Raw genomic sequence first — 55,008 nt, forward strand, 5'->3', positions numbered from 1 at the left:
GACAACTGCTCTTTCTAGCAGGCTGTCGGACTTAGTGATGCAACCGATTGAATGCAAAGAGTTTCCTCTTTTGCGCCAAAAAGTCGTTTTCCTGTTTAATCAATCGGTTACGCCATCAAGTCCGACAGGCTGCTAGGATCATCGCACCAGGTGCAGGGTAACAGGAGCCCCCTCATGTCCGCGACCGTCCTGATCGAAGTCGCCGGCTTTCGCTTCCTGGACGGCACCGTGCCGGTCGGCCCCGCCCGCGCGCTCGACGCCGCGGCCCTGGGGGAGCTGCGCTCGCTCGCCGCCCGCTACTGGTCGCTGGAGCAGCGCCCGGACGCGGCGGCGGCCCTGGCCATCGGCCGGGATTTCTACCGCAGCGAACTGGACTACGAGAACGAGGAGGCGGCCATCCTCACGGCCGTCGGCGACACCGGCCTGGACCTGCTGGTGGATGAGAGCGGCGAGGCGTCCGCGCTCGCCCGGCACCTGGCCGAGGTCGGGGGGCTCCCGGTGCTGCACCTCTCCTGCCACGGACACCACGCCTGGCGCGACGGCCCGGGGTCCGACCCCAGGCCCGTCCTCCTGCTGGAGGACGGCGGCTACGGCCAGGCGCCGACCGACGCCGCGGCCCTGGTGCGCGCGCTGCAATCGGCGCGGCCCCGGCTCCTGTTCCTCTCGGCGTGTCTGAGTGCCGCCGCGCCCGAGCGCCCGGGCACGGCCCTGCCGCCCGGCCCCGGGGCCAAGGCGGGTCCGGGGCCGGCCGCGGCCGGGGGCCTGGCCTGCCCGCTCGCCGCCGCCCTGGTCCAGGCCGGCCTGCCCGCCGTCATCGGCTGGGATGGCGCGGTCGCGGACATCGCGGCCACCCGCTTTGCCGCCCGGCTTTACCGCCGACTCGCCGACGGCGTCCCGTTGGCGCTCGCCGTCGCCGAGGCCCGCCTGGCCCTGCTCGCGGACCCGGACCCCGGGGTCAGCCGCCACTGGCACCACGCGCGGCTCTGGCTCGGCGACCAGGGGTCGGGACTCGCCGCGCTGGTGGGCGGCGGGCGCAAGCGCTCGCTGCGGCCCGCCACCCACGACCAGAAGGAATTCCTCGGCAAGGAGGTCCCGGTGGCCGCCCATGCCCTCTTCGTCGGGCGCCGTCGCGAGATCCAGCAGGCCCTGCGGGTGCTGGAGGGTGGCGACCATGCCGGGGTTCTGATCACCGGCATGGGCCGGCTCGGCAAGTCCAGCCTGGCGGCGCGCATCGTCAACCGCCTGAGCGCCGGCCGGGCGCTCGCCGTCCTGCACGGGCGCTTCGGCGTCCGCGACCTGCTGGAGCGCCTGGCCGAGGCCCTGCACCCCCACGCGGCGGCCCGCGACTGCCTGCGCGCCGGCGAGGCGCTGGTGCGCGCCGCCGCAGAGACCGGTCCGGAGGCCGCCGTGCAGGCGCTCGGCGACCTGCTGACCGACCTGCTGAGCGGCCCCTGCCGGGAGCGCGGCCCCTGCCGGGAGCGCGGCCCCGCGGCCCCGGCCCTGCTCCTGGTCCTCGACGACTTCGAGCAGTTGCTGGAGGAGGCCCCCGGGGTGCGTCCGGTGCGCACCGCGCAGGCGGGGCTCATCGCCGCCATCCTGGGCGCCTTCGACCCGGCCACGACCGACAGCCGGCTCATCGTCACCAGCCGTTTCCCCTTTCGGCTGACCACGGGGCGCGCGGACCTCGCCGGGCGGCTCGCGCGCATCGAACTGCCGAGCTTCCAGCCGACCACCGAGCGCAAGCTCCTGCTGCGCCAGGAACAGTCGGCCACGCCCGCCCGGCTCGCCGCCGTCACGGCCCCGGCGGACGACCTGCTGTCCCGCGCCCTGGCCGCCGCCCGCGGCAACCCCGGGCTGCAAGACCTCCTGATCACCCGGCTGCTGCTCAACGCGGCCGTCCCGCTCCCAGCCGCCGCGGAGGCGCTCGCCCAGATGGAGGCGTATCTCGCGGGCGGTGACCTCCCCGGGGACGAGACCGTGCGCGCCCTGCTGGAGGGGATCGCGGTCGATGCACTGATCGCCCTGGCCGGCGACGGCGGCCGGGTCCTGCTCCAGGCCATGGGCCTGTGCGACCTGCCGGTGCCGCGCACCCTGGCGGCTGAACTCGGCGGGGACCTGCAACGCCTCACCGACCTGGCCCTGGCCGAGCCCGGCGAGGACCCGGTCACCGGCGCCCGCGACGCGGTGCGCCTGAGCCCGCTGGCGCGCGCCCGGCTGCCGGCCCTGGGCGAGGCGGACCGGGCCGCGGTGGCGCGCCTGGCCGTCGGACCACTGTATGCCGCCTGGGGCGGTGCCGGGGGCGAGCGGCCCTGGGTGGCCGACTGGCAGCTCGGCGCGCTGGCACTCGCCGCCCGGGATGCCCTGATCGCCGCCGACTGCGGGGCCGCGACCATCTGCTGGCTGGAGGATGCCAGCTATGCGGCGGCGGCCGGGTTCGCCGGTGAACTGGTCGGGCTGATCGAGGGCGCCGGGGAGCCGCTGCCGCCCCTGCTGGTGGCCCAGGCGGCACGGGTGATCGGCGCCGCGGGGAACGGATCCGGCGCGGATGCGCTGCTGGCGCAAAGGGTAGCGGCGCTGGGGCGGGGCGGGGGGGAGATCGAGGCCGGCGCGCTCCTGCTGATCGACGCGCATGCCAGCCGGCTGTTTCAGCGCGGGGACCTCGACGCGGCACTGCGCATCCGGAGAGAGGTGGAACTTCCGGTGTACCAGCGCTTGGGCGACGTGCGCTCCAAGGCCGTCACCGAGGGCCAGATTGCCGATATACTTACTGTCAGAGGTGACATCGGCGAGGCCCTGCGCATCCGCACCGAGGAGCAACTGCCGGTCTACGAGCGCTTGGGCGACCTGCGCGCGAAGGCTATCACCCAGGGCAAGATCGCCGACATCTTCAAGGCTCGCGGGGACCTCGACGCGGCGCTGCCTATCTATACCGATGAGGAACTGCCGGTCTACCAGCGCTTAGGCGACCTGCGCTTAGAGGCCGTATGTCAAGGCAAGATCGCCGATATCCTTCAGACCCGCGGGGACCTCGACGAGGCCCTGCGCATCCGTACCGCGGAGCAACTGCCGGTCTACGAGCGTCTGGGCGACGTGTGCGAGAAGGCCATATGCCAGGGCAGGATCGCCGAAATACTGGCGGCCCGCGGGGACCTCGACGCGGCACTGAGCATCCGCACCCTGGATGAACTGCCCGTCTACGAGCGCCTGGGCGACGTGCGGGAACTCCTCGCTTGCCGTACCAACATCGCGATCATATTGCTGAAGCGCTTGGCCCAGACCGGCCGCCGCGAGGATGCCCCGGAGGCCAACCGGCTGCTCTGTCTGGCACTCGCCGAGGCCCGCCGTCTGCGCCTCCCGATGGAGGCCGGAGAGATCGAGTCGATCCTGCAACAGGTCGGGATGCAGTGCCCGGACCCGTCCTGACCCCGGGCGCGCCGCCCGCCCCAACCCGTCCCAACCACCCCGGCAGCCCCGGGGCCACCCACGGAGACCCCAAGCGATGCGAGACCTGGAACTGATCCTGACCGGCGCCGCGCCCGAGGCGGCGGCGCGTACACTGGCCGCGGCACTGGACGACGCGGGCCTGACGCTCACCCCGCGCCCGCTCCCCGCCGCCGCCCCCGGCCACAAGGCGGTGGACCCGGTGGCGGTCGCCGGCCTGATCCTGGCGATCCCGGGTGCGGTGCTCACCGTGCTGGACATCGCCGACCGCATCGCCAAGCGCCGCCGCGCCAAGGCCCTGGTGGAGGCCGCTGCGCGCATCCGCATCGAGCACCGGGTGGAGGTCCTGACCGTCACCCTGGACGGCAACCGCCCGCTCGCCGACCTGGACCCGGACGCCCTGTTGGAACTGGTCGGGCGGGACTGATCCGCACCCGACCCCGCCGGGGGGTATAGTGTGTCGGCCTTTTCGCCCTCGTCCCCACGCGCCGCGTCAATGCCATTAAGTTAAGCGCCGACGGCTCGGCTTCTCGTTCCCACGCTCCCGCGTGGGAATGCCGCGCAGGCGCTCTGCGTCCGGGCTAGCTATTGGACGCGGAGCGCCCGCACTTGCTCCCACGCAGGAGCGTGGGAGCCAGGTCGCCTTAACTTAATCGCAGTGACGCGGCGCGTGGGGACCAGATCGGCTACGACTTTGTGATTGCCGGATTTTGGATCATGCACCTGATTGCCCCCTTCGCCGGTCTGCGCCCGGCCCCCGGACGCGCGGCCGAGCTGCTCGCCCCTCCTTATGACGTGATGGACGCCGATGAGGCGCGCGCCCTGGTCGCCGGGCGCCCCTGGAGTTTTCTGCACCTGTCGCGCCCGGAGGTGGACCTGTCGCCGGACCTGGACCCCTATGACCCGGCCTGCTATGCCCAGGCCGTGGCAACCCTGGAGCGCATGCGCTCGGCGGGCCTGCTGGAGCGCGATGGGCGCCCCTGCTATTACGTCTATCGGCTGACGCGCGGGCCGCAGGTCCAGACCGGGCTGGTGCTGGCGGCCTCGCTCGCGGCCTATCGCGCCGGGCGGATCCGACGGCACGAGGTCACCCTGGCCGCCAAGGAGGACGACCGGGTGCAACAGATCGCGGCCCTGAACGCCCAGACCGGCCCGGCCTTCCTGATCCATCGCCGCGACCCGGCGATTGACGACACTCTGGCGGCCGTCGCCCAGGGCACACCGGCGATCGACACCCTGGCCGCGGACGGGGTGCGGCATACACTCTGGGCGGTAGCGGACCAGCCGACCATCGACCGACTCACGGCCGGCTTCGATGCGCAAGAGCGGCTCTATATCGCCGACGGTCACCACCGCACCTCTGCCGCCGAGCGCATCGGCGCCGCGCGCCAGGCGGCCAACCCGCAGCATACCGGCGCCGAGTCCTACAACCGCTTCCTGGCCGTCAGCTTCCCGGGCGATGAACTCCAGGTGCTGGCCGTCAACCGGCTGGTGCGCGATCTCAATGGGCTGGACGCGGCGGCCTTCCTGCGGCAGGTCGCGGAACGCTTTAGGGTGGTCGGCAGTGCCGTGCCGGTTGCGCCCACGCAGCCCGGCGAGTTCGGCCTATACCTGGACGGCGCCTGGTCGCGTCTCACGCTGGACCCGGAGCGCGTCCCGCGGCACGACCCGGTGGCCCGCCTGGACGTGCGCCTGCTCCAGGACCAGTTGCTGACCCCGATCCTGGGCCTGGGTGACCCCCGACACGATCCGCGCATCGACTTCGTCGGCGGTATCCGCGGTCTGGGCGGGCTGGTCCAGCCGGTGGACAGCGGTATCATGCGCGTGGCCTTCTCGCTGTATCCCACCCCGCTGGCGGACCTGATCGCGGTGGCGGACCTGGGCGAGACCATGCCGCCCAAATGTACCTGGTTCGAGACCAAGCTGGCGGATGGGATGGTCAGCCTGGTCCTGGACTGACGGCGCCGATCTGGAGAATCCACGATGACCGATGACCATTCACTTCCACGCGGGGCGGGGAACTCCGGCTGGCGGCGCCTGCTGCTGGCCGTGGGTATCGTCATCGTGCTGTGGCTCTTGGCGGCCTGGCAGATTGCCGGTGTCCTCACTGAGCGGCGGGCGCACGACTCGCTGGCCGCGGGGCAGCGGCGTCTGGAGCAAAACCTGTCCGGGTTGTCGGTGGGTGTGGCCAACCAACTCAAGCTGATTCACGGGATTCCGGCCGCCTTGGGGCGCAGTCGTGAGATCGCGGAGATGCTCGAGCGTGCTCCCGATACCGCCGGGGCCGCACCGCTGCCGGTTGCACAACGACGCGCGCAATGGACCCTCGACCCGGTTCTGCACCCGGTCGACCAGTTGTTGGAGCGGTCGGCGGCCGATATGGCGATATTGAGCGTCATCTGGGTGATGAACCTCGATGGCTATTGCATCGCCGCCAGCAATTGGCCGCTGGTCGAAAGCTTTATCGGCACGGACTACCATGACCGGGACTATTTCAGTCAGGCGATGGCCGGCGGCCTCGGTCAACAATTTGCCGTCGGGCGCAAGACCGGCATCCCCGGACTGTTCTTTTCCGCCCCGGTCGAGGACGATGGTCGGGTGCTGGGCGTCATTGCCGGTAAGATCGATCTGTCGGTGCTGAGCCATTGGCTCGGACAAGCGGACTCATTCATCGCCGATCGCTTCGGGGTGGTGATTCTCGCCAGAGATAAGACGCTGGAATTCAGTGCATTACCTGGTAATACCCTGGGCACGCTGAGTGCTAAAGCGACCGAGTCACGCTATGCCAGGAAGGACTTGAAGGCGCTGCCTATCGAGCCCTGGGGCGATCCCCGTTATCCCCAGTTGATACGTTTCAATGGCGGTGAGGCGCCGGTGTTGCTCGCCCAGTCGTCATTGCCGCAGGAGGGGGTCAGCGTGTATGTCACTGAGGCCCAGCCCGATATCCTCGTCCTCGATCGGGATCGTCAGTGGCTGGCGCTCTTGCTGGCGCTGCTGGGGAGCGCTGTGATCGGCTGCGTGGTGGCGGTCTGGATCTATGTCCGGCAGATTACCCAGGCCCGCCACGCCTTGAGCGTGCAGCTGGTCGAGCTCAATCAGGCCAAGGAGGCGGCCGAGGCGGCCAATATCGCCAAGAGTCAGTTTCTGGCCAGCATGAGTCATGAGATTCGCACCCCGATGAATGGCGTGCTGGGGATGTTGGAGCTGCTCAAGGGGACTGAATTGAGTGCCGAGCAGGGGCATTATGTAGACGGCGGAATCGCCTCCGCCGAGGGGCTATTGGATGTCATCGGGGGCGTGCTGGACTTCTCCAAGATCGACGCCGGTCGGATGGAGCTTGAACATGCCGTGTTCAACCTCCCGGAGTTGGCGGAGGAGACCATGCAGATGCTCGCGGGTAAGGCCCTGGCCAAGGGCCTGGAGGCGATCTGCGATGTCGCGGCACAGGTGCCCACCGCCGTCATCGGCGACCCCACCCGGTTGCGCCAGGTGCTGGTCAACCTGATCGGTAACGCCATCAAATTTACCGAGCAGGGCGAGGTGGGGTTGCGGGTCTGGCTGGAGCCGTCAGCGGCCGCGCCCCAGCGCATCGGGTTCGCGGTCTCCGACACCGGTATCGGGGTGGACCCGGCGGCGCGCGCGCACATCTTCGAGGCCTTCCGTCAGGCCGACAACACGACCACCCGCCGTTTTGGCGGTACCGGTCTGGGGCTCGCCATCAGCAACCAACTGGTGCAGATGATGGGCGGCAGCCTGGAGCTGGAGAGCCCCCCGGGGCAGGGTAGCCGCTTTTGCTTCGTGATCCCCTTGGAGGCTGCCCCGGCGGCGGCGGCCCCGCCCTGGCGCCCGGGGGACGTGGAGGTCTTGGCCGGGCGGCGCGTCCTGATCGTCGACGACAACGCCACCAATCGGCTCTATTTGAGTGGTCTATGCCGCGCCTGGGCGATGGTGTCCGAGGAAGCGGCGAGCGGCCCGGCGGCCCTGGAGCGACTGGCCGCGGCGCAGGCCGCCGGGGTGCCCTTCGAGCTGGTCCTGCTGGACCGGATGATGCCGGACGTGGATGGGTTCGAGGTCCTCACCCGGCTGCGCGCGGACCCGGCCGGGCGCAAGATTCGGGTGGTCATGCAGACCTCGATGGACGAGGTGGGGGAGGGGCGCCGCGCGCGCGCGCTCGGCGCCGACGACGCCTTGGTCAAGCCCGTGCGGCGCCGTCCGCTCTTGGAGTCGCTGTCGCGCCTCTTCGGTGGTGCCGCCGCGGAGCCCGCCGTGGGGGTGCGCAGCCCCGAGCGCATCCGACTCGACGGTTGCCTGATCCTGGCCGTGGAGGACAACAACATCAATCAGCAAGTCCTGCGCGGCATCCTCAATCGGGCGGGCTGCCGCGTCCAGGTGGCCAGCGACGGGGCCGAGGCCCTGGAGATCCTGACCCAGCGGGCCTTCGACGTGGTGCTGATGGACTGCGAGATGCCGGTGCTGGACGGGTTGTCCGCCACCCGGGCCTTGCGTGAGCATGAGCGCCGGCGCGCCAACGGCAGACACCAGGTGGTGGTGGCCCTGACCGCCCACACCTTCGCGGCGGAGCGGGACCGTTGTCTGGCGGCCGGGATGGACGATTATCTATCCAAGCCGATCCGTGCCCCCGACCTGCTCGCCACCCTGGACCGCTGGTGGACCCGCGTCGCGCCGGCCACGCCAGCGGCGGCGGAGCCGGCCCCGCCGGTGGGCGCCATGCCCGCGGCTGGGTCGCCGTCCGTACCGCCGGGCGAGGCCCAGTCCGCCCCCCCGCTCGACGCGCGGGTCATTGCCGACCTGGAGACCGAGACCGGCCGCGTCCTGCCGGCGCTCGCGCAGTTGCGGGAGACCGGGGGCGGCGACGCGCCATGCTGATGGCCCCCCGCGACCAGCCCTACCGCGCCCGGGTGGTGGACGACGACCCGGTGCTGCGCGGATCGCCATCCATCAATTGGCCGTCCTCTTCATCGACCTGGACGGTTTCAAGGGGATCAACGACTTCTCGGTGAGGAACGAGCTGGTCGGTTCCTCGCAAGCGGCCGTGGCCTCGTCGCGGCTGAAGCCGCACCCACGGGAGATAGGGTAGGAGCGGGGGCGGGATGCCCCCGATCCTTTTCGTCGGGCTAGTTGGCGGCGGGTGCGGGCGGCGTCTGGTCCTTCGCGGCGGGTGCCGCCATGTCACCGTCCTGCGTATCCGCCGGTGCATCCTGGTCTTCGGCGGGCGCCACATCGCCCTCTGACTCGGCCTCCGGCGGGGCCTCGTCGCCCTCGGTCGCGGCGTCCGGTGTCGGCTCGTCGCCGGCCGGCGCATCCGCATCCTCTATCCCGGCCTCCAGCGGGACCGGCTCAGCGGCTGGCGCATTCGCGTCCGGCGTTCCGAGCGCTGGCGGGGCCTGATCGCCGGCCGGCGCACCCGGCGCCGGGCCGCCCGTTGCCGCTCCCTGTGGCGCGGCGGCCGGCGGTGCGACCTTGGGTGCGATGCCTAGCAGCTTGTCGCGGTTCAGCCCGAGCAGCCCCTCCAGGTCAAACTCCGAGAGCTTGAAATACCAGGGCCGGTCGCCGGCCTTGAGCACATAGTCCTTGCTATCCTTGGCCTGGGCGATGCGATAGACGTGGCGGCTGCCGTCGGCCAGTTGCACCGTCAGGTCCAGCGCCGGGGTGGCCAGGTTGTATTCTGGCTTGTCCTCGATGCCCAGCACGCCGCGATAGCCCAGGTTGCCGACGCGCGCCAGCAGGCCGGTGACGGCCGCGGCAGTCGGCTTGTCGGTGGTGCCGGCCAGGTGCCAGCCGTCCTTGTCCTTGGTCAGAGTCCAGTCGGCGGTGGCGATCGAGTCGATCTTCTCCTCATCCAGTTTCAGGGTGTCACGCTGCAACCAGTCATCGCGGCGGTTGGAAACCTCGAACAGCGGCAGGTCGAGATCGTAGACCGCGGCATCGCCGGCCGGGCGGGCGAACTCGCGCTTGAACCCGGGCGAGTCGCCCAGGAGCAGGGTGGCGACCGGCTTGCCGCCCGCCTCCAGGGTCAGCTTGCGCTCGAATCCATCGTCCGCCACCTTGTGCCGCCGCTGGGCGGCCGCGCTGGTGGCGACCGGCAGCGGGCGCTTGAGCCCGGCCAGCTTGTCCAGCAGCGCCTCGACCTTGGTGCCCTCGACCGGGAAGTCCTTGAGGTCCGCGATCGCCCAGCCCTGTTTGCCGCGGCTCAGGGTGAGGGTCTCGCCGGCCCCCTCAATGCGCACGCTGGCGATGGCCTTGGGGTCAAAGGTGAGCAGTCGGCCCTCCCCGACGCTCGGGTCCAGGGTGCCGCGGGCGGCCCAGGTCAGGCCGATGGCCAGGACGATCTGGGCGCCGAGCAGGATGGCCGGGTAGAAGGCCACCGGGGTGCGCAGGCTGACGAGCCAGTCGCGGACGGTGTTAGACAGGCGTGGTTCCATGATCAAGCCCTCCCTGCGGACTTGGCGGGGGTGAGATAGCGTGCCTGGGCCAGGTCACGACGGGTGCGCGCGCGGCGGGCGAGCCCATAGAGGAGCCCGAGACCGGCCAGGGCGAGCGCATAGTTCAGGTACTCGACGACCATGCGTCCCTCGCGGCTCAACGGGGTCAGGAGTCGGCTGAACTGGCCGCGCCCGCGCAGCGCCAGCAGGCCGCGGTCCTCCAGTGACCACTCGACCGCGTTCTGGATCAGCTCAATGGGTTTCAGATAGCGGCTCTGGGTCGCCTCGCTGGCCAGGCTGATGGCGGTGTCGGTGAGGAAGCTCTGCGAGCCGATCAGGATCAGGCGCGCCGTGTCCGGGGAGGACTCGATCACGCCAGCGGCCACCGCCTGTTTGCCATCGTCCTTGGCGTCCGGTTGTTCGGGCGCTGCCTTGGGGTCCGCCTTGGGGTCCGCCGGCTTGAGTGCCGCGGGGGCGGCCGCCGCCAGGGGCGAGGGCTTGCCGGCGAAGGCCGATTCAAAGCGCCCCTCCAGCGCGACGCCCAGCACCTGGGTGCCGCGATCCTTGCCGCGCGCAAAGCCGAGTTTCCCATGGGCCTTGAAGTCCGGTTGCAGCGCAGTGGAGTCGCTGGTCCAGGCCGCGGGCGAACTGTGGATCAGGGTGGTGACGGTGCGCCCCTTGGTCTTGGCGGGGTCGATCTGGATCGGCGATGACCAGTTCATGGTGAGCTGCCCCAGGTTGGCCGTGATCCCTGAGTCGGCGGCGAGGCCATCGGCACGCACGTCGGGGAAGTAGGGGTAGTCGACCATCTGCAACTCCTCCACCATGAAGCCGGCCAGGTTGCGCTGCACCGGGATCGGGAAGGGGGTGTTCTGCGGGTCGAGCACCAGCGACTTGCCCAGGGTGATGCCCTGGACCGCGAACCAGTCCTCCAACCCGGTGGTCTGGGGTCGGGCGTTGATGCCCCCGCGGCCCAGGTCTACGTTGAAGCTGGCGGCGGCCACCAGGGTGGTGCCCCCCTGCATCAGGAACTGGTCGATGGCGAACTGCTGTTTCTGATCGAGGTTTTCCGGCCCCAGGACCAGCAGCAGGTCGGTGTCCGCCGGGACTTGGCCGGACTTGAGATCGGTCTCCTTGAGGTTGAAGCCGTCACGCAGGCGCTGTTCCAACTGACCGAAGGCGGCGGATTGCCGGGGCGGCCTCCCGTATTGAGGGGCGGCCTGGGGCGGGGTATAGACCGCCAGGGTGCGCAGTACGCCCGGGGCGAAGCGTTTGATCCCGGCCTCGATGGCGCGCTGCAACCCCGCCTTGTCCAACGACTCAGGCAAGGCCACCGGCTCCGCCCGCCCGCCGGACTCCAGGACCAGATAGAAATAGAAGGGGTTCGGATTGAGCAGGCCGGCCACCATCGGCTTGAAACCGAAGCGCTCCTTCACCTCGCGGGCCAGGGCCTGGTCGGTGCCCGGGTCCTGGACCTGGAAGCTGAAACGGCCATTGGACTTGGCCTGCATCTCGGTGAGCAACGCGGTGAGATCGGTGCTAAGGCCGGGCAGGGGCTTGGGCAACTTGGCGGAGATGAAGGCACGCAGCTTCACCGGGGCCTTGAGCCCGCCGAACAGGTCGCCGCCGCCTTGATAGCCATAGAGGACCTTCTTGATGGCCCGGGTGATGTCGTACTCGGGGTTGCGCAGGCGCACGTCCAGTTCGGTCTCACCGCGCGACTTGACGTCGATCAGGTCCTGGAAGCCCAGGTGCTCGAATTGGTCGCCATATTTCACCACCACGTCGAAATAGGAATTGACCACGCCTGCCTGGTACTTGCTGGCGGTCTGGAAGGCGACTGGGTGGATGCCGTATTGCTCGCCGGCCTCCCGCTCCAGGTCCGGGTGGTCCGCCGGGTCGATGAACTCCACCCGCACCCGGCCGCCCCCGGCCACCTGATATTCCTTGAGCAGGTCGCGGATCTGGGGCACCAATGGGGCGAGCAGCGGATGGGTCTGGGCGCTGAAATAGCCGCGGATCAAGAGCGGTTCCTGGAGCTGGCCGAGATAGCCGCGGGTCGCCTCCGAGATGGTGTAGAGCTTGCCCTGGGTGAGGTCCGCCCGGGCGCTGTCGATCGAGTTGAGCCACAGATTGGCGGCCAGCAGGTTGGCGGCGGCCAGCACAGTGAACAGTGTGAGTCGGCGATGCCCCTCGGGCTTGTCGCTGTCGGCCGCCCAGCGCAGGCGCTCCAGGCTGTAGGTGGTGAGCGCCAGGAAGGTGCCGACGATGCTGATGTAATAATAGAGGTCGCGCAGGTCGATCACCCCGCGGGTGATCGAGTCGAACCGCGAGCCGCTGCCCAGCAGGCGCAGGACCTCGGCCCCGCGGTTGCCGAACAGGTTGGTCAGTGCGTCCGCGCCCAGCAGATAGAAGATGGCGCACAGCAGCACGCTGCCGATCAGTGCCACGATGGGGTTATCGGTCCGGGAGGAGACGAAGAGCCCGATGGACAGATAGGCCGCCGCGAGCAACAGGGTGGCCACATAGGCGCCGATGACCGGACCCCAGTCGAGCGGCCCCAAGAGCGCGATGGTCGCCGGTAGCGGCAGGGTGAGTACCAGCGCGATGGCCACCAGGGCGAGCGCCGCCAGGAACTTGGCCGTCACCAGTCGCCAGGTCGGCACCGGCAGGGTGAGCAGGGTCTCCAGCGTCCCGGCGCGGCGCTCCTCGCTCCAGAGGCGCATGGTGAGCGCGGCGCAGAGGAAGATCAGCAGGACCGGCATCCACTCGAAGAGCGGGCGGGCATCGGCGATGTTGCGTGCGAAGAAGGCGGCGACCCAGAAGAACACGAAGAGACACACGGCCAGGAAGGCGCCGATAAAGATATAGGCGACCGGGGAGCCGAAGAAGACGGACAGCTCCTTGCGGGCGATGCGCAGGATGTCAGACATGGGCGGCCTCCTTGGGCGCGGCGATGGGATTGAGCGGCGCCGACTCGGAGATGGCCCGGAACAGGGCCTCCAGGTCGCGGCGCTCCGGCTCCAGTGCAAAGAGGTCCCAGCCGCGCTCAGCAACGGCACGCGCCACACCCGGGGCCGCGGTCTGGGCATCGGGTAGGGTGAGGGCGAAGCGGTGATAGGCCGAGTCGCTGTCGAGCAGGGTCGCGGCACTCACCCCCGGGATGGCGGCCAACAGTGGTTGGGCCTCTGCCGCCGGGCGATCCAGGGTCACCAAGAGGCGAGGGCTGCGCCCGACGGCGTTCAGATCGCTATCCAGCGCCAGGCGCCCGCCGCTCATGATCAGCACCCGTTGGCACACCGCCTCGACCTCTTGGAGGATGTGGGTGGAGACGATGACGGTGGCATCCCGCGCCAGCTCCTGGATCAGTTCGCGCATGTGCTGGATCTGGGTCGGGTCCAGGCCATTGGTGGGCTCGTCCAGGATCAGGATCTTCGGGCTGTGCAGGATGGCCAGTGCCACCCCCAGGCGCTGCCGGTAGCCGCGCGAGAGGGTCGCGACCTGCGCACTCGCCTTGGCCTCAAGGGCCGTGCGCTCCACCGCGCGGCGGATGGCGGCCGGGCGCTCGCCGGTCGGCAACCCGTGCAGCACCGCCTGGTACTGGAGCGAGTCCAGCACCGTCATCTCCGGGTACAGCGGGCAATTCTCCGGCAGATAGCCGACCCGGCGCTGGACCTCGCGGCGGTGCTCGGCGAGTGCGAGCCCGTCGATGCGGATGGTCCCGCCGCTCGGCTCCAGGTAGCCCGTCAGCATCTTCATGATGGTGGTCTTGCCGGCCCCGTTGTGGCCGAGCAGCCCGACGATCTCGCCGTGGCCGATGTCGAAGGAGACCTCCGACACGGCCTTGAGCGTGCCGTAGCTCCGGCTTAAGTTTCGAACCTCGATCATGCATTGACTCCCGTGTCCGGTTCTGTGGATGGGTGGCCAGGTCCGCGCGGCAGACCGGCCGAAACGTCAGGGTGCCATAGAGTCGACAGCGGCGCGGGCGGGGTCAAGTGACTAAATGTTTAGGTTCTGCCCGCGGGAGTGGCATCTGGTCGCGATCCGGCCTCGGGGGGTGCGCAGGCGCCGCGGCGCGGCCAGGTAATACCCGACTGCTTTTCTCTGTTGTCTTCTGGCTCCCACGCTCCCGCGTGGGAGCAAGTGCGGGCGCTCTGCGTCCAGTGCCAAGACCGGACGCGGAGCGCCCGCACGGCATTCCCACGCTGGAGCGTGGGAACGAGAACGTTCGTAGGGTGGATAAGGCGCGCCACAGGTGGTTTGGGATTGGGCAGGGCGGTTGGGCGCGCCGCATCCACCAGGCGCGGTGGCAGCGGGCGGGGTGGTGGATGCGCTTCGCTTATCCACCCTACGGCGGTCGGCGAATGGTGGGAGCGGACGGTTATACCTGACCGTTCGATAGCCACAACCCCGGCCTTCGCGCTACAATCCGCGACGCCTACCACAACACGAAAGGAGCTTTGCCCATGCGTCGCACCGCCCCCGTCACCCTGGCCGTCGCCTCGCTGACCCTGTTGGCGGCGGTCAGTGTCCACGCCGAGTCCCCGCCCCAGACCTATCGCAACAGCATCGGCATGACCTTCGCCTTGATTCCCGCCGGGTCCTTCACCATGGGCTGCAACCCCATTTTTGAGCGCGGCGGTAACGAACTCCCGGACCACCCGGTGCGCATCGGTGAGCCCTTTTACATGCAGACTACGGAGGTGACCCAGGAGCAGTGGATGGGGCTCATGTCCTCCAACCCCTCCAAGTTCAAGGGGAGCAGCAACCCGGTGGAGCAGGTCAGTTGGGACGACATCCAGGTGTTCCTCAAGGCGCTGAAGGACCGCGAGGGGTGCGGTGCCTGCTACCGGCTGCCCAGCGAGGCGGAGTGGGAGTACGCCTACCGCGCCGGTTCCACCAGCACCTACTACTGGGGCGACGACGCGGATTCACTGGGCCAGTATGCCTGGTATAGCCAGAACTCGGGCGAGAAGACCCACCCGGTGGGCCAGCTCAAGCCCAACGCCTGGGGGTTGTACGACATGGCCGGTAACGTCTTCGAGTGGGTGGCGGACTGTTACCATGAGAGCTACGCGGGCGCGCCGGGTAACGGATCCGCCTGGACGGGAAGTTGTTACCGGCGGAGCGATGGGGTCATGCCCCGGGTGCTGCGCGGCGGGGCTTGGGGCGACCTCCCGTACGGCTGCCGCGCCGCCTACCGCATCTACGTCACCCCCGCCGACCGCGACTACCTCGTCGGGTTCCGGGTGGTGGGAGTTGTTTCGGCGAGGACTCCGTAGCCCTTTACCCTTTTCCCCTCTTGCCTTGTGCGAGAACCTTGAGTAACGGGTAAAGCACCTGGGCACAAACAACACCAATTTAACCACACCCTGGATGGACTTCCATGAAAAAGACGCTCTTTCTGATTGGCGGACTGGCCGCCCTGATCGCGACCGGCCCGGCCCTGGCCTGCGGTATTCAAGGCTCCGCCGCGCGTACCGATGGCTCCAAGGTGGATGGCACGGCGACCGTCTCCACCAGTTGGAACAGCACCAAGGCGTATCCCAAGAACGGCGGCTATCAGCTCGATATGGGATCGTCGGCCTGTGGCCAATCGGCGGATGTCTATGTCAACGGCAACAGCCTTGGACGCCATTCGATCCCCTCCAGTGGTTATGCAACCGTCAATTTCACCTTGAAAGGCTCGTCGGATTCTCCGGTGAGGTGAGTCACCCTGGGCCGGACGGGGCAATCGCCCCGTCCGGCGCGAGGGTTCGCGATTTTTTGGAGGCGTTCATGCCGGCGATCAGCATGTTTTACGGCATCATCATTCGGATGCTGTTCATGGATACCAAGCAGCACAACCGGCCGCACATCCATGTGGAATATCAGGGGATGCAAGCGGTCTTCGCAATCCCCGAGGGCGAGTTGCTCGAAGGAGACCTCCCGTCGAAGAAGGCCCGTCAGGTCCAGGTCTGGATCGACCTGCACGAGGAGGAATTGATGGCCAACTGGTCCCTGGCGGTTCGCGGCGAGCCGGTCTTCCCGATCGACCCATTGCGTTGAGATGTCCATCATGTTTCCTGCCGTCGTCGCTGTTACCCCGGAACCCGACCACTGGTTGCACCTGACCTTCGCCAACGGCGAGCGTCGCCGCTTTGACATGACCCCCTATCTCGGCTACCCGGTCTTCCAGCGCTTGCGCAACCCCGGATTTTTCGGCCTGGCGCAGGTGGACTACGGCACCGTGACCTGGCCCGGCGAGATCGATATCGCCCCTGAGACCCTTTATGCCGAGGCGCTGCCGGAGCACCCACCATAGGCGATCATTCGCGCCCCGGATGCCTGAGGGTCTCCGCCCAAATCCCGCGACAGCCTGCGAGTGCTGCCGCATCGTCCAGCCCGGAAAAGCCGAAGCCGTTCCAGCGATAGGCGGCGATCCGGGTGCGCGTGGTCGCCGGGTCCGGCACCAGAAAGGAGTCGCCCCGGTGCAGTGCGCACAGGACTGCTGGGTCGTCCGGTGCGAGGGTGGCGTCGAGCAGCGGCCAGGCCAAAGCACTGCCGCGCCAGCGGGCAATCAGGCCCTTGGGCGCGAGTTCATAGACATACGGGCGCGGGTCATCCGCGTGATCGAGCGAGGACGGGTGGCGCTCCAGGGTCAACAGCAGGGGCGGACCCGCCGGCCCCGCGAATCGGCTTGCGTCCAGGCCCAGGAGTTCCAGCGGGCGGGTCTGCCAACGCGGTTGGTCGGACTCAAAGGCCGCGAGCGCGATCCGCGCGGGTGCGCCCGCCGTGTCCGCGGCGACTGACACCGGTCGCAACGTGAGGCCAGCCACGCTGAAAGCTGGACCTAAGGCGACGGTGCAGGCGTCGAGCGGCGAGGGGGTCTGCGCAGTCGTCGCGACCAGCCGGGGAAAGGCGTCCCCGGCCGCAGTCTGGGTGCCGATCGGGTGGCAGCGCAGTCGTCCATCGCCGATCCGGCAGTCGGCCAGTACGCCCTCTTTGGTGGACGGGTATTTCTGGTCGAAGACATGATTGCCGAGCGAATAGAAGACCGGCTTGCCGTTCAGACATTCAGCCGGTTGGACCACATGGGGATGGTGGCCGACGATCAGGTCCACGCCTTGGCTAATGAGCCAGCGCGCCGCTTGGCGCTGCTCGGTGGCGGGCCAGTCCAGCAGCTCGGTCCCCCAATGCACATAGACCACCACCAGGTTCGCCAGTCGGCGGGCCAGGCGCAGCCGCTGCGCGAGGAGCCACGACGGCAGGTTGAGGCGTCGGCCCTGCGCATCCGGCACCATCGAGAAGGCCACCAGGCCCAGGGTTACGCCGCCCAGGCGAACAAAGCGCGGCGAGCCGGCGAAGTCGATACTGTCCAATCCGGCGCGCGCCAGTGCCTCAGTGGTGGCCCTGAGCCCCGGCTCGCCCAGATCTGCGGCATGGTTGTTGGCGAGCCCCAGGGTACGAAAGCCCGCCGCGCTCAGGTATGGCACCGCGGCTGCCGGGATGGCAAAGCAGGGGCGGGGCGTCTGAGCGCAGTCGGCGCCGTCACCCACCGCGCCCTCCAGATTGCCCAGGACCCAATCGGCCTGGCGCAACAGCGGCGGCCAACCGTCCCAGGGCCCTCGGCCGGTCTTTTGCATCTGCGCCTGGACGTGGCGGGACAGGAGGATATCGCCGGTGAAGAGTAGCTGGACCTCACCGGCCACGCCCGCCAGGCCGCGGCGATCCTCTCCGGCGCTGGCCCAGAATGTGTACGGCAGCAGGACCAGGACGAACACGGTCCGCTTGAGCGTGAAAGTCGCGCCGGGAGCGCGGTCCAAGTCTCCGCCCCCCCTTGTGGGGGAGGGCGGGGTGGGGGAACGGCCGGCGCCCGCCACTTTCAACGGAATACGCACTTTCATCCTAAATCCGGAACTTGCTCACGCCAAGGCGCCAAGACGCCACGAAAAATCAAGAGTATGTGGACAGCATCCGAATCACCCGACGGGTGAGTTACCACGCGGCGATAACGCATTGTTAACCCTTGGCGAGCTTGGCGCCTTGGCGTGAGAACTGCTTTTTCCAGGTTCATCGTTCGAGGTGGCGCTCGGGAGCCATGGCGGTTGTGGTCAGAACGGGTCCTCCTCGGGCAGGCCTTGCCGTGACACGAAGGGGGCGATCCAGGCCGGATGGGCCTGGCTCCCGAGCATCTCCCGCCAGGCGGCGTCATCCAAGAGCTGCGGCGAGGCAAACTCATAGAACGAATAGACGCCCCCCTTGACCAGTTGCCGGCGTCCATAGAATGGCACCAACCGATCCCACTCCATGGGGCGGCCCACCGCGGCCATCAGGTAGGGACCGTCGCCCGCCACGTCGGCGATCTTGGGCATGGGGTCCGGGTTCGACAGTGCCAGTTCCTTGTTGGCCAGGCTCTTGAACACCAGGAAATGGTGCTCGGCGACCCTGGCCACATGATAAATCGCCTCGTAGTCCGCGCTGCTCAGTGCCTCGCCGCGTCCTTGTCGTTCGGCGATGTCCTTGAATCGCCTGGCCTCGTCCGCGCTGCCGCGCAGCCGCACGGACACCGCCTGGCGCACGGGCTCCAGGTCGCCCAACTCCTCGGTGGCCATCTCGCCGCGCAGAATGCCCTGGTTGTCGTCCACCAGAGCGACGAGCGCATCAAACAGTGCGGCGATGGCCTCGAAGGTACGGGGGTCCGGCTCCACCGCGCCGCGTGGCGGGCTGAATACGATGTTCTCGAAACCGGACTCGCCGGCCTCGGCGGTGATCCGCTCGTTGACCAGCACGGTGGCGTGGCGCAGCGTCGCCCAGGAGGCCAGGCCGGTCTGTAGCCGCTTGGCCTGCCATAAGGCCCCATCGCCCTGGCCGGGTGCCTTCAGGTCCCCCGCCCATTGCATCGCCAGTGCGTCGATCCAGCGGTTGTAGAGGTCGCCGCGCGTCCCCGCGGTCCGGCGTTGCGCCAGTTCCCCGAGGACCGCTCGTAGCGGCGGATAGCGGTCGAGGTCGTCCCGCAGCAGGCTGGCCGCCAAGGGGCTGCCCAGGACCGCGGCGATGTCGAGCGCCGAGGGGAGCATGCGCGGACCCGTGGGGCCGGCGATCTGCTCCGCCGGCGGCCACTGGGGGTGAAAGACAGTTGAGAGCAGTATCTCGTTGTCGAACCCCCAGGAGAGCGGGAACAGCGCCGCATCATCGGTCGGATGCCGGGCGTAGGCGGGCAGGGCGTTGCCGCCACCCCAGACCAGCGGGGCGCGCGAGGGTGCGATGAAGGCGCGGTAGGGCGCTATCCAGCGCGCTGCCTGCTCGCTCACCGCTGGCGGCAGGCCCCGCAGGTCTGCCACGGGGGTGCCCGTAGGCGCGAGCTTGGTGAGATAGGTGAAGGCCTTGAAATAGGTCTGGAACTCCGGGTCCGCGCCATAGTGTCCGCGCGGTAGGAGTTCGCCGTAATTGAGCCGCACCCCCAGGGCCGGCGACAGCTCCTCCCCTTGGGCGCGCCGGATCAGGGCGACCTCTGCGTCCGCTGCTTTGGGGTCGCGCAGCGCGGCGAGCGTGGCGAAGACCCGCGCCCAGGGCGAGGTTGAGCCCGCGCCCCGGTAATAGCGGTCGGCCGCGGTCACCAGGTCCCAGAAGGCGGGGATCGTCTGGTGCCGCTCGGTGCTGATGAAGAGCCCTTCATAGGCGGCCGCCAGCAGTTCCCAAAAGATGTCGGTCGTGACCAGATAGGGACGCGCCGGGGTCGGCGCACCCCAGTCGTCCATGGAATAGGACTCTGTTTCATAGAGGCTGTAGACCTGATCCAGGTCCAGGTCGCGCAACAGCCCGCCGCGTTGCTCGATCAGTTCGCGATCCGGCGCCGCCTGGGCAAATAGCCAGGCGTTGGTCACGTCCGCCAGCGGGACGGCGATCGGGCAATAGACCAGGCGGGAGCCCGCCTCCGTGCGCTCGACCCCGACCAGGCCGCGACCGTCCGGGACCGAGGAGGGCGTGCCGGCGAAGCGATGCCCCGCGCACTGGGCGGTCCTGGTCCGCCCCCGGTCGAGGATGACCGTTACCCCATCGGTCCCGGGCCGCCACTGGATCAGCCCCAGCCCGTTGGGCGTCGGGGTGACTGAGCCCCCCTGCAAGGTATCCTCGAAGAGGACCCGGGCGCTGGCCCAGTGGTCCCCGGCATAGTTGGCCACGCGGAAGCGATGCCCCTGGTCTTCCCACAACAGTAGATGGCCGCCGGGGTGGAAGGCCAGCGGCAGGGCCCAATTGGCCGTGATCTCGCTGGGTGGGCCGTCGGTGTCCGGTACGCGCGCGAGGCCGCTTTTGGGTCCGAGCACCTGATAGCCGCGCCGTCCGTCCTCGGTGATTGAGCGGATCGCATAGCGCCCGTCCGCCCCCTTGAGCCCGAAGAACAGGCGATAGGCCAGGACCGGGTTGCCGGCCTTGTCGCGCCCGGTCTCGAAGGGGCGGGGACCGACCAGCAGGCGCCGAATCTCGCGCGGCGAGCGATAGACGATCTCCATCTGGCGGTGTTTCGGGTCGGCCGCGATCCGGGCGATGACCTGTTCGTCGCCTTGGGTACCGGCCAGAAAGAGGTGTTCCCCGCGCGGGTGCCAGGCCAGTGCCCGGGCTTTGAGGCCGGCGGGGAGCGCCCAGTCGGCGACCGGCCGGGTCCCGTCCAGGGTCCAGAGTCGCAGGACCAGCCCGGCGTCAGCTCGCCGTACCAGGACGGCGACCGTGGCGCCCGCCGGCGAGACATCGGTGTCGATCGCCGTCTCACCCGCGCCCAGGGCCAGGTTGGTCTCGGCCGTGGGTGAAGGGCTGACCGTGAGCGGTGGGGGATCGAAGCGATCCGCCGCCGCTGCGCCCGCCCCGGCGAGCAGGGCGAGTACGGCGAGTACGCCCAGGGTCAGGAAGTGCCGATGTTTCATCATAAGGCTCCCAAGGATTTAAGCCGAAATCCGGTCATTGCTCACGCCAAGGCGCCAAGCTCGCCAAGCAATACGAAAAGGGCCGGCCCGGCATCCAGACGATGCGCCGCGTGGGCTCCCCAGCAGCGATCAGCGACTGAGAAACCTTGGCGGGCTTGGCGCCTTGGCGTGACAACGATGAATCTTACGGCGAAACCGGGGGCGCGCAAGGCATCGGTTAGCGCTCAATGGGGTCGTCGCTGGAAAATTAGCAGGAAGTTGCGCGACTGATCGGCTTGGCGACCGAAATGGCAATCCACTGGCGTGCCTTTCGGCGTAACCTTTGCCTCGTCAGCCAACCAAGCGAGCAGCCCATGATCCCCTTCGACCACCGCAAATATCGTCCAGGTCCGGTGTTGGCCATGCCGCAGCGGCAGTGGCCAGACCGTACCATCCTCAAGGCGCCCGTGTGGGCCAGCGTGGATCTCCGCGACGGCAATCAGGCCCTGTTGGAGCCGATGGGGCCGGCGCAGAAGCGGCGCTTGTGGCAGCTCCTGGTGCGCTTGGGACTCAAAGAGATCGAGGTCGGTTTCCCGGCCGCCAGCGAGCCGGACTATGCCTTTGTGCGCTGGCTCATTGAGGAAGACCAGATCCCGGCGGATGTGACCATCCAGGTCCTGGTGCAGGCGCGCGAGGAGCTGATCCGGCGGACCTTCGAGTCGCTCGTCGGGGCGCCGCGGGCGATTGTCCACCTCTACAACTCCACCTCCCCGGTGCAGCGGGACTGGGTGTTCGGGAGCGACCGGGCGGGCGTGAAGGCGATTGCCGTGCAGGGCGCCCGCTGGGTGCGTGAGGCCGCCGGCCGGTATCCGGACACGCACTGGTCATTCCAGTATTCGCCAGAGAGCTTCACCAACACGGAGCCGGACTATGCGTTGGAGGTCTGTGAGGCGGTAATGGCGGTGTGGGAGCCGACCCCCGCGCACCCCTGTATCATCAACCTGCCGGCGACCGTGGAGGTGGCGAGCCCCAACCGCTTTGCCGACCAGGTGGAGTGGTTTGCGACCCATGTGAGTCGGCGCGACGCGCTGATCCTCTCGGTCCATACCCACAACGACCGGGGCGGGGCGGTGGCGGCGGCCGAGTTGGCACTGCTCGCTGGGGCGGACCGGGTGGAGGGGACCCTGCTCGGCAACGGCGAGCGCACCGGGAATATGGACCTGGTGACGCTTGCGATGAACCTCTATAGCCAGGGGATCGACCCGGGGCTCGATCTCAGCCACCCGGACGAGATCCTGGCGGTGGTGGCCGACTGTACCGGGATCGCGACCCACCCCCGACACCCCTGGGTGGGCGAACTGGTCTATACCGCCTTCTCCGGCAGTCACCAGGACGCGATCCGCAAGTCGCTCAAGCGGCAGACGGCGGACGCCCCCTGGCAGGTGGCCTATCTGCCGATCGACCCGCGGGACCTCGGTCGGTCCTACCAGGAGGTGGTGCGGGTCAACAGCCAGTCCGGCAAGGGCGGGGTGGCCTTCGTGATGGAGCGGGAGTATGGTCTGAACCTGCCCCGCTGGCTCCAGGTTGAACTGGCCCAGTTGGTGCAGCGCGAGAGCGAGCGCAGCGGCGGCGAGGTCGATGGGGTGGGGATCGAGCGTCTGTTTCGGGAGCATTTTGTGCGCGAGGACGGGCCGCGTCGGCTCTTGAGCTATCGGTTGATCCGTAACCGGCACGACCAGATCGAGGTGCGGATCGGCGACCCCACGGGCGATTACACGCTGCGCGGGGACGGCCAGGGGGCGATTGCCGCCTTTGTCGATGCCTGGATCGGCCGGGCGGGTCAGGCCATTCAGGTGCTGGACTACCAGGAGCACGCCATCGGTGCCGGGACCGATGCCGAGGCCGCGGCCTATGTGCTGCTCAACCTGGACGGCGCACGGGTGGCCGGGGCGGCCATCGACCGGGATGTGGTCGGGGCCTCGCTCAAGGCGGTCCTGGCCGCCCTGAACCGGGCGGTGCCGGTGGCCGCGGTGGACGCGCCGGCGCTGGATGAGGCCGTTGCGGCCTAGCACACCGCGGGCGTGTCCGTTCATCCTAGAAGAGTATTTCGCCGCCAATGAACGCAAGAGAACGCAAATAAATATAATGGGTTATCCGCTGTTCGCTGAGGTGGGCAGTGTGCCCGGCGGGCGCGCCGAGCTTGCTCGAGGCAAACCAATAGGCCACTTATTTATTTTGCGTTTCTTTGTGTTCATTTGCGGCTTAACTGCTCTTCTTGGATCCGACCTGCTCGCCCTCGCGTTCGACCCAGACCAGGGCGGGACCGCACGCGCGTCGCTGCCCTGGTCCAACACCCCACCAGGTGCGCAGCGGGTCGTCGACGTGCCCCAATTCGTTTCTATTACCTCCGACGACAACTTCGGCGACGAGGCGGTGTATCGCCCGGTGGGCGGTATGCAGGGCTATCTCGACCTGCTGGCGGACTGGAAGAATCCGGTGGATACGAAGGGCCGGATGCCATTCGATGCAACGCCCGTGCGGGGTACCTTCTTCTTGACGACCCGATATATGGATGCCCAGTGGAAGCCATCCAACGATCTGCCCGTCTGGCGCGCGGGATTTGCCGCTGGACATGAGATGGCCAATCACACCTATGCCCATTACAATGGCGGGTCCTGGGTGCTCGGCATGGAGTTGAACTCGGCCAATACCTCAGGCCTCCCCGGCGAGGAGGAGAATTGTTGCGGCGCTCGCGATTGGTCGATTGGGCAGTGGACCACCGAGATCAAGAAGGCCAACGACATGCTGTTGGGTCAGGCTGGCGTCGGTGCGACTCAAGCGGACATCGGCGGATTTCGCGCCCCGTTGCTTGGGTATAACGACGCGGCCTTGAGCTCGCTCTCCAGGCTCGCCTATCGGTACGATTCGAGCATACCCAACTGCTTCGGTAAAGGCGATGACGGCAGCCAGTGCTCCTGGCCCTATACTCTGGATGAGGGTAGTCGGGATGCAGATGCCATGACGAAAGCGTTCGGGTGGGCGCCGGTGGGTGCGCACCCAGGGCTTTGGGAAGTGGGGCCGACGACCTTTTTCGTCCCCGCTGACGCGCTCGCGACTCGGTACGCATTCCGGGCCGGGCTGGGTCGGCGTATTGCGAGCGCCATGCGCCACAACGCGGTTGTCGGCGCTAACGCTCGCCCGCTGACCGGTCGCTTCAGCTATCCCACGGTGTTCGATCCAACCACCGGTGCCTTCTCCGGGCTCGACTACGGCTTGCTGATCGACGCCGGGGTGACACCCGCTGAGATGCTCGCGATCCTGAAATATACGCTCGATCGACACCTGGCCGGCAACCGGGCGCCATTCATCCTCTGCACTCACTCATTCCTCTATGCCTTCGGCCGGGTCCCCAACGCCGCGGGCGAGATCGAAAACTCAGACACCCCGACCCTGGCTATCCGCGACGCTCGTTGGGCCGCGTTGGCGGCCTTCATGCGCTACGCCCACGCCCAGCCCGCGGTGCGGATGGTCCCGGTGAGGGCGGTCGTGTCCTACATGACGCATTATGCGATTAGCCGTCCGCAATAGCTGATCGGCTCTCAGGGGTTTACCAGCACGCGCTCATACATATCGCCCAAGCGTAGCCGACACTCCAGCGCGGCCAGGTCGATGCTCTCGTCGATCTCCCGATATTCGGTCAGCAGCCAGCGGTTATTGGACTCACGGACGTAGTGCTCTACCCGGCATTCGCTTTGTGCGACCAGCAGATAATGGCGCAATGATGCCACGGTACGATAGTGTCGGAACTTGGCGCCGCGATCATATTGCTCAGTCGAGTCGGATAGCACCTCGATGATGACTACCGGGTTGAGCAGGGTGTCGACTGCGGCGTCCTCGAATTGTGGCTCGCCGCAGACGGCTGCGATATCCGGATAGGTATACATGCCGGTCTTGCTGACCTTGACCCGCATGTCGTTGTTATAAACTTCGCAGGGTTTGCCGCGCATTTGGGTATGCAGACTGGCAGCGATATTGAGGCACACTAAATTGTGTTCCCGGCTCGCCCCGGTCATGGCATAGATCTCGCCATCGAAATATTCGTGGCGGGTTTCCTGTTGGCGTTCCCAGACCAGATAGTCCTTGGGTGTCAGGTGTGGTTTCGGCTGTGTGTTCATGCATGCACCCTGGAAGCGGAGATGGGCGATTGTATGCCTCGCACCGGGGATTGGGTAACCTGTCTCGCGCACACGCTAAGGCTGGTGCTGTTGGCTCCGGTTCGCCGACTGGCCGGCAGCGCCAACAGAACCTCGCCGCAACGCCGGGCGTGTGCCTAGTGTCGGCCGCCGGGGCACGAGGCGCGCAGCGCCTGACACATGCGTGCCACCGCTGGAGCGGTGGCGCGAGCACCGGGGGGCGCGGCCGAAATGCTGATCAAGGCCGCAATGCACCGCTTGGTCCGCCTTCGCCGTAAACAATGCGCGCGCGAAACCCTCTCCTAGAGGCGCGACCCCACCCCCACCACCGACCGTCCAGGCTGCCAGTAAAGCGCGCGCGCAAGGAACCTGGCAAACTGCACAGTTCCGAGGAGCCGCCGGCACCCGCCCCGACTTCTGCACCCACCGACGAGGCCCGAGATCCATGAGTGACACGGTCAAGTACCTGCTCGACGAAGCGCATCTGCCCAAACAGTGGTACAACATCAACGCGGACCTGCCGGTCCCGCTGGACCCGGTGCTGCACCCCGGCACCCAGCAGCCGATCACGGCGGACGAGTTGGGGGTGATCTTCCCGCGGGCGGTGATCGAGCAGGAGATGAGCACGGAGCGCGAGATCGATATCCCGGAACCGGTGCGCGAGGTCTATCGTCAGTGGCGCCCTTCGCCACTGTTCCGCGCCCGTCGACTGGAAAAGGCCCTGAACACCCCGGCCAAGATCTATTACAAGTACGAAGGGGTTAGCCCCGCCGGCAGCCACAAGCCCAACACGGCGATCCCTCAGGCCTTTTACAACAAGATCGAGGGTGTCAAGCGCATCGCTACCGAGACCGGCGCCGGTCAGTGGGGTTCCTCGCTGGCGCTCGCCGGGTCCTTCTTTGGGCTTGAGATCGTCGTCTACATGGTCAAGGTGAGCTATAACCAGAAGCCCTACCGGCGCGCCTTCATGGAGACCTTCGGCGCCCAGTGCATTGCAAGCCCCTCGGACACGACCGCCTCCGGCCGCGCCATCCTGGCCGAGCACCCGGACAGCACCGGCAGCCTGGGGATCGCGATCAGCGAGGCGGTAGAAGTCGCCGCCCAGCGCGACGACACCAAGTATGCACTGGGTAGCGTGCTGAACCACGTCCTGCTGCACCAGACGGTGACCGGGATCGAGGCCATGCAGCAGATGGAGATGGCCGGCGACCATCCGGACATGGTGATCGGCTGCACCGGCGGGGGCAGCAACTTTGCGGGCCTGGCCTTCCCCTATCTGGGCAAGCAACTGCGCGAGGGGGGCAACATGCAGTTCATCGCGGTGGAGCCCTCTGCCTGCCCGACCCTCACCAAGGGGCTGTTCGCCTACGACTTCGGCGACACCGCCCACCTGACCCCCCTATGCAAGATGTTTACGCTGGGCTCCAGCTTCGTGCCCCCGGGCTTCCACGCCGGCGGGCTGCGCTATCACGGTATGGCCCCGCAGGTCAGCCACCTGGCCAAGCTGGGTTATATCTCGCCTCGCTCCTACAACCAGTTGGAGTGCTTTGCGGCCGGCATCCAGTTCGCCAAGGCGGAGGGGATCATCCCGGCCCCCGAGTCAAACCACGCCATACGTGCGGCGATCGACGAGGCCATCAAGTGCCGGGAGACCGGGGAGGCCAAGACGATCCTGTTCATGCTGTCCGGTCATGGCGACTTCGACATGCAGGCCTACACCGACTATCTGGGCGGCAAGCTCAAGGACTTGGTCTACGCCGAGTCGGAGGTGGCCATGGCCCTGGCCGGATTGCCAGTGGTCGGCTGAGATGGGACAGACCCGCGGTGGACAGGGGCCGGCACCCAGGCCGGGCGGTTGCGGTGCCTCGGGGCGCTGGTGTGCCTTGATCCTGCTCGCCGTCGGCATGCTGCCGCTCCCGCTGGGGCAAGGCGCGCGGGCGGATGAGCCTGCGGTAGCGGGTGCGGCCCGGCCGACCCTATCGTCGGAGCAGGTGCGAGGGCCGCGCGATCCGGCGCCCCGGGTGGAGGCGCTCAACGAGCGTATCCATGGCCTGGAAGGCAAGCTGTTGGAGTCCGCGGCGGCGCGCAAGGCGGCGGATCAGGCGCGCATGGAGGCGGAGCGGCGGCTGGCGGAGGCCGTCCAAGAGAGCGACCTGTTGCGTGAGGCCAAGACCGCCCTGGAGACCCGTCTGAAAGATGCCGAGGAGCAACTCGCCGGGGCCGAGGAGCAGATTCGCCGTCTCGGCGCCGAGACCGCGGCCCAGGCCCAGCGCGGCGCGGCCCTGGAGGGCCAACTCGAAGAGCTCAAGGGCGACCGGCAGCGGCTGGAGGAGGGTTATCAGGGGCGTCTGCATGAGGCGGAGCTGTCCCAGGCGGACCTGAGCGCCGAACTGGCCGCGAGCAAGACGGCGCGGGAGGCGCTCGCGGACCAGCTAAAGGCCCTGGGCGCGCTGGTCCCGGCGCCCGCTGGCGGTGCCCTGACGCTAGAGGCGGCCCAGGCCCAGTCGGCCGCCGCGGCGGCCGCCCTGCGCGAGGCGCTCGCCCGGGTCGAGGCCGGCGGCACTAGCCAGGCGCGGGAGGCGCTGCGGGAGGCCGAGCAGCGGCTACACCGCAACCAATTCGCCGCCGCCCAGATGGCCGATGCGCGCGGTCTTTACCAGGTTCGGCCCGCCGACACCCTGGTCCTGATCGCCCGCCATTTCTATGGGGATGGTTCGCGTTGGCGAGCGATCAGGGAGGCCAATCGCGATGTCCTCGCCGACGCCAACCGATTGATACCCGGGCTGACACTCGTGATCCCCTAAACCTGACGCGTCGCGGGTGGCCGGCTCAATAGCCGCTCGCATCTAGTGACAGTGGCTCGGGGTAGGCCGGCAGGCGCACCACCCGGGTCGTCAGTTGGCCGTCGGGATGCAAGCACAGTTCCCGATAGCCGGGGGGGCGGTCGTCCAGGGCGAATCCCTGGCTGCCGGGTCGGAACTGGAAACAGGTGGAGGGGGTGCCGAGGATCTGATAGTGCCCTTGATGCTGTGCAAACGCTTGGTGGATATGACCAAAAATTAGTGACTTGAGTTGCGGGTGACGGTCGCAGACGGCCAGCAATTGGGCGCCATTGGCGAGCCCCATGGTGTCCAGCCAGGCGCTGCCGATCGGGACCGGATGTTGATGGAGGAAAATCAGGCAATGGCGATCGGGGTCGCGCTCCAGCAGGGTGTCCAGGTGATGGACCTGACGCGCGGTGAGTCGTCCGCCGTCCTCACCCGGCAGGGTCGAGTCGAGGAAGATCAGGTGCCAGCCGTCGATGCGATTGTCGGCGACCGGCCCCATCGCTGCCGCCCCCAGCCACTGCTCCATCAGCGCCCGGCGGTCGTGGTTGCCGGGAATGCAGAAGCAGGGCAGGCCGGTGGCCTCCAACTCCCGGGCTAGATAGGCATAGCCCTCGGCCGTCTCGTCTTGGACCAGGTCGCCGGTCATCACCACTGCGTCGGCGGGCGTGTCCCCGTCCAAGGCCAGGGCCAGCACGGACTCGAAGGTGCGTCTGGTATTGAGTCCCAGCAGCCGGCCCGCGGCGTCGGCAAACAGATGCGAGTCGGTGAGCTGGATCAGTCGCAGGGGACGCGGCGGCGACTGGGTCTCGGGGATACCCGGGTCTGGCTGGGATGCTACTGCATGTTGCATGGTAGTGTCGGCGTTTGAAATAAGGGTCTCCTGTCAGGAGTCTTGTAGCAAGGCGGCGCCATGCCCGTACGGCATCCGATCACAGTTCAGCCATGGGGCCGGTTCCTGAGGCGTTGGGAAATTCGCTGCGCGCCACCATGTTCGCCGCGCAGGTGCGCACAACCCCATCCAACCGCCTCATCCAACCGAGGAGACCGCTATGGAACTGAAGGGCAGCAAGACCGAGACCCATCTCAAAGAGGCCTTTGCGGGCGAGTCCCAGGCCAATCGCCGTTATCTGTATTTCGCCGCCAAGGCCGACGTGGAAGGCTACAACGACGTGGCGGCCGTGTTTCGCTCCACCGCCGAGGGCGAGACCGGCCACGCCCACGGCCATCTGGAATATCTGGAGGCGGTCGGCGACCCCGCCACCGGGCTGCCGATCGGCCCCACTGCGGCCAATCTCAAGGCCGCCATCGCCGGTGAGACCCACGAGTATACCGACATGTATCCCGGCATGGCCAAGTCCGCCCGGGCCGAGGGTTTTGAGGAGATCGCCGACTGGTTCGAGACCCTGGCCAAGGCGGAGCGCTCACACGCCAACCGCTTTCAGAAGGCGCTGGACCATCTCGAGACCTGATCCGCGGGGCGCGTAGCCGCGTTGCGTGGCGCGAACCGAAGGGGCGCTGGGCGCCCCTTTTTTTTATGACATTGGCAAGCCGGTCATGAATCAGCCTTGAAGCCTAGGCGTTCAGCGCCGCCCCCGCAGCCCATCCTCAATCTGTTGAGGGATGCTGCGGCCTCTGGCCGTCTGCGCCGAGTCGCCGATCCACAGGAAGAGTCCCTGCCCCTGCATGGCCCGTTCCCAGGCCAGGCCGATCTGCCGTTTGGCGTGTTCGTGAGGCTCCAGGTGGCTCCCCTTATATTCCAAGACCAACCGGCGGTTGTCGCCCAGGCAGGCCACGAAGTCGGGATAAAACCAGTCCCCTTGCTCGGTGGGGCAGGGCAGGCGGAAGGCTTGCGGGGGTCGGTCGGGATTGCGCAGCCATACCGCGATCTCGGGGTGACTGTCGAGCGCATCCGCCACCTCCATCTCCGGCCCGTTCAGCGCGTCGACGACCGGATACAGATGCCGTTTGAAGACCCGCCCCTGCACCGGCTTGGTCGGCGCATAGTCGGTTTGTGCGGTGAACGCGATGAAGACCTCGGGGACACAGACGAGCGGCGAAGGCCGCGCGCTCTCCTGTAACGCGAACAGGTCGTCCATCCCCTGCCGCGCTGCCCGCAGGGCGCATTGGTCCAGGCAGTGTTTCAACTGCGCCTGTAAGCGATATTTGTGGACTGTCAACGCGGCCAGTCCATGGGCCTCTTCCAGGCGGTCAATCCAGCCGGCAAGATAGGCGATCATGTCCGCCTCGGTGGTATCGTTGCGCCGACATTCCCGGGCCAGCCAATGAATCAACCAATCGCGGTCCCATTGTGCGCTGAGTCCGGGTTGTTGGAAAACGCTGCCGGTCCCGGTATGGATCTGCAAATGGCCGGCGGCATCGGCGTCGATTTCTTTGGTCGTGGCCCGTTGCTGCGGCTCCCACTGGCAGTCGTGGGACGGACAGTCGCGCGCCGAAAATCGCCCGTGCTGGCGGATCTCCTCGGCCGTCGCCTCGCCCAAGAGCAGATCGCCCTGGCGCCAGGCCAACAGCGGTAAGGTCAGAGACTCGCCCCGTTCGGCCGGACAGCGTAAGGTCAATGCCTCGCGGTAGGCATCGCGCACCGGCTGACGCTGATTGGCGGGCAGCCGTTCGCACAGCCGTTCGATGGCCGCCGGGGTGGTGTCGGGGCCGATGCGCAAGGTCGTCCGATCCGGGCGTTGATCCTCCACGGCGATTCCGAGTAAAGCATCGCCAGGCACCCCGGACAAGGCGGGCGGGGGGCCGGCCAGGATGACTGTGGTACCGCGCCGCTGTGCCACCAAGTCATCCTCAAAGGGCAGGGGCGTTTGGATCGCCTCGGCGGCCTGAGGACGATCGAAGCCCAGCGTCACCAAGGCATCGCGTAATTGGTTGGCGGTTTCGCGAAAACTGGCTTGGGCGACATGGGCATAGGCGCGGTTGAGGGCGTCGAAGCGGCTCGTCTGGGCAGCGGGCATGCGCAGCACGCGCCCCAGCAGTTGCTCGATATCCTTGGACGAGCGGATATTGGCCACCGAGCAGAGCACATAGGCCCAGGCACAGTCCCAGCCCTCCTTGAGCGCCTGCACCGTGATGATATGGCGGATCGGACAGTCGGCCCGAAACAGGTCCTGCCCATCGATCCCGCGCTCGGTGCCGGTGGCGATGGCGATCTGTGCCTCGGGGATGTTTTCATTCTCCATCAGATTGGCGCGGATGATCGCGGGGGTTACCACGCCATCCTTGCGCTCGGCCTGATAGAGGACGATCGGACGAATGCCGCGCCCGTCCTGACGGGCCAGGTCCTCCAGTGCGGCACGCTCGCGCACCGCGCCCGCCACCGTGGCCTGCCAATCGCCCCCATACTCGGTGACCACCACCGGCAGCTTGATCATATTGCCGTCGCGCAACTCGCGCGCTGAGACCCGCACCAGCACATTGCTGCCGCTCTTGGGGTCGAGTGCCGGGGTGGCGGTCAATTCCAGGATAAAGGCCGGGGCGAAGCGCTTGAGCGTATCGAACGAGAGCGGCGTGCGGGCATTGTGCGCCTCATCCACCACCACCAGCGGGGGCCAGGCGCGGCATAGGTTGACGAAGGAGGCCAGGACCTTCCCATCTTGATCCCGGTCCATGCCGGGCAGGTCCGGCAGGCGCTCGAAGGCGGGGTCCAGGTCCTCATGCCCATCATAGACCTTGCGCGTGTCGGTCTTGTCCACCCGCAGTGCCTGGGTGGTACTGACCACGATCAAGGCCTTCTGCCTCAGGTCTTGGGGCCGGATGCCGGTTGCCCCTTCCAGGTTCAGCACCTGCACCCGCTCGATGCCGAATTGCGCGTTGAGCTGTTCGCGATAGGGGTGTTGCGGATCGCGCAGTTTGGCGGCGGTCTGATCCAGGATCGCCTTGCTCGGCACCAGCCACAGGGTCAAGGGATAATCCTGCCCCGCGAAGCGGCGCAAGAGGGGAATCGCATCCGCGGCCAACAGCGTCTTGCCCCCGCCGGTCGGCAGGCGCAGACAGCAATAGGGTATGGCGCCAAAGCCTTGATCGCGGTAGGGCGGCTCATGCGGGGCGAGTTCGGCGAAGGCGCGGGCCGGGCCGATCTGCGCGGCCAATTCGGCAAAGTCGGCCAGGGCCTTCAGGGCAATCTTCTGATAATCCTTGCGGTCCATTAGGCGTTCGCCTGATAGGGCAGTTGGCGGAAGCGCAGATCGAGCGCGGCCAGCTTGGACTCGTGGAGCCGGCAGGCCTCGCCGAAGACCACGCGCGGGCCGTCATGGGGGGCCAGGCAATCCAGCAGCACCGCCGTCAGCACGTTGCCCCCTGCGGGCCGGCGGTCGCCCAGAATCCCATTGAACAACAGATAATAGGCCGTGCCTTGATGGACCCCGAGCAGGGGCGTCGCGGGCGCCTCGGCCAACGGCCGCCGGGTCTCCCGATACCAGACCCAACGGGCCAGATCGGCAAAGCCAACCCCCGGCCGGATGCTGCCGTGGCCGTCGAACACCGGCTCACCCAGGCGGCAGAAGCGGAAACCGCCGCCGCCCTGCCAGTTGACGTCCTTGCTGATACCGCCCTGCTCCCCGGCGATGACCTTGCGCAGCCGCGCGGCGCAATGGGTTTCGGCGTGCTCGCCCAGCTCGATGCCGATCCAGCGGCGGCCCATTTTGTGGGCGACGGCGGCGGTGGTGCCGGAGCCTAAGAAGCTGTCGAGAACGAGATCATTTGGGTTGGTGGCAATATGAATAATTCTATTCAATAATCCTTCAGGTTTAGGCGTTGAAAAAGGAGTGTCACCGGGAAATAAACTTACAATTTCCAATTTCGCTTGAGCATTAGTTCCCACATCTTGATAAGACCAAAAAGAAGATGGCACTAAGCCAGCCTGGACTTCCGACAAGAATTTCTTTACACGCGGAACATTAGCGCCATCAATGCCAAACCAGATACGCCGATCTTCGACCATCTCATTGAATCGGGGCTCGGTATAAAGCCAACAACGGCCGGCTGGTGGATCAACCGTTCGGCCAGACGGGGTAGTTACAGTGAAAAATTGCGCCTGCCTGCGACCCTTTTCTGCTTTCGCGTGGGCGGGCAGCGATGCCCAAACGCCGCGAAAATCATTGTCCGGATTGGTAAAGCGTTCTAACTGACTCGTCGAGGCGGGAAGAGCATTACGCACTTCTTTCCATAGATCGCGTTTTTTGGCAAATAGCAGGATATGATCATGAACTGCGGAAAAGTCCGTTCTGTTTTCTCGTGTTGGTGTTTTCTGCCAGAATACGTTGGCCACAAAATTTCTACGTCCAAACACCTCATCCATTATGACCTTCAAATAATGCCCCTCATTGTCATCGATCGTCACCCAGATCGATCCATCCTCGCTCAACAGTTCGCGCAACAGTTCGAGCCGTGGATACATCATCGACAACCAGATGGAATGCTCCCGGTTGTCGTCATAATGCTCGAAGGCGGAGCGGGTGTTGTAAGGCGGATCGATGAAGATGCACTTCACTCGCCCGGCATAGACCGGCAAGAGGCTCTTGAGCGCGTCCAGGTTGTCGCCCTGGATCAGCAGGTTCTCAGTCTGCGAGTCGCCGTCGCTCAAGTCCGGCACCGCCACCAGTGGGCGGTAGGGAACGTCGCGGATGGCCACCACGGCGGCGTCTTTTCCTGTCCAGTGCAGAGCGGGCATAAGGGGCGGGCTTCATGTCGAAAGGGGGATTAGGATGCGGGACGCGGGCCAGCCTGTAAAGGTCCATGTCGGGTCGTTTGGCCATGCGGCGGGGCGATGGCCGTTTGAGGTCGCGTCGCGGCTAACGGCCATGGAAGGGGGGCCTGCCACCCCTGACCATGAAAGTCTTTCAGGCTAACGGGGCGCTCCTGCGCCCTCTTGTGGTTTTCGCGTGAAACCTACTTCACAGACATCGGCTTACGGCGACTTTCACGGTAAAGCCGCTCCCACAGGGGCACGCCGTCGCTTTCACGGCAAAACCTCTACGTTTGGTTGTGGAATCCCCTGCGAAGACGCGGATCTGCCCTTGACATTTCTTTAGGATCGACTACTTTGATAGTCAGCGGCGGGGGTGTTTCACCAGCGGATAGGCGGGAGAATCATCATGTCACTGAGCCATATCGATACCGTCTTGACCGACGAGCAACGCAACAAGGTCAAGGCAGCCTTGGCGACCGTGTCCGAGGAGCTGAACTTCCTGGTCGACCTGAACCCCAAGGAGCGCGCCGAACGTCCGAAGTTCGGCGAAAAAAATCGCTCCTTCGTCGCCAAGGCCGTCGCCATCGCCGAGGCCAATCCGGAAATCTTGCCGGGCGGTTTCAACATCGCGGAATTGCGTAACGATGTCCAGATGGTCGAAGCGCTTTATCCGATCCTGCATACCATCCGCGACCTGCTGGGCAAGGTCGAGGATACCTATTTCGCCGCGGGCAGCGGGGCCTATGCCGACGCCTTGCTGATCTATCAGTATGCCAAGCTGCGCAATATCGCCACCGGCGCCCTGGAGGACAGCCTCGGCGACTTGGGCCGCCGCTTCGCCCGCAAGAGTCGTAAGGTGGCTGCCGCGGCTTGAGGCAGACGCCTTGGGCTAAGTAGGCCGAGTACCCGCCGCGCCTGGAATGCCGGCCTCGCGCCCATCGGCGACCGCTGCGCTCGATGGGGCGGCCGGCCCTGGAAACCCAAAGATGGATGCCGTAGAGGGATCGTTCCGTTCGCGGCACAGAGCCGCCGATCTGCGGCATACACCGTTCGATTCGCATGATAGAGCCGCCGATTGGCGGCATCGAGCCTTCGATCCGCGGCATCGACCCTTCGATTGCCAGCATGGAACCGCCGATCTCCGGCACCGATCCTTCGATCCTCAGCATAGAACCGCCGATGTCCGGCATCGATCCTTCGATCTCCAACATGGAACCGCCGATGTCCGGCATCGATCCTTCGATCCGCCGCATAGAACCGCCGGTGTCCGGCGTCAATCGTCTTCTGGCTCCCGCGCGGCCTCGATCAAGATTCCGGCCACTTGGGTTCGCCCGGTGCGTAGTCAGGCCATTTTGTCCTGACACCGTCAGGGCTGGACGCCCTGACTACGCACGCCGCTGGCCGGGATTCTGATCGAGGTCTCCCGCCCCTACGCGCGGGTTTCAAACCCGCCCCTACAACAGCATGTTTTTTTCTTGACCGGGAGGTCAAGAAAAAAACTAAAAACCCTCGGTGGAGGTGAACAGCCCCACCCGCAGGTCCTTGGCGGTATAGATGGTCCGCCCGTCGACCTGGACCACGCCGTCGCCGATGCCCAACACCAGCTTGCGGCTGATGACCCGCTTCATGTCGATGTGATAACTGACCTTGGACGCGGTGGGCAGGACTTGCCCAGTGAACTTGACATCGCCGACGCCTAAGGCGCGGCCATGGCCCGGATTGCCGACCCAGGCGAGATAGAAGCCGACCAGTTGCCAGAGTGCGTCGAGCCCCAGACAGCCGGGCATGACCGGGTCGCCGGGAAAGTGACACTGGAAGAACCACAGTCCCGGGTTGATATCGAGTTCCGCGAGGATCTCGCCCTTCATATTGGCGCCGCCGTGATTCGCGATCCGGACCACCCGGTCCATCATCAGCATATTGGGGACCGGCAGTTGGGCATTGCCCGGGCCGAACATCTCACCGTGACCGCAGGCCAGGAGTTGATCGCGATCGAAAGAGGCTTCTTTAGGCATGGAGGAGGTCTGGAGTTCCTGTTGAATCGTGAAATATCAGGCCGCGGGCCGGAGCCGCTCGCTCAGAAAGGCGACGATCTCCGCGAGCGGGATCAATTGCATGTCGGCATCGCGCCGACCCTTGTATTCGACCATGCCGTCATCTAGGCCCTTGTCGCCGACCACCACCCGGTGCGGGATGCCGATCAGCTCCATGTCGGCAAACATGAACCCGGGGCGGGCGTCGCGGTCGTCAAGCAGGACCTCGATCCCGGCCGCCTGCAGGTCTGCGTAGAGCTGCTCGGTGGCCTCGCGCACCCGGTAGGACTTGCCGAGCTTCATCGGCAGCAGGGCGACGGTGAAGGGGGCGATGGGGGCGGGCCAGCAGATGCCGCGCTCGTCATGGTTCTGCTCAATGGCGGCGGCCACCACGCGGGAGACGCCGATGCCGTAGCAGCCCATGGTCATGGTGAGCGCACGGCCGTCCTCGCCCAGGACCGTCGCCTTCATGGCCGCGCTGTATTTGCGCCCGAGCTGGAAGATGTGACCGACCTCGATGCCGCGGGCGATGCTCAATGTTCCCGCTCCGGTGGGGCTTAAGTCGCCTTCCACCACGTTGCGGATGTCAGCGACGGCGGGCAGGGGTAGGTCGCGACCCCAGTTGAGGCCGAACCAATGCTTGCCGTCCGCGTTGGCGCCGACGGTGAAGTCGGCGGCGACGGCCACCGCGCGGTCGGCGATGCAGGGAAGCGTAAGCCCCTGGGGGCCCAGCGAACCCGGCCCGGCGCCGATGGCGGCACGGATCTCGCCCTCACTCGCCATGCGTAGTGGCACGGCCACCTCGGGGAGCTTGGCGGCCTTGACCGCATTGAGTTCATGGTCGCCGCGCACCAGGAGCGCCACCAATCCACCCGGGACGCCCTCGGCGGCGGCCACTACCAGGGTCTTGACGGTGCGCTCGCTGTGTACGCCGAACTGTTCGACCAGGTCGGCGATGGTGTGGGCGTTGGGGGTGTCCACCAGCCGTGCCTCCTCGGTCGGTGCTGGTGCCTGCGCGGTGGGGGCGAGCGCCTCGGCCAACTCCACGTTGGCGGCATAGTCGCCGTCGGACGAGAAGGCAATGGCGTCCTCGCCGGACGAGGCCAGTACATGGAACTCGTGCGAGGCATTGCCGCCGATGCTGCCGGTGTCGGCCTGGACCGGGCGGAAGTCGAGCCCGCAGCGGGTGAAGATGCGCGAGTAGGCCGCATGCATCTGCGCGTAGGTCGCGGCCAGCGACTCATCGTCCGCGTGGAAGGAGTAGGCGTCCTTCATCAGGAACTCGCGGGCGCGCATGACGCCGAAGCGGGGCCGGATCTCGTCGCGGAACTTGGTCTGGATCTGGTAGAGGTTGATCGGCAACTGCTTGTAGCTCTTGAGCTCGTTGCGCGCCAACTCGGTGATGATCTCCTCGTGCGTGGGGCCGAAGCAGAACTCGCGCTGGTGGCGGTCCTTGAAGCGCAGCAGCTCCGGGCCATACTGCTCCCAGCGCCCGGATTCTTGCCACAACTCTGCGGGTTGCACCGCCGGCATCAGGACTTCGAGGGCGCCGGCGCGGTCCATTTCCTCGCGCACGATGCGCTCGACCTTGCGCAGGACCCGCAGGCCGAGCGGCAACCAGGTGTAGAGGCCAGCCGCGAGCTTGCGGATCAGGCCCGCGCGCAGCATGAGTTGGTGACTGATGACCTCGGCGTCGGCCGGGGTCTCCTTGATGGTCTGGAGTGGAAACTGCGAGGTGCGCATGGGGCCGGGGTGCCGAGATAAAAGGGCGCTAGTCTATGGCCCGCGACGCCCGGACACAAATCCGGCGACGGCGGGTGCCGGTCTACTTGCAGTTCGCCTCGATTTGCTGCTGCGCCTGCGCCTTGAGTTTGGCGAGTTCGTCCGGCGCCAGGACGCCGATCTTGCCGTCGGCGGTCCGGATCGGCTCGTTGCCATGCTTGTCCAAGGTTTCCAAGTTTTTGCGTGCCGCCGCACAATTGGCCTGGCGGGTCTGCTCGGCGGTGCGGGTCTGCTGCTCCTGCCGATCGGCAGCCGCTGCCGCCTGGTCAGTGGCCGGCTCGACCGTCGGCGGCGCCCGGTCCAGCTTGATCGTCTTGGCGGTCGTCCCCGGGGGCGGGCGCTGCGAGTAGACCGTGGTGCCGGTCTCGTCCACCCAGCGGTACAGTTGTGCCCCGGCCAGATAGGGCGGGGCGGCCAGGCAGGTGCAAGCCGCCAGCGTGTAGGCCAGGGTCCGGGCGCGGCGGTTGGGTCGGGGCCGCCCCGCGGTGTCAGTGGGTTGGGATCGCGCAATCATGGCGCCAATTATGACCCCCGGGGGGGACGATGGGAACGCCCGACGTTGATATCCGCCAACATGGGCGGGTCGGCGACCGACGCCCGGACGGCGGTCTGCTGCCGGGTGTTGACCCTGGATGCACCTCTCCTGTAACTTGAACCCCTTTTGAACCAGCTCTCTTACTGCTTCGCCAGTCTGCGGCCCCGGCCACTGCGGTCACCGGCCCGTCCCCATCCGCGGGCACGGGTCGATCCGCTCGGCGGCGCGGCGCGACTGGTCTTAACTGGAGGTCGCCTAAGGTGGAACCGAACGCGGTGCAGCTCAGCGGTGCCGAGATCCTCGTACAAGCGTTGATCGACGAGGGGGTCCAATATGTCTTTGGATATCCCGGCGGGTCGGTCCTGCACATCTACGATGCCCTGTTCAAGCAGGATCAAGTCAAACATATCCTGGTTCGGCACGAACAGGGTGCCACCCATGCCGCCGACGGCTATGCCCGGGCGACCGGCAAGTGCGGTGTCTGTCTGGTGACCTCCGGGCCCGGCGCGACCAATGCCGTGACCGGGATCGCCACCGCCTATATGGACTCGATTCCGCTGGTGTGTATCACCGGCCAGGTGCCGACCCCGGTGATCGGCAGCGATGCCTTCCAGGAGGTCGACACCGTCGGCATCACCCGTCCCTGCGTCAAGCACAACTTCCTGGTCAAGGACGTGCGTCACTTGGCGACGACCCTGCGCAAGGCGTTCTATATCGCCACCACCGGGCGCCCGGGGCCGGTGGTGGTGGACATCCCCAAGGATGTGACCGACCCGAACATCAAGATCCCCTACGCGTACCCGCGCGACCTGCGGATGCGCTCCTACCATCCCACGGAGAAGGGGCACTTGGGGCAGATCAAGAAGGCGCTCGAGCTGATGCTCCAGGCCAAGCGCCCGATCCTCTACACCGGGGGCGGCGTGGTCATGGGCGAGGGGTCCGCGCAGTTGACCGAACTGGTGCGCCTGTCCGGCTTCCCCATTACCAGCACGCTGATGGGGCTGGGGGCCTATCCCATGACCGACCCTCAGTTTCTGGGGATGCTCGGGATGCACGGGACCTATGAGGCCAACATGGCCATGCACGAGACCGATGTGCTGATCGCCATCGGCGCCCGCTTCGATGATCGGGTGACCGGTAAGATCGAGCAATTCTGTCCCCATGCCAAGGTCGTCCACATCGACGTCGACCCGTCCTCGATCTCCAAGAACGTGCGGGTGGACGTGCCGGTCGTGGGCCAGGTGGCGAGCGTTCTGACCGAACTGTTGCGCCTGTGGAAGGAGCAGGCCCCAGCGCCGACCGGCACCACGCGGCCGCTCGCGGATTGGTGGGAGAAGATCGACGCCTGGCGGCGCGTGGACTGCCTGAGTTACGACCGCACGAGCGCTAAGATCAAGCCCCAGTTTGCGGTCGAGACGCTCTATCAGGTCACGGGCGGCGACCTCTATCTGACCTCCGATGTGGGTCAGCACCAGATGTTTGCCGCCCAGTTTTATCCCTTCGACAAGCCGCGGCGCTGGATCAATTCGGGCGGCCTGGGCACCATGGGCTTCGGTCTGCCGGCCGCCATGGGGGTGCAGATCGCCTTTCCCGAGGCGGCGGTGGCCTGTATCTCAGGCGATGCCAGTATTCTGATGTGTATTCAGGAGATGGCGACCTGCAAGCAATACAATCTGCCGATCAAGGTCATCCTGCTGAACAATGGCTATATGGGCATGGTGCGGCAGTGGCAGGAGTTCTTCTACGGCAGCCGCTATTCCCATTCCTATGTCGACGCACTGCCTGACTTTGTGAAGCTGGCGGAGAGCTTCGGTCATGTCGGGATGCGGGTCGAGCGCCCCGGCGACCTGGCGGCCGCCATGCAGGAGGCGTTTGCCATGAAGGACCGTTTTGTATTCCTCGATGTGGTCGTCGACCCCACCGAGAATGTCTATCCGATGATCGCGGCAGGCAAGGGGCATCACGAGATGCATCTGGCGCCCAGTCTGTCCGAGAGGGAGTTGGCCTGAGATGAGACACATCATTGCCGTATTGCTGGAGAATGAGGCCGGCGCACTCTCGCGGGTGGCTGGATTGTTCTCGGCCCGCGGGTACAATATCGAGTCGCTGACCGTCGCGCCGACGGATGACCCGACCCTCTCGCGCATGACCCTGGTCACCACAGGGAATGAGGAGATCGTCGAGCAGATCAAGAAGCAGCTCAATAAGCTGATCGATACGGTCAAGCTACTGGATCTCACCGAGGGACCGCACATCGAGCGTGAGATGATGATGATCAAGGTTCGCGCCGAGGGGGAGAACCGCGAGGAACTCAAGCGCTTGACTGAAATCTTCCGCGCCAAGATCATCGACGTGACCGATGTGAGCTATGTCGTCGAACTCACCGGCGCCTCGAAGAAGCTGGACGCCTTCATCGACGCCGTGCCCCAGGGTCTGATCGTCGAGGTGGTCCGCTCCGGCCCCACCGGCATCGCCCGCGGCGAAAAGGGCCTGACCCTTTAATTTGTTCAGTCCGCAAATGAACGCGAATGAACGCAAATGAATTTGAGTGGTAAGTTCGTGGCAGCGTTGCAGGCGCTGGCCGCGTTGGCAACGAACCGGCCGTGATGCTGTACCGGCGGGCCGGCGCGAATCGCAGGGTATCGCTGAACCTTGTGTCTGGTGCAGGTTTTCCAGTCTTTTTCATTGGCGTTTATTTGCGTTTATTGGCGGACAAAATTCTTCACTTCACTTTAGGCAGCGCAAACGACTATGAACGTCTATTATGACAAAGATGCCGACCTCTCCCTGATCCAGGGCAAGCAGGTCGCCATCATCGGCTATGGCTCTCAGGGCCATGCCCATGCCAATAACCTCAAGGAGTCCGGCGTCTCGGTGACCGTCGGTCTGCGCCCGGGGTCGGCGTCCGCCGCCAAGGCGACCAATGCCGGTCTGGCGGTCAAGTCGATCGAGGAGGCGGTGGCCGCGGCGGACGTGGTCATGCTGCTGGCCCCGGACGAGCACCAGGCGCGGATCTACCGCGAAGATATCGCCCCGCACATCAAGCAGGGTGCCGCGCTCGCCTTTGCCCACGGCTTCAATATCCATTTCGGTCAGATCGAGCCGCGTGCCGATCTGGACGTCATCATGATTGCACCCAAGGGTCCGGGGCATCTGGTGCGTTCCACCTATACCCAGGGCGGCGGTGTGCCGTCACTCATCGCCGTCTTCCAGGACGCCTCCGGCCAGGCCCGTGAGGTTGCACTGGGCTATGCCAGCGCGAATGGCGGCGGGCGTGCCGGCATCATCGAGACCAGTTTCCGCGAGGAATGCGAGACCGATCTGTTCGGTGAGCAGGCGGTGCTGTGCGGTGGCGTGACCTCGTTGATCAAGGCCGGTTTCGAGACCCTGGTCGAGGCCGGCTATGCCCCCGAGATGGCCTATTTCGAGTGCCTGCACGAGGTCAAGTTGATCGTCGACCTCATCTACGAGGGCGGCATCGCCAACATGCGCTACTCGATCTCCAATACCGCCGAGTATGGCGATTTCACCCGCGGCCCGCGCGTCATCACCGATGACACCAAGGCCGAGATGAAGCGCATCCTCACCGAGATCCAGACCGGTGAATTTGCCAAGGAATTCATCTTGGAGAACCAGGCTGGTGCGCCCAAGATGAAGGCCCTGCGCCGTCTGGGTGGCGAGCATGAGATTGAGATCGTCGGTGAGCGGCTGCGCGAAATGATGCCCTGGATCAAGGCCAAGAAGTTGGTCGACAAGACCAAGAACTGATCCGTTTCCCGCCGGGCTCCCGCCATGATTAAGGTGATCATCGTCGACGACCATGCCCTGTTCCGGGCCGGACTGCGGCTCATCCTCGCGCAGCAGGACCAGATCGAGGTGGTCGGTGAGGCGGCGAGCGGCGAGGAGGCCCTGCGGCTGGCGAAGCGGCTGGAGCCCGACATCTGTCTGATGGACGTGCAGATGCCGGGGGGGATGGGTGGCATCGAGGCGACCCGCCGACTGTCGCGTCTGCTCCCCAACTGCCGGGTGATCGCACTGACCATGCTGGGCGACGACCCCTTTCCGGCCCAACTGCGGGAGGCGGGGGCCATGGGCTATCTCACCAAGGGATGCCCGGCGGAGGAGTTGGTGAAGGCGCTGCGGCTGGTGGCGAGCGGTCATCCCTATGTGGATTCATCGGTCGCCCAGGCGCGGATGCTGGCACAGTGGGGCGGCGAGACGGGCAGCCCGTTCAAGGAGCTCTCGGCCCGCGAGTTGCAGGTGACCATGATGATCCTGGACGGCCAGCGCACCCAGGACATCTCCGCGACCCTCTCACTGAGCCCCAAGACGGTCAGCACCTATCGGACCCGCATCTACGAGAAGCTCGCGGTGCAGACCGACGTGGATCTGACCCGTCTGGCGATGCGCCACGGCCTGATCAATGACGGCTCCAAGGACACCTGAGCCGGCGGCGTCCGAGCGGGTGCCGGCCGCGCCTTTCGACCCCCGCGAACGACTGGCGCAGTTGCCCGAGGGGCCAGGCGTCTACCGGATGGTGGATGCGGCCGGCACCGTCCTGTATGTCGGCAAGGCGAAAAACCTCAAGCGCCGCGTGTCGAGCTATTTCAGTCGCGCATTGAACAGTCGCCTGTTGCTGATGGTCGGGCAGGTGGCAGAGATCGAGGTCACCGTCACCCGCAGCGAGGGCGAGGCCCTGCTCTTGGAGAGCAACCTTATCAAGTCGCTCAAGCCGCGCTTCAATGTCCTGCTGCGCGACGACAAGAGTTACCCCTTTATCCGTTTGACCACCGAGGACGCCTTTCCGCGTCTGGCCTTCTACCGCGGCCCGCGTAAGGGTCCCGGGCGTTTTTTCGGCCCCTATCCGAGCGCCTGGGCGGTGCGCGAGACGCTGCAACTGCTCCAGCGGCTGTTTCCAGTGCGCCAATGCGAGGACAGTTTCTACCGCACCCGTTCGCGTGCCTGTCTCCAGTACCAGATCAAGCGCTGCACCGGGCCCTGTGTCGGACTGGTGAGCGAGGCGGTCTATGCACAGGATGTCGCCCATACCGCCAAGTTTTTGGAGGGGCGCACACAGGAGGTCATCGGTGAGCTGGGGGAGGCCATGGAGCGGGCGGCCGCCGCCCTGGACTTCGAGCGGGCGGCGGTGCTGCGCGATCAGATCGGGACCTTGCGCCGGATTCAGGAGCGTCAGTATGTGAGCGGGGAGGGCGGCGATCTCGACATTGTCGCCACCGCCCAGGAGGGGGGGCAGAGTTGCGTTCAGGTCTTCTTCGTTCGCGGTGGGCGCAATCTGGGCAACAAGGCATTTTTCCCGCTGGCCCCGGCGGACACGGACGAGGGCGCCTTGCTGGCCGGGTTCCTCGCCCAGTTCTACGTGGACAAGGAGGTCCCCGGTGAGCTGGTCTGCTCTGCGCTGCCGGACGATCTGGACCTGCTGGAGGCGGCGCTCACCGAGCGGGCGGGGCATCGCGTGGAGATCCGCGCACGGGTGCGCGCCGAGCGTGCCCGCTGGCTGGAGATGGCCCGGGGCAACGCCGTGGTCGCGCTCAAGGCGCGGCTCGGCAGTCAGGCGGGTTATGCGCGGCGCTTGAGCGCCCTGCGCGAGGCCCTGGCCCTGCCGGAGCTGCCCGGGCGCATGGAGTGTTTCGATATCAGTCATACCATGGGCGAGCGCACCGTGGCCTCCTGCGTGGTGTTCGATGACGCGGGTCCGCGCAAGTCGGACTATCGGCGCTTCAATATCGAGGGCATCACCCCCGGCGACGACTATGCCGCCATGCATCAGGCCCTGACCCGGCGCTACACTCGGGTCCAAACCGGCGAGTATCCGCTGCCTGATTTGGTGTTTATCGACGGTGGGCGCGGCCAGCTTGGCGCGGTCGCAGAGGCGCTCCAGGCGCTGGGGCTCCAAGGGCTCACGCTGGTCGGTGTCGCTAAGGGTCCGGACCGACGCCCCGGCACCGAACAGCTTTGGTTGTTGGGGCAGGGGACGCCCGTTATACTCCCGGCCGACTCCCCGGCACTGCATCTGATTGCGCAGATCCGCGACGAGGCCCACCGCTTCGCCATTACCGGCCACCGTCAGCGCCGGGCGCGGGCGCGTACCGCCTCGGTGCTGGAGGAGATCGGCGGCATCGGTCCCAAGCGTCGGCAGCAGCTTTTGCTGGCCTTCGGCGGCATGCGCGGTCTGGCCCAGGCGGGGGTCGAGGACATCGCCCGGGTCGAGGGCATCAGCCGCGACCTGGCGCAGCGTATCCATGACACGCTGCACGACGCCTTACACCAGCCCATTCCTGCCCCCTGAGCCGCGGTCCGACCCATGTGGAATACACCTAATTTGCTGACGATGCTGCGGATCGGTCTGATCCCCGTGTTCGTCGGCGTGTTCTATGTGGAGGCACCCTGGGCGTCCTATGCCGCTGCCGGGATCTTCGGTATGGCGGCGGCCACCGACTGGCTGGACGGTCATCTGGCCCGGCGTTGGGACCAGACCTCGCCGCTGGGGGCCTTCCTCGATCCAGTCGCCGACAAGCTGATGGTCGCGGTGGCCCTGGTCCTGCTGGTGCAGGCGGACCCGCGCACGCTGGTGGTGCTGCCCGCCATGGTCATCATCGGCCGGGAGATCACGGTCTCGGCGCTGCGCGAGTGGATGGCCGAGGTTGGCGCCCGTGCCCAGGTTGCTGTATCATCAGTGGGTAAGTTCAAGACCACCGCGCAGATGGTGTCGATCATCCTGATGTTGCTGTGGCACTCCGCCCTAGGCCCCTGGGTCTATTGGCTGGGTCTGGTGCTACTGTATGTGGCGGCGGTGCTGACCCTGTGGTCGATGGTGATTTATCTGCGCGCGGCCTGGCCCAGCCTGTCCGGCCAGGTGAGTCACGGACCCAGATGAACGTCCGGCAAATGGATGAGAAACGATGCTTGACAGTTTCGACTAATAGACTATAATAATCTGCTTCCAAAGCGGGAATAGCTCAGTTGGTAGAGCACAACCTTGCCAAGGTTGGGGTCGCGAGTTCGAGTCTCGTTTCCCGCTCCAAATTTTTGTAGGGTGTTGATTCTCTTAGGTAGTGCGCCCCCACGGCGAACAGGCGACCCTTGTACTAGGGTTCTGATCGTTTTGCACTGTCGAGGAATCGCAATGGCCACCCTTGCCGCCGTGATTGACGCCTTTGTCGCGTCGCGCGAACACGACCGAGCGACGCTCGGTCGGCTCGCTTTCTGGGCTGATCGTCTGGGCAGTCGGGAACTCGCCGAGATCGCCCCCGAGGACGTCGATACCGTCCTGGTGCAACTGGCCGAGCGCGGCCGACTCAAGCCACGCCGCGGTCAAGACACCGCGTCCGCGGGCGTTCCGCTGGCCGGTTCCACCCTGAACCGCTACATATCCCAACTCCAAAGCATCTTCAAGTACGCCCGCCGTCTGCGGCTGCTGCCGCGCGCCCATGTGCCGCCGACCCGCGGCTTAGAGAAGTCCCCCGAACGCCCGGACCCCAACCGCTATCTTCGCCCGGAGGAGGTTGAGCGGCTGTTGAAGGTCGCCCGCCTCTTAGATACCCGCTGGGGCCGGCTGTCGGCCCTGATCCTGACGGCCTTTCATACTGGCTTGCGGATCGGGAACTTGCAGGCCCTCTGCTGGTGCGACATCGATCTTGAAAAGCGCACGGTCACGGTCGCCAAGACCAAGAACGGTCAACCCATCGTATCCGCCCTGTCCGAGCGCGCCGCCGCCGAACTGGCCAAGCTCCCAGGCCAGACCCCTGATGCCCTGGTGTTCGCTGGCCGCCGCGGCTGTCCCCACCACTTCCGCGCCCTCTGGACCAAGGTTTGCACCGAGGCCGGCTTGCCGGGTCGCAACTTTCACCAACTGCGCCACGGTTGCGGGTCGGCACTCGCCACCGCCGGAGTCGGGCAAGCGCAGATTATGGCAATCATGGGCCACCGGACCTTGACGGCTTCGGCCCGCTACATGCACCAGAACGCGAGCGACAAGCTTGCTGTGGTTGATAGGGTATTCAGATGAGCGACGTTAAGAATCAGGCCGACTCAAGGCCGAAGATTATTGTTGATCAAGTGCTAACGGCTTATAACCGGGCAGCGTATTTGTTTCAAGTGCAGCGCATGGATTCATTGCGTGACAGGATAGGGTTACTACGGGAATGGTACCCAGAATTAGAATTTCCTAATAAAATGCTGGAGATAATTACTAAGTTATGGGGTCCCGATATAGATTACGATAATCCCGACACGGACCCCACTAAACGCGAGTATGTTCTTGGTCAATTAGAGCTTGTCCTGACACGCTTCGGGATGCGCGAACAATTTCTGTCACCGTGCGTACAGGGAGGGGCCATGGAATCAGAGGCTTCCAGCCGCGAACGAGATCAAGTTAAGCCGTTCTTCGATAGGGCTGATCGCGCCATGTTCGTTAAGCATGGCCGGCACCCGGGGGGCGGATGGCTGTTGGATGAAGCCGAGAAAATATTAGATGAAGATTTGAAGCGCGCAGGGAGTGAGGAAGAACGCGACGCGCTTCTTGAGACTCGCAAGCTTCTTACCGAAACCCGTGCCCGGGCCTATGTGAAATTGCGCAAGGCCAAGCCTGACCACGCAACAACGGGAGGGGCCTAGGGTTCTCCCGTCGCCGAAGTGGCTCGCCACTGTGCGACCCGGTAATTTATCGCCTGACACTTCGCCGTGGGGGCGAACTACCGGAGGCACTACACTATGGCGAGCAACGTGGCAACACCGGTTGCCGAGGATACAACTGATCGATTCGCGGGATACCAGCCTTTGCGCCCGTGGGTGGCAAAGCATGGTGGGCATATCTTCGCGAGCTTTTCCGCCGCCGAATGGTTCATTCGGGGGCACCGCGCCGAACTGGTCCGCTCTGGCCAGCTCATTGTTCGGCGAGGGGCGGCCGGGAGTCTGGTCGGCCCGCAGTTCGAGCGCGTGGTGTTGGACATCCTGCGGACTGAGAGCCTGCGGACCCTGGAACAGGAAGCCGCAGCATGAGCGCCCGTTCACAAGCGCGCCGCGCATCCAGGCAAGACAAGGCCAGCCGCCGCTGGCCCAAAAACGAGAAAGCCCAGACCCGGGGGACAACCGGCAATCTGGGCAGCGAGGTGACCGACAAGAAACTGAAATGCCGTCGCGATAGGCCCCAGCAAGGGCCTACCACGTAAAGACCGCACTACCGGTCACCGGCCCCACCATTGTACCGCGTCCGCGCGGCCCATGGTGCGCGCCCCTGCCCGCCCGCGTGCGGTCAAACCCCAACCAGTCCCGGAGTTTGACCCATGGCCACGACCAAGAAAACCGCGCCCCCCACGACCACCCCGGGCGAATCCTTACCCGACTTGCTGCCGCGGGACATTTTCTCCGCAAGCACCGATCTTGAAGAGCGCCTGAGGGAATTGCACGCGCTTGCCGTCTTGCTGTCAACGGATGCGGTAACCGAGCTGGAAGGCGGTTCGTCAGTGGCGCTGCGCTACCGCGTCGGCGCCACGATGCTCTGTGACAGACTCGCGGGTGAGTGCGTCGAACTGTTCCAGCGCGCGCACGACGAGCTGAGGGGGAATGCAGCATGACTGGCCCCCGCCGCACGCTGACCGAAGCCCTGGACACAGTGGCGGCCCTACGCGCCGATGTCGCATTGCTTGACGGTCTTGTCGCCGAAGCTGCCCGCCCCAGTGCGAGCTTAGACGGGGCCGCGCTGCTCGGATTGTCAGCAACACTAGGGCGCTGGGCGGATAGCCTCAGCGACCTTTCAGAATGCCTTGGCGCCCTGGCCAGTTCCGCCACCCCGGGAACCGCTCCACCGGAGGTGCAGCTATGACCGACCCCGCCCGTAGCCCCCGGCGCGGTATCAAGCCGGCCGCGAACCTTTCTGAAACCGCTTTCCCCCATGCCCCGGTGCGGCCCGACTCGCCGCCCGAGGTGCATCCGGTCTGCCTGTTGTTGCCGTCCATGGGTGACGCGGACCTCAAGAACCTGGTGCAGGACATCAAGACCAATGGCCAGCGACACCGGGTCTTGCTCTTTGAGGGCAAGATCCTTGACGGCCGGCACCGGGCGCGAGCCTGCAACGAGCTGGGCATCGTCCCCCAGTATGAGGAGTGGTCGGGTTCCGATCCCGTGGCCTTCGTCCTCAGCGAGAACCTACATAGGCGACACCTAGACGCATCGCAGCGTGCCGCCGTAGTGGCTGCCGCAGAGTCCTACAGCACGCGCGAGGCAGAGGCCGCGGCCCGTGAGAAGGCCGGAAAGAAACACGAAACGCTAACCCTAGCGCCACGTGGCGCTAGGGTTAACGAAACGGGTAAGGCCGCCGCCGTCGCTGCCACCACTGCCGGTGTTTCGACGCGGACAATGGAGCGCGCCCGCAAGATCGCGAAGCAAGGCACCCCTGACGACGTGCGCGAAGTCATAGAGGGCAAGGTGACTGTTACCACCAAGGCCCGCGAGATCGACGCCCGCAAGCGTCCGCCCGTTTCCCAGGAAACGCCCGCCGCCACGCCAGTGACTGCCGGCCCGGCCCCGGCGCCTGAGATCCTCGAGCCTGATCCGGCCGACGATTCTGTCAATGTGCCCGTGGTCCTCAAGTTCACTGATCGCGAATGGGAACGGCTGCGCGCAATCGGTAAGAGGTCCTGGAACGGATACCGGGTGCAGGCCATTGTTCGGGCGTTCGTCTTGCTGCGACTGGAAGACGAAGAAGATAGGTTGGAAGAACGCGCGAGGCCCGCCCGATGAGCGCCCCATCGTTCGCCAAGGTCAAGGCCGCCGCCCGTGGCCACTGGCTGGGCATCCTTCAAGCTCAAGGTGTTCCTGATGCCGTGCTGGACGGCCGGCACCACCCTTGCGCCTGTGGCGGTCGCGACCGTTTGCGCTGGGACAACAAGAACGGTGACGGCTCATTCATTTGTGGGGGTGGAGGTGAGCCTACGGCCGGCGATGGGTTCGCCTTCATGGCTCATTACCTGGGGATGACCCTAGCCGAGGCCCTTGCCGCCGTCGCCCAATATCTTGGCGTGGTGGGTGACGATACCCCGGAGGCGCGACAGGAAGCCCGTAAGCGCGCGCAGGCCGCCGACCGTGTCGAGATCGAGGCCGAACTGTTGCACGAGCTGTATGTTCTCGTGAGTGTCATTCAGGCCCGGGTGACGAGTCGCACCATCGCCCGGGATGCCAATTTCCGCGCGTTGCGGCCCGACTGGCGGCCCTTCCCAGATGGCGACTGGGAGCGGGAGCGCCTGGCCGCCCGGCGCATCGGCAACGGCTTGGAGGCCCTGTATGGACGCGGCCGTTAGTTCGATCCTTGACCGGGTGCCGCGTGGCGGCAAGAAGCCGCCGAACCCGGCGCCTGCCGATGAGGCGCCGACTCATTACGACATCGCCGTGGATTGGATCGGGCGCCAAGGGGAGTTGGCGCCAGTGGCAGACGAGGGGCGGTTGTGGGTCTACAGCCAGAGGAGCGGACTGTTTGAGGCGATTGCGCCTGAAACCATACACACCGAAATCGGTAAGCGGTACCGGTCAAAGAACTGCAAGAAGTACTCGGATTACAAGGCCGTCGCCGCCCTGGTGCATGACATGACCGCCTCCCCTGGATTCTTCCGGGATGCGCCCACGGGATGCATGACGCCTGCCGGGTTCTTCGATGTGAGCGGGGCGCATGTGCGCCACCGGGAACCATCGCCGGACCTGCGACAGCGGTTTGCTATGGCGGTCACACCGACCGACACGGACGCCAGCCGCTTCGATCAGTTCCTTGATCAGACCTTCAGGCATGACGACTTGGACACGTCGCTTGCCCAACAGCGCCTGCTCCAAGAGATTGTCGGCGCCGCCCTGGTCGGGACGCTCTACCGCTACGAGAAAGCCGTTCTCCTACACGGCAAGGCACAGGCCGGCAAGTCCACCATTCTGCGGCTGATCGAGGCCCTGTTCCCGCCGCAGTTCGTCGGCTCGGTGTCGCCCTTCACCTGGTCAGACGACTACCACGCGGCGGCCCTGGCTGGCTTGCGCGTCAACCTGGTGGGTGAACTGCCAGCGGATAAGGAGTTGCCCGCCGCCGCCTTCAAGCTGATCACGGGGCGCGACGCGGTACAGGGGCGGCATCCCTTCGGCCGGGTGTTCAGCTTTCGCCCGACCTGCGGACACATCTTCAACGGTAACGACTTCATCACGACGCGAGATCAGCACCCGGCATTCTGGCGCCGCTGGCTGTGTCTGGACTTCCTCAACACGGTGCCAGAGTCAGACCGCGATGAAGCCTTGGACGAAAAGATTATTCGCGAGGAACTTCCTGGGGTTGCCTGGTGGGCCTTGGAGGGTGCCCGGCGCCTGGTAGAGCAAGGGCACTTCAGCGATTCACCGGCACACCACGCGCTGATTGAGCGCTGGCGCCAGTCTTCCGACTCGGTTGCTGAGTTCGTTGCCGATGTTGACGCGGTGCGCGTTGCCGCCGCTGCAGTCGCCGTCCGGGGCGATGCTTACAAGGCGTTCTGTGTGTGGTGCAAGGACAACGGCCGACAATCGCTAGCCAAGAGGAAGTTCTTCAGCAGAATCGAGGGGTTGGGGTATGTTATTTCGCAATCCAGCAAGGGGTATTGGGTCATTCGAGGTATGGAGTTGATCCCCCCCAGATAACTTGATGGGTATGTGTACAGAAGAAACAGAAGAAACAGAACGAAAAACGCCCCTTAAAGCCATCTACGCGCGCGGGCGCACGCACACACGGGGCCGGCGTCGCCGCGATCCTTCTGTTTCTTCTGTTCTGCGACCGGGTATCCCGGGCACAGGGCGAGCCGACAGGGCATCAACCACCCGCCGGACAGACAACGAACGCGGACCAAAGCGAGAAGAAACAATGGCCTTAATCCAGCGACACGAGGCGGTCCTGCCTGACAGGTGCCAGGTCTGCGGCGCATGGTGCCCAATCGACCCGCTTGGAACTCCACCGACTGAGGTGCGCCAGTGAACGCTATTGCACGCCTGACCGCCACGGAAGCGACGCGCGCGGCACTGACCGCCGATGCCGCCGCGATCCTACGAACGGCAGTCGCGATGCAAGGCCCTCCTGCATTGGCTAATACGCGGGACCATGCAGCGCACCACGAGGCCGGACACGCGATCCAGCACGCGGCCGAAGGGCACCACGTCTTAGGCGTGGGGGTCTATCGGCGCGGCGCCGATTGGCTTGGGGGTGTCACTGTGGCGGGTCCGGGCTGGCGCATCGACAGCGACACCGACCCACGGGCGGACCTGGTACGTGCGCGCGTCCTGCTCGCTGGCCCCCTGGCGGAGTGGCTGCACTGCGCCAGCCCTGCGCTTGGGGCAGGGGTTGACGAGATCGCCTTGGCGCGGGGAATCGTCGCGTCGGTTGCCTGTAAGCTGTCGATCGACCCCGAGGCATTGCACACCCGCACAGTGTGCGAAGTCATAGAAACCTTTGCTTGCCATCGTCATGCGTTCAATGGATTGGCCGCTGCCTTGATGGTTCATCGCAAGGTGAAGGGGTTTCAATTACTTCGGCTCTTGGAGAACGGCGGTATGGTCAACCCGCCGGGCGTTGCACGGTGCGGACAAGCGAGTTTGAAGCAACCGACTAGAATCATCTGATCGTATCAACATTGAATGCGCAACAACAACCCGAGAGGTTAATGACGTGACTGATACCAGAGACAACACCACTACTCAGGAATGGGGCTACAGCGAACTTGACTTGCCGAACTTCGCCGCCCCCCTGGACTTCACCGACCCCCTGCTGGCCATGGACTTCACCGACCCCCTGCTGGCCATGGACTTCACCGACCCCCTGCTGGCCATGGACGCCCTACCGGACTTCACCGCCCCCCTGGACTTCACCAACCGCCTACTAGACGTGGCTGAACTGACGAGAGGAAAGAGCCGACCCAAGAGACCAAGAAAACCAAAGAATGGCTACTCGCGAAAGAGAGACCCGCGTAAGAGTCCAGCGGTACGGGCCGCCAAGAGGCGCGCGCAAGTGTGCCGCCGGCTTGGTTCTGCTGAAGCTCGGACGCTGACGTCCTGAGAAAGGATCGCGGTCTGTGTTCGCGGGTCCCTCTGGGGCTTTCCCTCTGTGCCCCGCGCCGCGAGCCGCGGTTCTTGGCAGAGTTTCGATACGGTCTAGGTACATTGTGATGTGTAAATAATAGGCTTTACCTATCATTAGGCGCTGTTAAACAGGTATGCCCTATCAATCGCACGAGGTTCCGACATGCTTGACACATGGAATTCTGCAGAGGCTCTGGTTCGGATCGCCGCCGCCTTGGAGTCTGGCCGCCTACCGCCGGTAGGGGATCGCGCCTTCCTTGCTTGCGCGATTCGCCGCTGGCTGCAAGAAGACGAACCCATTGATCGCGCGCTTGGGCTGGGTGGAGGGCAGGGGCTACGCAAGGCGCGCACCACCTACCTGCGGGAGTGCCGAAACGCGGCCCTGCGGAAGGCTCACACCCTGGTTGACGGGCCTTCAGCGTGGCAGCGATCCGTGGCGCTTGCCGCAGAGGTCCGCCACTTCAACGCGAGCATCTGGCCGTGCTGGGGGGGCCTTGATGAGCCGCCCACGGGGTTTAGCGACTTACGGGCGGCCCTGTTTGAGGCCGCCAATCTAGGCGCCCTGCCGGAGACGCCGGAGGGGCTACACCGCATCTGTGGGCCGTTTGCGCACGACTTGTAAGCCCCCTTTTCGCTTCGGAATAAACGCGGCACGATGGCGATTCTCTGGGGTTTGAACCTCCCCCGAGAATGGAGCCGCTTCGATCCTGGTGAAACGGAGCAAGCCGCGAGGTGCTTAGACACCACCATCACGGAAGTCGGAAGTGAGACACCCGGCGCCGTCGCCCCCCGGTCAACGGGGGCACCCTATTCGCCATAAGTGGAGGCCCTATGATCTACACCGCCGTTCGCCACCCCGGCGCCGCCGCCCGTATCCAAGGGGCTACGGCCCCGGCTTCGGTTGCGCGGCTAAACCCCATTGCTGAGAGAATACTTGCCAACTATCGGCTAATCATCGGCACGCATCCCCAATCACCCGCAGCCACAAACCTAACGGCTGCGCGCATTCTTTCCAGTTATCGCGGTGTTATTGGCCCCGGGATTGCGCGCAACCTGCTTGCCCCGATCCGGGCATTCGGGGGCGCTTAATCATGGTCACAGACTTTTCAGATGTGCTTGCTTCCCTGGCCGGCGCCCGTCAAAAGTATGATGAGGCTCGCAAGGAGTTGGAGAGCATGAAGCGCCGCCGTGAAGATATCGCCGCCCGTTCTGCCGTGTTGCCAGAACTTGACGCGCGAATTGGTCAAGCCGAGGTAGACCTTGCCGAAATGCTCAATGCAGCCAATCGGATGGGAATCACTATTGACAGAGGCGTCATAATTTCATAGCTACCCAGCATCATCGAGCCCACATAAGCGGCATAGCCGCTCGATGTTCGGCACCCTTCGCCATTGAGAGGAAAAAGATATGTTCACCAAAAAACCAGTTGAAAACGGCGATCTTCCGGCACTGCTGAATGTCAAAACCAGTACGGAGGCCCGCGCCAATATCGCCAAGTCCGAAACGTGGACGGCCGACACCGCGCGCGAAATCGAGCGCCTTGAAGCCGAGCGGACTTCGGCCCTGTTGAACGGTTCTGACGAGGATGTTGACGCCTTGGACGGCGCGCTACAAGCCGCCCGACGCCGCCGGGATCGCCTGGCCGCCACGATCCAGCGGCTTGGCGAGCAAGCCCTGGATCTGGAAGCCGCAGAACTGCGCACGGCTGCCCGCGAGGCCATTGCCAGGGCGAAGGCTGGGCATAAGAAGTACCCCGCCATGCTGGACAAGTACCAAGCTGCCGCCAATCTTATCGGCGCTTTGGTTGCGGAAACGATTGAGCTTAATCAAGTCGCCTTTGATGCCCGGAAATTGGCGAAGGAAGCGGGGCTTGATAATAGCGAGTGGGATCACCTGACGACCCCGGCCGGGATGATGTCGACTCCCGATCAAAAGGTTGTGAAGGATGTTCCCGGCGGAGTGGAAGAAGGCACAATTAAAGGCCGACACGTTCTTGACTTGGAAAGGCCGCCATGGCTCCAAGGAATCTCTTTGCCTGCTCCATTTGGCGGTGCGATGATCGTCCAGCGGGGTAATTTCCCCAGCCATTACTGATCGGGAATACACGTCGGCTTGCACCGAGTGCATCAAAGGGTCGCTTTTCAAAATCGACCCTTCCAAGTCTGCTGAATTGCTCCTGATTCAGTGCCGCGCAGCCCTCATACATCTTAAAGCCACACAACGCAATCACAGGACAGAACCCATGTCATTGAGTAATGTCGACGTAGCCGCCATCTATGCCGCTCGCCGTCCGCTAGCTGCCACCCAACGCAATACGCAACCTGCCCCGGGTGCCTTGATCGACGTAGCCGCCATCTATGCCGCCCGCCGTCCGCTGGCTGCCCCCCAACGCAATACCCAACCCGCCCCGAGTGCCTTGATCGACATAGCCGCCATCTATGCCGCTCGCCGTCCGCTGGCTGCCCCCCAACGCAATACCCAACCTGCCCCGCGTGCCTTGATCGACGTAGCCGCCATCTATGCCGCTCGCAGCCATCTGACTGGCACCCAACGCAATACGCAGACTGCCCGGGGTGGCTTGATCGACGCAGACGCCATTTATGCCGCTCGCCGTCTTGGGTTGGGCCAGTCCGAGCACGTTCCCTCTAACTGCGGCTGGCGATGATCGCCGGGGCTTGTGGTCGGCTGCATCAAGGCGCCCTTTACCAAGGTCCGGGGCACCCCCAAGGCCCTGGCACTGGCGCCGCGGTCGGATCGAGGTCCGGCCGGTACTGACGGGCGGTCGGCTTCCAGGATCGCCCCCGGCTGCACCTCCTGGCCCTTCACCCATGGCGATGGGCACCGGCTGCACCTTCGTCACTGGCGCCGATGATCGAGGTCGGCAAGCTCAAGGCCGTGTGGCGTCCGGGTGGAGCTGCGCCGCGGTCGGATCGAGGTCCGGCCGGTACTGGCGGGCGGTCGCCTTCCAGGATCGCCCCCGGCTGCACCTCCTGGCCCTTCACCCAGGGCGATGGGCACCGGCTGCACCTGGCCACTGGCGCCGATGATCGAGGTCGGCAAGCTCAAGGCCGTGTGGCGTCC

At 65.9% G+C, this 55,008-nt stretch carries 45 protein-coding genes and 1 tRNA gene; 33 read left to right on the forward strand and 13 right to left on the reverse strand.

Translation table 11 applies throughout. From position 1 onward, the window contains the following. Positions 1-174: 174 nt before the first annotated feature. The 4 genes from QZX93_RS03860 (at position 175) to QZX93_RS03875 (ending at position 8,328) form a co-directional block, all read left to right on the forward strand. Positions 175-3,423, forward strand: coding sequence for a CHAT domain-containing protein (locus tag QZX93_RS03860; protein ID WP_295391926.1), 3,249 nt, complete (start codon positions 175-177; stop codon positions 3,421-3,423). A 76-nt stretch (positions 3,424-3,499) separates the two neighbouring features. Then, entirely contained in the window at positions 3,500-3,868 is a 369-nt protein-coding gene (locus QZX93_RS03865; protein WP_295391924.1) for a hypothetical protein, read from the forward strand. A 290-nt stretch (positions 3,869-4,158) separates the two neighbouring features. After that, positions 4,159-5,400: a DUF1015 domain-containing protein gene (locus QZX93_RS03870; protein ID WP_295391922.1), complete on the forward strand. Its 1,242-nt coding sequence runs from the start codon at positions 4,159-4,161 to the stop codon at positions 5,398-5,400. A 24-nt stretch (positions 5,401-5,424) separates the two neighbouring features. Further along, positions 5,425-8,328 (forward strand): response regulator, encoded by a 2,904-nt coding sequence (locus QZX93_RS03875; RefSeq protein ID WP_295394388.1) that lies wholly within the window; start codon positions 5,425-5,427, stop codon positions 8,326-8,328. A 248-nt stretch (positions 8,329-8,576) separates the two neighbouring features. Here QZX93_RS03875 and QZX93_RS03880 read toward each other — a convergent pair whose 3' ends face one another. From QZX93_RS03880 to QZX93_RS03890, 3 genes are read right to left on the reverse strand one after another with little or no spacing between them, the layout of a single operon-like run. Then, positions 8,577-9,884, reverse strand: a complete 1,308-nt coding sequence (locus QZX93_RS03880) for a DUF4340 domain-containing protein (RefSeq protein ID WP_295391918.1) — start codon at positions 9,882-9,884, stop codon at positions 8,577-8,579. 2 nt (positions 9,885-9,886) lie between these two features. Next, entirely contained in the window at positions 9,887-12,817 is a 2,931-nt protein-coding gene (locus QZX93_RS03885) for a Gldg family protein (protein ID WP_295391916.1), read from the reverse strand. Beyond that, positions 12,810-13,772, reverse strand: a complete 963-nt coding sequence (locus QZX93_RS03890; protein WP_295391914.1) for an ATP-binding cassette domain-containing protein — start codon at positions 13,770-13,772, stop codon at positions 12,810-12,812. Before QZX93_RS03890 ends, QZX93_RS03885 begins: the two co-directional genes overlap by 8 nt. A gap of 578 nt (positions 13,773-14,350) precedes the next feature. On the opposite strand from QZX93_RS03890, the gene QZX93_RS03895 reads away from it, so the two are divergent. From QZX93_RS03895 to QZX93_RS03910, 4 genes are all read left to right on the forward strand, one after another. Further along, positions 14,351-15,166 (forward strand): formylglycine-generating enzyme family protein, encoded by an 816-nt coding sequence (locus tag QZX93_RS03895; protein ID WP_295391912.1) that lies wholly within the window; start codon positions 14,351-14,353, stop codon positions 15,164-15,166. 104 nt (positions 15,167-15,270) lie between these two features. After that, the gene (locus QZX93_RS03900) at positions 15,271-15,594 is read left to right on the forward strand and encodes a hypothetical protein (RefSeq protein WP_295391910.1); all 324 of its coding nucleotides are present in this window, start codon (positions 15,271-15,273) and stop codon (positions 15,592-15,594) included. Between the two features lie 68 nt (positions 15,595-15,662). Then, the gene (locus QZX93_RS03905; RefSeq protein ID WP_295391908.1) at positions 15,663-15,932 is read left to right on the forward strand and encodes a DUF4160 domain-containing protein; all 270 of its coding nucleotides are present in this window, start codon (positions 15,663-15,665) and stop codon (positions 15,930-15,932) included. A gap of 10 nt (positions 15,933-15,942) precedes the next feature. Next, positions 15,943-16,188 (forward strand): DUF2442 domain-containing protein, encoded by a 246-nt coding sequence (locus QZX93_RS03910; RefSeq protein WP_295391906.1) that lies wholly within the window; start codon positions 15,943-15,945, stop codon positions 16,186-16,188. 4 nt (positions 16,189-16,192) lie between these two features. Here the strand turns inward: QZX93_RS03910 and QZX93_RS03915 are convergent, their stop codons facing one another. Both QZX93_RS03915 and QZX93_RS03920 read right to left on the reverse strand, forming a co-directional pair. Continuing rightward, entirely contained in the window at positions 16,193-17,689 is a 1,497-nt protein-coding gene (locus QZX93_RS03915; RefSeq protein ID WP_295391904.1) for a CapA family protein, read from the reverse strand. Positions 17,690-17,977: 288 nt separating this feature from the next. After that, a complete protein-coding gene (locus tag QZX93_RS03920) occupies positions 17,978-20,785 on the reverse strand; it encodes a DUF3160 domain-containing protein (RefSeq protein WP_295391903.1) in 2,808 nt (935 codons plus the stop codon). Between the two features lie 353 nt (positions 20,786-21,138). Here QZX93_RS03920 and QZX93_RS03925 point away from each other — a divergent pair, with 353 nt between their 5' ends. Both QZX93_RS03925 and QZX93_RS03930 read left to right on the forward strand, forming a co-directional pair. Continuing rightward, positions 21,139-22,833, forward strand: coding sequence for a 2-isopropylmalate synthase (locus QZX93_RS03925; RefSeq protein ID WP_295391901.1), 1,695 nt, complete (start codon positions 21,139-21,141; stop codon positions 22,831-22,833). Between the two features lie 313 nt (positions 22,834-23,146). After that, on the forward strand, positions 23,147-24,352 hold the full coding sequence (locus tag QZX93_RS03930; protein WP_295391899.1) for a polysaccharide deacetylase family protein: 1,206 nt from the start codon (positions 23,147-23,149) through the stop codon (positions 24,350-24,352). 11 nt (positions 24,353-24,363) lie between these two features. Here QZX93_RS03930 and QZX93_RS03935 read toward each other — a convergent pair whose 3' ends face one another. Beyond that, the gene (locus tag QZX93_RS03935) at positions 24,364-24,939 is read right to left on the reverse strand and encodes a Uma2 family endonuclease (protein ID WP_295391897.1); all 576 of its coding nucleotides are present in this window, start codon (positions 24,937-24,939) and stop codon (positions 24,364-24,366) included. 463 nt (positions 24,940-25,402) lie between these two features. Here QZX93_RS03935 and QZX93_RS03940 point away from each other — a divergent pair, with 463 nt between their 5' ends. After that, entirely contained in the window at positions 25,403-26,764 is a 1,362-nt protein-coding gene (locus QZX93_RS03940) for a TrpB-like pyridoxal phosphate-dependent enzyme (RefSeq protein WP_295391896.1), read from the forward strand. Position 26,765: 1 nt separating this feature from the next. After that, complete coding sequence (locus QZX93_RS03945; protein ID WP_295391894.1) at positions 26,766-27,761, forward strand: LysM peptidoglycan-binding domain-containing protein; 996 nt, start codon at positions 26,766-26,768, stop codon at positions 27,759-27,761. Positions 27,762-27,786: 25 nt separating this feature from the next. Here QZX93_RS03945 and cpdA read toward each other — a convergent pair whose 3' ends face one another. Further along, positions 27,787-28,635, reverse strand: a complete 849-nt coding sequence (gene cpdA, locus QZX93_RS03950; RefSeq protein ID WP_295391891.1) for a 3',5'-cyclic-AMP phosphodiesterase — start codon at positions 28,633-28,635, stop codon at positions 27,787-27,789. A gap of 199 nt (positions 28,636-28,834) precedes the next feature. On the opposite strand from cpdA, the gene QZX93_RS03955 reads away from it, so the two are divergent. Next, the gene (locus QZX93_RS03955; RefSeq protein ID WP_295391889.1) at positions 28,835-29,254 is read left to right on the forward strand and encodes a rubrerythrin family protein; all 420 of its coding nucleotides are present in this window, start codon (positions 28,835-28,837) and stop codon (positions 29,252-29,254) included. Positions 29,255-29,365: 111 nt separating this feature from the next. Here QZX93_RS03955 and QZX93_RS03960 read toward each other — a convergent pair whose 3' ends face one another. After that, positions 29,366-31,951 carry a DEAD/DEAH box helicase family protein gene (locus tag QZX93_RS03960; protein ID WP_295391887.1) on the reverse strand — a complete coding sequence of 862 codons (2,586 nt, stop codon included), beginning with the start codon at positions 31,949-31,951 and terminating at the stop codon, positions 29,366-29,368. Continuing rightward, positions 31,951-33,474, reverse strand: a complete 1,524-nt coding sequence (locus QZX93_RS03965) for a site-specific DNA-methyltransferase (protein WP_295391885.1) — start codon at positions 33,472-33,474, stop codon at positions 31,951-31,953. The genes QZX93_RS03960 and QZX93_RS03965 overlap by 1 nt, the downstream gene beginning before the upstream one ends. A gap of 424 nt (positions 33,475-33,898) precedes the next feature. On the opposite strand from QZX93_RS03965, the gene QZX93_RS03970 reads away from it, so the two are divergent. After that, positions 33,899-34,366, forward strand: coding sequence for a hypothetical protein (locus QZX93_RS03970; protein ID WP_295391883.1), 468 nt, complete (start codon positions 33,899-33,901; stop codon positions 34,364-34,366). A 625-nt stretch (positions 34,367-34,991) separates the two neighbouring features. On the opposite strand, the gene fabA is transcribed toward QZX93_RS03970, so the two are convergent. The 3 genes from fabA to QZX93_RS03985 all read right to left on the reverse strand — a co-directional run bounded on the left by fabA (position 34,992) and on the right by QZX93_RS03985 (position 37,821). Further along, positions 34,992-35,507, reverse strand: coding sequence for a 3-hydroxyacyl-[acyl-carrier-protein] dehydratase FabA (gene fabA, locus QZX93_RS03975; protein WP_295391881.1), 516 nt, complete (start codon positions 35,505-35,507; stop codon positions 34,992-34,994). A 36-nt stretch (positions 35,508-35,543) separates the two neighbouring features. Then, positions 35,544-37,268 carry a proline--tRNA ligase gene (locus tag QZX93_RS03980; RefSeq protein ID WP_295391880.1) on the reverse strand — a complete coding sequence of 575 codons (1,725 nt, stop codon included), beginning with the start codon at positions 37,266-37,268 and terminating at the stop codon, positions 35,544-35,546. Between the two features lie 82 nt (positions 37,269-37,350). After that, positions 37,351-37,821 carry a DUF4124 domain-containing protein gene (locus tag QZX93_RS03985; protein ID WP_295391879.1) on the reverse strand — a complete coding sequence of 157 codons (471 nt, stop codon included), beginning with the start codon at positions 37,819-37,821 and terminating at the stop codon, positions 37,351-37,353. A gap of 296 nt (positions 37,822-38,117) precedes the next feature. On the opposite strand from QZX93_RS03985, the gene ilvB reads away from it, so the two are divergent. The 19 genes from ilvB to QZX93_RS04080 all read left to right on the forward strand — a co-directional run bounded on the left by ilvB (position 38,118) and on the right by QZX93_RS04080 (position 54,592). After that, the gene (gene ilvB / locus QZX93_RS03990; protein ID WP_366759667.1) at positions 38,118-39,851 is read left to right on the forward strand and encodes a biosynthetic-type acetolactate synthase large subunit; all 1,734 of its coding nucleotides are present in this window, start codon (positions 38,118-38,120) and stop codon (positions 39,849-39,851) included. A gap of 1 nt (position 39,852) precedes the next feature. Next, a complete protein-coding gene (ilvN, locus tag QZX93_RS03995; RefSeq protein WP_295391877.1) occupies positions 39,853-40,344 on the forward strand; it encodes an acetolactate synthase small subunit in 492 nt (163 codons plus the stop codon). A gap of 249 nt (positions 40,345-40,593) precedes the next feature. Further along, positions 40,594-41,610 (forward strand): ketol-acid reductoisomerase, encoded by a 1,017-nt coding sequence (ilvC, locus tag QZX93_RS04000; RefSeq protein WP_295391876.1) that lies wholly within the window; start codon positions 40,594-40,596, stop codon positions 41,608-41,610. A 24-nt stretch (positions 41,611-41,634) separates the two neighbouring features. After that, a complete protein-coding gene (locus QZX93_RS04005) occupies positions 41,635-42,288 on the forward strand; it encodes a response regulator (RefSeq protein WP_295391875.1) in 654 nt (217 codons plus the stop codon). Then, positions 42,266-44,149: an excinuclease ABC subunit UvrC gene (uvrC, locus tag QZX93_RS04010; protein WP_295391874.1), complete on the forward strand. Its 1,884-nt coding sequence runs from the start codon at positions 42,266-42,268 to the stop codon at positions 44,147-44,149. Before QZX93_RS04005 ends, uvrC begins: the two co-directional genes overlap by 23 nt. 15 nt (positions 44,150-44,164) lie before the next feature. Beyond that, the gene (pgsA, locus tag QZX93_RS04015) at positions 44,165-44,737 is read left to right on the forward strand and encodes a CDP-diacylglycerol--glycerol-3-phosphate 3-phosphatidyltransferase (protein ID WP_295391873.1); all 573 of its coding nucleotides are present in this window, start codon (positions 44,165-44,167) and stop codon (positions 44,735-44,737) included. Between the two features lie 71 nt (positions 44,738-44,808). After that, a tRNA-Gly gene (locus QZX93_RS04020) sits at positions 44,809-44,884 on the forward strand. A 102-nt stretch (positions 44,885-44,986) separates the two neighbouring features. Then, positions 44,987-45,868 carry a site-specific integrase gene (locus QZX93_RS04025; protein WP_295391872.1) on the forward strand — a complete coding sequence of 294 codons (882 nt, stop codon included), beginning with the start codon at positions 44,987-44,989 and terminating at the stop codon, positions 45,866-45,868. After that, positions 45,865-46,476: a hypothetical protein gene (locus tag QZX93_RS04030; RefSeq protein ID WP_295391870.1), complete on the forward strand. Its 612-nt coding sequence runs from the start codon at positions 45,865-45,867 to the stop codon at positions 46,474-46,476. Before QZX93_RS04025 ends, QZX93_RS04030 begins: the two co-directional genes overlap by 4 nt. A 96-nt stretch (positions 46,477-46,572) precedes the next feature. After that, entirely contained in the window at positions 46,573-46,860 is a 288-nt protein-coding gene (locus QZX93_RS04035) for a hypothetical protein (RefSeq protein WP_295391868.1), read from the forward strand. 284 nt (positions 46,861-47,144) lie between these two features. Further along, the gene (locus QZX93_RS04040) at positions 47,145-47,435 is read left to right on the forward strand and encodes a hypothetical protein (protein ID WP_295391866.1); all 291 of its coding nucleotides are present in this window, start codon (positions 47,145-47,147) and stop codon (positions 47,433-47,435) included. 244 nt (positions 47,436-47,679) lie between these two features. Continuing rightward, on the forward strand, positions 47,680-48,600 hold the full coding sequence (locus QZX93_RS04045; protein ID WP_295391864.1) for a hypothetical protein: 921 nt from the start codon (positions 47,680-47,682) through the stop codon (positions 48,598-48,600). Continuing rightward, a complete protein-coding gene (locus QZX93_RS04050) occupies positions 48,597-49,157 on the forward strand; it encodes a primase-helicase zinc-binding domain-containing protein (RefSeq protein WP_295391861.1) in 561 nt (186 codons plus the stop codon). Before QZX93_RS04045 ends, QZX93_RS04050 begins: the two co-directional genes overlap by 4 nt. Next, entirely contained in the window at positions 49,141-50,499 is a 1,359-nt protein-coding gene (locus QZX93_RS04055) for a phage/plasmid primase, P4 family (protein WP_295391860.1), read from the forward strand. The genes QZX93_RS04050 and QZX93_RS04055 overlap by 17 nt, the downstream gene beginning before the upstream one ends. 327 nt (positions 50,500-50,826) lie before the next feature. After that, positions 50,827-51,471 carry a hypothetical protein gene (locus tag QZX93_RS04060; protein ID WP_295391858.1) on the forward strand — a complete coding sequence of 215 codons (645 nt, stop codon included), beginning with the start codon at positions 50,827-50,829 and terminating at the stop codon, positions 51,469-51,471. A 46-nt stretch (positions 51,472-51,517) separates the two neighbouring features. Beyond that, positions 51,518-51,904 carry a hypothetical protein gene (locus QZX93_RS04065; protein WP_295391856.1) on the forward strand — a complete coding sequence of 129 codons (387 nt, stop codon included), beginning with the start codon at positions 51,518-51,520 and terminating at the stop codon, positions 51,902-51,904. A 1,114-nt stretch (positions 51,905-53,018) separates the two neighbouring features. Beyond that, the gene (locus tag QZX93_RS04070) at positions 53,019-53,255 is read left to right on the forward strand and encodes a hypothetical protein (protein ID WP_295391854.1); all 237 of its coding nucleotides are present in this window, start codon (positions 53,019-53,021) and stop codon (positions 53,253-53,255) included. A gap of 79 nt (positions 53,256-53,334) precedes the next feature. Continuing rightward, the gene (locus tag QZX93_RS04075; protein ID WP_295391853.1) at positions 53,335-54,021 is read left to right on the forward strand and encodes a hypothetical protein; all 687 of its coding nucleotides are present in this window, start codon (positions 53,335-53,337) and stop codon (positions 54,019-54,021) included. A gap of 148 nt (positions 54,022-54,169) precedes the next feature. Continuing rightward, complete coding sequence (locus QZX93_RS04080; protein WP_295391851.1) at positions 54,170-54,592, forward strand: hypothetical protein; 423 nt, start codon at positions 54,170-54,172, stop codon at positions 54,590-54,592. A 191-nt stretch (positions 54,593-54,783) separates the two neighbouring features. Here the strand turns inward: QZX93_RS04080 and QZX93_RS04085 are convergent. After that, positions 54,784-55,008: hypothetical protein (locus tag QZX93_RS04085; protein ID WP_295394390.1), on the reverse strand; the 225-nt coding region annotated here is incomplete at its 5' end.

Source organism: uncultured Thiodictyon sp., assembly GCF_903946935.1.
Lineage (GTDB): Bacteria > Pseudomonadota > Gammaproteobacteria > Chromatiales > Chromatiaceae > Thiodictyon.

What these genes read in the sequence shown, in the direction of transcription:
- QZX93_RS04005 (WP_295391875.1), top strand. Translation starts at nt 41,635, where the DNA reads ATGATTAAGGTGATCATCGTCGACGACCATGCCCTGTTCCGGGCCGGA.
- QZX93_RS03880 (WP_295391918.1), bottom strand. Translation starts at nt 9,884, where the DNA reads ATGGAACCACGCCTGTCTAACACCGTCCGCGACTGGCTCGTCAGCCTG.
- QZX93_RS03965 (WP_295391885.1), bottom strand. Translation starts at nt 33,474, where the DNA reads ATGCCCGCTCTGCACTGGACAGGAAAAGACGCCGCCGTGGTGGCCATC.
- QZX93_RS04030 (WP_295391870.1), top strand. Translation starts at nt 45,865, where the DNA reads ATGAGCGACGTTAAGAATCAGGCCGACTCAAGGCCGAAGATTATTGTT.
- QZX93_RS03935 (WP_295391897.1), bottom strand. Translation starts at nt 24,939, where the DNA reads ATGAACACACAGCCGAAACCACACCTGACACCCAAGGACTATCTGGTC.
- QZX93_RS03945 (WP_295391894.1), top strand. Translation starts at nt 26,766, where the DNA reads ATGGGACAGACCCGCGGTGGACAGGGGCCGGCACCCAGGCCGGGCGGT.
- QZX93_RS03885 (WP_295391916.1), bottom strand. Translation starts at nt 12,817, where the DNA reads ATGTCTGACATCCTGCGCATCGCCCGCAAGGAGCTGTCCGTCTTCTTC.
- QZX93_RS04055 (WP_295391860.1), top strand. Translation starts at nt 49,141, where the DNA reads ATGGACGCGGCCGTTAGTTCGATCCTTGACCGGGTGCCGCGTGGCGGC.
- QZX93_RS03920 (WP_295391903.1), bottom strand. Translation starts at nt 20,785, where the DNA reads ATGAAACATCGGCACTTCCTGACCCTGGGCGTACTCGCCGTACTCGCC.
- QZX93_RS04025 (WP_295391872.1), top strand. Translation starts at nt 44,987, where the DNA reads ATGGCCACCCTTGCCGCCGTGATTGACGCCTTTGTCGCGTCGCGCGAA.
- QZX93_RS04050 (WP_295391861.1), top strand. Translation starts at nt 48,597, where the DNA reads ATGAGCGCCCCATCGTTCGCCAAGGTCAAGGCCGCCGCCCGTGGCCAC.
- QZX93_RS04045 (WP_295391864.1), top strand. Translation starts at nt 47,680, where the DNA reads ATGACCGACCCCGCCCGTAGCCCCCGGCGCGGTATCAAGCCGGCCGCG.
- QZX93_RS04075 (WP_295391853.1), top strand. Translation starts at nt 53,335, where the DNA reads ATGTTCACCAAAAAACCAGTTGAAAACGGCGATCTTCCGGCACTGCTG.
- QZX93_RS03910 (WP_295391906.1), top strand. Translation starts at nt 15,943, where the DNA reads ATGTTTCCTGCCGTCGTCGCTGTTACCCCGGAACCCGACCACTGGTTG.
- QZX93_RS03985 (WP_295391879.1), bottom strand. Translation starts at nt 37,821, where the DNA reads ATGATTGCGCGATCCCAACCCACTGACACCGCGGGGCGGCCCCGACCC.
- cpdA (WP_295391891.1), bottom strand. Translation starts at nt 28,635, where the DNA reads ATGCAACATGCAGTAGCATCCCAGCCAGACCCGGGTATCCCCGAGACC.
- QZX93_RS03905 (WP_295391908.1), top strand. Translation starts at nt 15,663, where the DNA reads ATGCCGGCGATCAGCATGTTTTACGGCATCATCATTCGGATGCTGTTC.
- QZX93_RS03925 (WP_295391901.1), top strand. Translation starts at nt 21,139, where the DNA reads ATGATCCCCTTCGACCACCGCAAATATCGTCCAGGTCCGGTGTTGGCC.
- QZX93_RS03900 (WP_295391910.1), top strand. Translation starts at nt 15,271, where the DNA reads ATGAAAAAGACGCTCTTTCTGATTGGCGGACTGGCCGCCCTGATCGCG.
- QZX93_RS03875 (WP_295394388.1), top strand. Translation starts at nt 5,425, where the DNA reads ATGACCGATGACCATTCACTTCCACGCGGGGCGGGGAACTCCGGCTGG.
- QZX93_RS04035 (WP_295391868.1), top strand. Translation starts at nt 46,573, where the DNA reads ATGGCGAGCAACGTGGCAACACCGGTTGCCGAGGATACAACTGATCGA.
- QZX93_RS03980 (WP_295391880.1), bottom strand. Translation starts at nt 37,268, where the DNA reads ATGCGCACCTCGCAGTTTCCACTCCAGACCATCAAGGAGACCCCGGCC.
- ilvN (WP_295391877.1), top strand. Translation starts at nt 39,853, where the DNA reads ATGAGACACATCATTGCCGTATTGCTGGAGAATGAGGCCGGCGCACTC.
- QZX93_RS04040 (WP_295391866.1), top strand. Translation starts at nt 47,145, where the DNA reads ATGGCCACGACCAAGAAAACCGCGCCCCCCACGACCACCCCGGGCGAA.
- QZX93_RS03890 (WP_295391914.1), bottom strand. Translation starts at nt 13,772, where the DNA reads ATGATCGAGGTTCGAAACTTAAGCCGGAGCTACGGCACGCTCAAGGCC.
- ilvC (WP_295391876.1), top strand. Translation starts at nt 40,594, where the DNA reads ATGAACGTCTATTATGACAAAGATGCCGACCTCTCCCTGATCCAGGGC.
- QZX93_RS03865 (WP_295391924.1), top strand. Translation starts at nt 3,500, where the DNA reads ATGCGAGACCTGGAACTGATCCTGACCGGCGCCGCGCCCGAGGCGGCG.
- QZX93_RS03960 (WP_295391887.1), bottom strand. Translation starts at nt 31,951, where the DNA reads ATGGACCGCAAGGATTATCAGAAGATTGCCCTGAAGGCCCTGGCCGAC.
- QZX93_RS04070 (WP_295391854.1), top strand. Translation starts at nt 53,019, where the DNA reads ATGGTCACAGACTTTTCAGATGTGCTTGCTTCCCTGGCCGGCGCCCGT.
- QZX93_RS03955 (WP_295391889.1), top strand. Translation starts at nt 28,835, where the DNA reads ATGGAACTGAAGGGCAGCAAGACCGAGACCCATCTCAAAGAGGCCTTT.
- QZX93_RS03895 (WP_295391912.1), top strand. Translation starts at nt 14,351, where the DNA reads ATGCGTCGCACCGCCCCCGTCACCCTGGCCGTCGCCTCGCTGACCCTG.
- QZX93_RS04080 (WP_295391851.1), top strand. Translation starts at nt 54,170, where the DNA reads ATGTCATTGAGTAATGTCGACGTAGCCGCCATCTATGCCGCTCGCCGT.
- QZX93_RS03870 (WP_295391922.1), top strand. Translation starts at nt 4,159, where the DNA reads ATGCACCTGATTGCCCCCTTCGCCGGTCTGCGCCCGGCCCCCGGACGC.
- QZX93_RS03970 (WP_295391883.1), top strand. Translation starts at nt 33,899, where the DNA reads ATGTCACTGAGCCATATCGATACCGTCTTGACCGACGAGCAACGCAAC.
- uvrC (WP_295391874.1), top strand. Translation starts at nt 42,266, where the DNA reads ATGACGGCTCCAAGGACACCTGAGCCGGCGGCGTCCGAGCGGGTGCCG.
- QZX93_RS03860 (WP_295391926.1), top strand. Translation starts at nt 175, where the DNA reads ATGTCCGCGACCGTCCTGATCGAAGTCGCCGGCTTTCGCTTCCTGGAC.
- QZX93_RS03940 (WP_295391896.1), top strand. Translation starts at nt 25,403, where the DNA reads ATGAGTGACACGGTCAAGTACCTGCTCGACGAAGCGCATCTGCCCAAA.
- pgsA (WP_295391873.1), top strand. Translation starts at nt 44,165, where the DNA reads ATGTGGAATACACCTAATTTGCTGACGATGCTGCGGATCGGTCTGATC.
- fabA (WP_295391881.1), bottom strand. Translation starts at nt 35,507, where the DNA reads ATGCCTAAAGAAGCCTCTTTCGATCGCGATCAACTCCTGGCCTGCGGT.